We start from the raw sequence: 57671 nt of genomic DNA on the forward strand, positions 1-57671 counted from the left end.
ATCATGGCCAGGTAGGCCACGAACAGCAGTGCCACCGATTTGGTGTCCATGAGCCAGAACATCGGGAAAGCGAGTAGCGCCTCGGCTGCCACGCCGGCGAAGATGATGGGCTTGCGGCCGAACTTATCGGAGAGCTTGCCGAAGAACGGGATGAGGAACAGCCCCAGGATGCAGGAGGCCAGGACCACCCAGAGCATCAGGCTCTCGGAGTGGCCCAGTTCCTTCTTGCCGTAGGAGACACCGGAGGCCACCAGCAGGGTGAACGTGCTGCCCGTGGACAGGGTGGCGACGCCGCCCAGCACAACCTGCTTCCAGTACTTGGCCATCAAGGCGGCGAAAGGCATTTTGGCCTTGGCGCCGGCGGTCTTCACTGCCTGGAAGGACGGGGTTTCCTCGATGTGCAGGCGGATGTAGATGCCCACAGTGACCAGGAGGACCGATGCCAGGAACGGGATGCGCCAGCCCCAGGAATACAGGGCTTCAGTGCTGACGGTGGAGGCCACAATCAGGAAGGCGACGTTGGCGATCAGGGTGCCGGCCGGAACACCAACCTGCACCAGTGAACCGTAGAAGCCGCGACGCGCCGGAGGGGCGTGCTCAACAGTCATCAGTACTGCACCACCCCATTCGCCGCCGAGGGCCAGGCCCTGGATAACGCGGAGGAAGAGCAGCAGGAGCGGCGCCATGATGCCGATGCTGTTGTAGTCCGGCAGCAGGCCAATGGCGAACGTTGCCGCTCCCATGGTCAGGAGGGAGACCAGGAGCATGGACTTGCGCCCCAGCCTGTCACCGAAGTGGCCGAAGATGATGGCGCCCACCATGCGGGCAATGTAGGCGGAAGCGAACGTGCCGAAGGCCAGCATGGTGCCGACGATCGGGTCAAAGCTGGGGAAGAAGATCTTGTTGAAGACGAGGGCCGACGCTGTTCCGAACACGAAAAGGTCGTACCACTCGACGGTGGTGCCAATAACGCTGGCGAGGGCAATCTTGCGCATCTTTGCCAGGTCCAGCCTGGATGGTGATGCGGAGGAAGTATCTACCGTGTGGGCCATCTGATTCTCCGGATGGGGTGCGGGGACGAATGTCCGGTGCAAGGTAGCTACAACTATGGTGTGTGCCCGATCACACCATCAATGGCATTAATTCCAGCAAAAGGCGGCCAGGAATGTGGAAACTCACACCGGGCGCCGCTGTGGCCGCGAAAGCGCTACGCCCATGCCACCACCAGGCGGGCCGTCTTAGCGGGAACTGCAAGGTCGATTCCTGTCAGCTCCTGGAAGCGGTTGAGCCTGTTGAGGATGGTATTGCGGTGACAGAAGAGTTGCTCGGAGGTGACAGTGACGTTGCCGGTGTTCAGGTAGTTCCGAACGGTTTCCAGCAGGCGTTCGCGCTCGCCGCCACGGCACTCGGCCAGGGCTTCTTCGAGTTCCGCGGCGAGGTCCAGGCCGGCGTCCTGCAGGTTTTGCTGGGCCAGCCGCGCCCAGGCTGAATCAGCTGACAAGGGTCCAGAGTCGCGTGGCCGCAGCAGCGCGGCGAGGCTCTCGGCGGTGCGGGCGGCTCCTGGAAGGGCCCGCAGTCCAAGGACCTCGGGCACGTAGCCACACGGGACATCGACGACGCCGGGCGGCAGCTGCCGGCCCTCGGCTTCAGGGCTGCGCGTCTCGCCAAGGGGCTCAGCACCCCGTGTCCGAACAGCAGGCAGCGCCCAGAAAACGTACGTGTTGCCGCCGGACTCGTGCAGGAACAAGCGCTGCCGGGTGTGCTGCCCCGATCCGAACTGGGACGTTGCGGCGCGTAGTCGGGCACCGGGTTCGCCGCTTGCAGCCACCAAGGCGAAGCGCGATTCGGGGTTGATGCCCAGTGCCGCAGCTACCTGGGAGGAGGTTTCCAAGGATGGGCTGCTCTGGTTGAACAGGCGTGCGATGAACTCCCGTTGGATGCTGGACTCCTCCTGCGCCATCCTGACGCGCTCGGTCAGGTAGCTGGTGTGCGTCCGGGTGGCGAACTCGTCCACGACGCTCCACACCTGGTCCACCCGGGTGGCCAGCAGCGCGGCATCCTCGGTGTGGGCGATCTCCAGCAATTCGGCCCAGAGGATGCTGAAGTCCAGGCGCACGGCAGAGGTGAGGGACTCTGGTGGAATGCCGGCCCGGGCGCGCTTGGATCCGAGGTCGGAAGCGAAGTCCAGCAGGCCATCGCGGCTGTCCGTCTTGCCGTTCCTGAGGCCGCTGATCAGCCGCCGGAAAGTCTCCCGTGCGGTCTCCTGAATTTCCAGGACCGTCACTTGGCTTTCGCCGTATTCGGGGATTTCGCGGACCCTGGTGGTGAACGCCTGCGCCAGGGTGTCCAGCCTGCCCTCAAGCTCGTCCACCAACTCGGCCCAACGAACAGAATGCCCGGATGTCTCGGAATTGTGCATCCACACATTCTAGCGCCATGATTCCGTGACGGATTGCTAGTTTTTTTGGGAAAAACTACTGGCACTATGGATTGAGTCACACAAATCTGCCCGGGCACTCCCAACGTCCGGTCCCGTTCGCACTCATGGAGCAACTATGGCAAGCACCGTCAGCGGAGCCACGGACGCCAGTCCCACGGCAGCACGCGTCGTCGATGAAAGCGTTACCAAGAAGGTGGCCTTGGCTGCCCTCGTGGGCACTGCGCTGGAATGGTACGACTTCTTCCTTTTCACCACAGCCGCTGCGCTGGTGTTCAACGCACAGTTCTTCGTTTCCCAGGACCCGTTCGTGGCTGCCATGGGATCCTTCGCCACTCTGGCGGTCGGCTTCGTCGCCCGCCCGATCGGTGGCTTCATCTTCGGTGCCCTTGGAGACAAGGTTGGCCGCAAGAAGATCCTCATGGTCACCATCGTGGGCATCGGCATTGTCACCGGCCTCATCGGTCTTCTGCCGAACTACATGACCATCGGCTTGGCAGCCCCCATCCTGCTGGTGGCCCTTCGCATTGTTCAGGGCCTGGCCGTGGGCGGTGAGTGGAGCGGCGCGGTGATTATCGCCGTCGAGAATGCTCCCGTGGAAAAGCGCGCACGCTACGCTGCCCTGCCGCAGATCGGTTCCCCCATCGGCACCATCCTGTCCTCCGGTGGCTTCTTCGGCATGCTGTTCCTGGTGGGCCAGAGCAACTTTGACGCCTGGGGCTGGCGTATCCCGTTCATTGCCGCCATCCCGCTGCTTGCCATCTCATTGTGGATCCGCAGCCGGCTCAGCGAATCACCCGAATTTGAAGCCCTCATGGAGTCCGGCGAGACCGAACACGCTCCCATTCGTGGCGTCCTGAAGAACAGCTGGCGCCAGATCCTGGTGGGCATGTGCTCGGCGTTGCTCGGCATCGGTGGCTTCTACCTCATCACCAGCTTTGTGGTCTTCTACGGCACCAAGGTTCTCAAGCTGCCCTCTGAACTCTTGCTCCTGGGCACCCTGCTTGCTGCAGCGCTGGAGATCGGCGCCCTCATCTGGGCCGGACGCCTGGGCGAGAAGTTCGGCGCCAGCAAGGTCATCCTGTGGGGCGGCGTAGCCTCGGCCATCATCGCGGTCCCCGTCTTCCTGGCCATCGACAGCCGCAACCCCGTGCTGGTTGTCCTGGGCATGATGATCGGCGTCGCCGTTCTCTCCATCCCGTACGCCGTTTCCGGCACCGCGCTGACTGCCCTGTTCGCTACGAAAGTCCGGTACACCGGCGTCGCCATCACCTCCAACACCGCAGGAGTCATCTCCGGCTTCGTGCCGCTGATCGCCACCGCGCTGGTGGCCGCCAACAACTCCTTCTGGCCGGGCGCCATCATCCTGCTGGTTGTGTCCGTACTGACCGCACTGTCCGGTCTGTTCCTCCCCGCCCTTTCCATCAAAGAAGAAGGAATGAAGCATTGAGCACCACTACCGCAGGTCACTTGATTGTTGGCCAACTCGAACGGGCAGGCATCAAGCGTGTGTACACCGTTCCCGGCGAGAGCTTCCTCGACGTCCTTGACGGGCTGCACGGCTCGCCCATCCAGAATGTGGTGGCCCGCCAGGAAGGCGGTGCCGGGTTCATGGCACTCGCCGAAGGTCGCCTGACCGAGCTCCCCGGTATCGCCATGGTGACTCGTGGCCCGGGCGCTGCCAACGCCTTCATCGCCATCCACACCGCTTACCAGGACGCTACTCCGCTCATCCTGTTTGTGGGTCTGATTCCGGTGGCCGACCGGGGCCGCGAGTCCTTCCAGGAATTTGATATCAACGCCTGGTTCGGCAGCACCGCCAAGAAGGTAGTGACCCTCGACGACGCCGCTTCCGCCGCCCGCGTGGTGGACGACGCCATCTTCACAGCCCTCAGTGGACGCCCCGGCCCCGTGGTGATCGGCCTCCCGGAAGACGTGTTGGTGCACGTCGTGGAGAACGCCACGGTGGAACCCCGCAAGGTTGCCCGGCCTGAGCCAGCCCCCGCGGACCTGTCAGACCTCACCCAAAAACTGGAGAAGGCACGCAAGCCGCTCATCGTCGTCGGCGGTGAAGGCTGGACGCAGGAGTCCGGCGAGCAGCTGGCCGCCTGGGCAAGCCGTAACAGCATCCCGGTGGTGGCTGACTTCCGCGCCTACGACGCCGTCCCGCACCGCAGCGACGCCTACGCCGGCTTCCTGGGCTACGGCCGCAGCGACGCCAACGCCCAGCGCCTGGACGACGCCGATCTGATCGTCTTTGTTGGCTGCGTCCGCGGCGACGTCCTCTCCGATGGCTACAAGCGCGGACTCGACGCCGAAACCGTAGTGGTCAACGCCGACGCCAACCTCCTGGGCCACTTCGGCCGTGTGGACCAGCACATCATCGCGGATGTCACGGCCTTCGCGGTGTCGCTCCCCGCCACCTCCGTGGCGGTCAACCGCCAGGAGGGCTGGTTCGCCAGCGCCCGCGCCGATCAGCTCGCGTTCTCCACGCCCCAGCCCGACGGCGGCATCGGCGTCGACTTGGGCGTCGCCATGGAGGTCCTCAAGAAGGAGATGGCCGACGACGCCGTCCTCACGTTCGGTGCCGGAAACCACGCCCTGTGGCCCGCCAGGTACTTGGACCACAACTCGGCCAACTCCCTGGCCGCTCCGCGCAACGGCGCCATGGGCATGGGTATCCCGGCAGCCGTGGCAGCCTCGCTCGCTTACCCGGGCCGTCAGGTCATCTCCGTGGCCGGCGACGGTTGCTTCATGATGAACGGACAGGAGATCGCCACGGCCATGGGCTACGGCGCTGCGTTCATCGTCCTGGTGGTGGACAACGGCATCTTTGCCACCATCCGCGAGCACCAGGAAGCGCACTACCCGGACCGCCCGTCCGGCACGCACATGACCAACCCGGACTTCGCTGCCCTCGCCCGCTCCTACGGTGGCTACGGCGAGCGGGTGGACCGCACGGAAGACTTCGCAGCCGCGTTCCGCCGCGCAGTGGACTCCGGCCTCCCGGCCCTGCTGCACCTGCCGCAGGACCCCACCACGCGTTCGCCCAAGACTTCAACAAACTGACCGGAGCCTCCTGTGATTCAGCTTCAGAACATCATCAACGGCCAGTCCGTGGACGCCACGGCCAGCCTGCCGTTCTTCGACCCCGCCACGGGCCAGCAGATCGGCACCGCACCGGACAGCGACGCGGCCGCCGTCGACTCCGCCTTCCAGGCCGCTGCCGCAGCTTTCAAGAGTTTCAAGCGCACGACGCCGGGAACGCGTCAGTCGCTGCTGTTGCAGCTGGCGGACCTCATTGAGGCGAACGTTGACCGTTTGCTCGAGGCCGAGGTTGCCTGCACGGGCAAGCCTTCCGCCCTCACCAAGGAGCTGGAAATCCTGCGCGGCGCGGACCAACTGCGCTTCTTCGCCGGGGCGTGCCGGGTGGTTTCCGGTACGGCGCAGACCGAGTATGTGGAGGGTTTCTCGTCCACCATCCGGCGGGAGCCCATTGGCGTGGTGGCCCAGATTACGCCGTGGAACTACCCGTTCATGATGGCCATCTGGAAGATCGGTCCGGCCCTCGCTGCTGGCAACACCCTGGTCCTCAAACCTGCCGACACCACCCCCTGGTCCACTGTGGTCCTGGGCGAACTCGCACAGCAGGTCTACCCGGCCGCCGTAGTGAACATCGTGTGCGGCGGCCGCGAAGCCGGCGCTGCGATGGTGGACCACGACATCCCGGAGATGGTGTCCATTACGGGCTCCACCCGGGCCGGTGCGCAGGTCATGTCTGCGGCGGCCAAGACCCTGAAGGACGTGCACTTGGAGCTTGGCGGCAAGGCGCCCGCTGTGGTGTTTGCCGACGTCGATATCCAGCGGACTGCCAGCGAAATCGCCCTGGCCGCCTTCTTCAACGCCGGGCAGGACTGCACAGCGGTGACCCGCGTACTGGTGCACCAGGACATTCATACGGAGTTCGCAGCAGCCCTGGCTGACGCTGCTTCCGCGTTGAAGGTTGGAGGATCCGATGCGGATCTTGGCCCGCTCAACAGTGCCGCGCAGTTGGAGCGGGTAGAGGGCTTCATGTCCCGCCTGCCCGCCAACGCCCGCGTCCTGTCCGGCGGCAAGCGCACCGGAACGGGCTTCCACTTTGAACCCACCGTGATCGACGGCGTGTTCCAAACAGACGAGGTGGTGTGCGACGAGATCTTCGGCCCAGTGCTGACCGTCCAGGCGTTCGCCACCGAGGAAGAAGCGATCGAACTCGCCAACGGCACCAAGTACGCGCTGGCCTCCAGCGTGTGGTCCGAGAACCATGGCGTGGTGACCCGCGTATCCAACGAGCTCGACTTCGGGGCCGTCTGGATCAACTGCCACCAGGTGATCCCGGCCGAAGCCCCGCACGGCGGGTTCAAGCATTCAGGCACGGGCAAGGACCTCTCCGTCTATGGACTTGAGGACTACACCCGCATCAAGTCCGTCACCACGTCCCACCGCTAGAACCTGATATGAAACTCGACCTCCTCCTGCGGAACGCAGAGATCATCACCATGGATCCGGCCCGCCCGGTGGCCGGCTCGCTGGGCATCTGGCAAGGCCGCATCGTGGGCTTGGACGAGGACCTGGATGGCTTGGATGCTCTTCAGGTGCTCGATCTTGGCGGTGCCACCGTCACTCCCGGCTTCATCGATGCCCACTGCCACACCACGTGGTTCGGGCTTGGCCTGGCGGAGCTGGACGTGTCCGGTGCCCGCGGCCTGGAGGAGCTTTATGGGCTGCTTCGGGGTGCTGTTAGCAGCGCCGGTGCTGTTACCGACGGCGACGACGCCGAGGGCTGGCTTTTCGCTACTGGTTTCAGCCAGACCCAGCACGGCGGGTCCTTTCCGGACATCGCCGAGCTGGACCGCATCACGGGGGAGCGGCCGCTGTTCATGCGGCACAACTCCGGGCACATGGCCGTGGTCAACACAGCCGCGTTGCGCCTGGCAGGTGCGGAGTCGCCGTCGTTCCCGGATCCCGACGGCGGAGCGATCGTCCGCGACGCAGCGGGACGTCCCACGGGACTGGTCCAGGAGACGGCCCAGGAACTGATCCAGCAGCTGATCCTGCCGTACTCGCTGGAGGACATCGAGGCCGCCCTTGAGAGGGCCACGTTGTATTACGCCTCCGAGGGCATCACGAGTTTCACCGAGGCCGGGGTGGGCGGCGGGTGGATCGGGCACAGCCCGGCCGAGCTCGCTGCCTACCAGAGTGCCTCCGCCAACGGCCGCTTGCATGCCCGGGCACAGGTCATGCCCGTGCTCGATGTGCTGCATGGCCTGGGCGGTCATGCTTCTGACAGTGTTGGTGAAGCCCCGGCCGGACTGGATCTTGGCATCACCAGCGGCTTCGGGAATGAGTACCTGTCCTTGGGCCCTGCGAAAGTGTTCCTGGATGGCTCGCTCCTGGGCGAAACCGCAGCGGTGAGCCACGAGTTCTGCAGCCACGGGCATAAGGACAACCGGGGCAACGTTGGCTACTTCCAAGCGGATCCGGCCCAGTTGCGGGAGCGCATCGAGGCCGCCTACGCCGCCGGATGGTCCATCGCGGCGCACGCCATCGGGGACCGGGCCGTTGACCTGGCCGTGGATATCATCACCGACTGCCAGGCCGTGTATGGGCAGCGCCGTTTGCCGAACAGGATCGAGCACGCCTCCATGACCCGCCCCGAGCAGCTGGCGAGGCTCGCGGACGCGGGAATCGCCGTGACACCCCAGGCAAGTTTCTTCCGTGAGGGTGGGGACGGGATGACCGCGTCCCTCGGGCCGGACCGTTTGCCGTGGGCCTACCGGGCAGCCAGTTTCCTGGGCGCAGGAGTGATGCTCGCGGGAAGCTCGGACCGTCCGGTTGCCGATGGGAACGTGCTCCGCGGCATGCAGGCGTTCGTGGACCGCAGGACCGGGTCCGGGGCTGTCTTCGGGAACCCGGCCGAGCGCCTCACCCCACACCAGGCACTCGCCGCGTACACGTCCGGAGCCGCCGCAGCAACGGGGTCCCTCAGCGAGAAAGGCACCCTGACGCCGGGCAAGCTTGCCGACTTCACCGTCCTGTCCGCCTCACCGCTGACGGCACCTGCCATCAGCGAACTCCACGTCCTGGCCACCGCCGTCGGAGGCCGTTTTACCTACCAATCAACCCACTTCCGCGCGGAACCTTCCTCGGAAAGTCCGTACGCTTCCCGTGTTTCGGCGGGCCGTGTATCAGCAACCCAAAGCTCATAGGGGAGACCATGACCATCACCACCAGTTTCACCGCCCAGGACACCGCGTTCGTGCAGGACTTCCGCACCATGAGCGCCTTCGGTGCCACGGAGAACGGCGGCGTGGACCGCCAAGCCGCAACCATTCCCGACGGCGAGCAGCGCCGCTGGCTCGCAGGCCTGCTTGAGGAGCACGGCTTCACGGTGAAGTTCGACCACGCCGGCAACCAGTGGGGCCTCTACGAAGCCGTGCCCGGTGCGCCCTACGTGGTGGTGGGCTCGCACATGGATTCACAGCCGACGGCGGGACGTTACGACGGCGCGTATGGTGTCCTCGCTGCTGCCCACGCCGCGTTCCGCTTGGCCGCCCGCTGGGAAGCCGGCGCCACGGCACCCACGTTCAACCTCGCCGTCGTCAACTGGTTCAACGAGGAAGGCAGCCGCTTCAAGCCGTCCATGATGGGCTCGTCCGTCTACACCGGCAAGCTGGAACTCCAGGACGCCCTCAACACCAAGGACGCCGCCGGTGTCACCGTGCGTGACGCGCTGGACGCGATCGGCTGCCGCGGAACGTATGAGGGGCCGGAGGCCGCATATTGCGCCGAGATCCACATCGAACAGGGCCGCAGCATGGAGCGCGACGGCTTCACCATCGGCCTTGTCAGCTCCAACTGGGCCGCCAACAAGTACGAGTTCGTGGTTCACGGCGAGCAGGCACACACCGGTTCCACGGTGATAGCGGACCGCAAAGATGCCCTGCTCGGGGCCTCGATGCTGGTGGTTGCCGCACGCGAACTCGCCGACCGCTTCCCGGGTGTCCTGCACACCTCGGTGGGTCAGCTCAACGTGTACCCCAACTCGCCCGTGGTGGTGCCGTCCCGCGTGAACCTCCTGCTGGACCTACGCAGCGCCGACGAAGCCGTCCTGGCCGAGGCCGACTCCCTGCTGCACGCCCGCATCACGGAGATCGAACAGCTGGCCAACGTCACCGTGGAGAAGAACCACTCACACTCCTGGGCCGTCACCCCGTACCAGCCCGAAGGCGTGGAACTCGCGGCCAAGGTTGCCGCGGATCTGGGGCTGTCCAACAAGGAAGTGATGACCCTGGCCGGGCACGATTCCACCAACATGAAGGACATCGTTCCCACCGTGATGCTCTTTGTTCCCAGCGTTGATGGCATCTCCCACAACGAGCACGAATACACCACCGACCAGGACATCGTGGCCGGACTCACCATGCTCACCGAGGTTGTTGCCCGCCTGTGTGACGGGGCGCTGGAGAACCAGCCGAACTAGCTCGCTTGCGGTGCTGGCGTCGATCGGGGCGAACTTTCCACCACGATCGACGCCGGTGCCGCACCGCCCGCGGCATCAGGATTGGCGATATACAGGACGTCCTCGCTGATCCGGGACTCAATTTTCGCTGACCTCAGGCGGTCCAGCAGTGGCTCCAGCCCGCCGTCGTACTCAAAGGCGAGATCGCCGTTGATGGCATCCGCGCCGTGGATGACGCGCAGGATTCCGCCGTTCTTGGTGGTAAATGTGGCCGATTCGTCGTCCGAGGTCCGTGGCCGGGCGCCGATGTTACTGAGCGCGTTGGCTGCCAGGCCCACTAATGGGCTGATCCAGGTGGCCACCACAGTCACGGCGGGGTGGGCCGCTGTTGACGTAGCCCAGGTGCCATCAGTGGCTCGTTCGGCGGGGAAAGCGAAAAACTCAAAACCGTCGTCCGCAGAAATTTGCACGGTGGTTCCGTCCGGGCCTTCGTGGAGTTCTGCCTGGGTGCCGGCTTCCTCGGTACGACGGGCAAACTCCTCCAGATTCCCCGCTTCAACAGCAAAGACCGTGGAGCCGTCCAGCGGGTGGCCGTGATCCACGGCGCCCAACGCGAGGCGACCGGAACCGGCGTCGAACTCGCGCCAGCTGCCCTCATTCACGGTGGTGACCAGCCCCAACGCGTGCAGGACCGCGGACCACTCTTCGGGACGGGACGTGTAGTGGATGGGGCGGGATCGCAGCATTGCTCCTCCTGGGTTTGTCAGGGTTTCTGCGTTTCAGCCTATGCCGTATCTGCCCTTCACAGCAGAATGAATCCATGCCCATTGAGCTTGAAGAACTTCTTGTCCGTGACGGTGCCGAATGGCGTTCCTGGTTGTCGGCGAACGCAGCAACATGCCCCGGAGTGTGGCTGATCCTGCACAAAAAGGGCGGGGATGTTACGGGGCTGGACTATGACGCGGCCTTGGACGAGGCCCTGTGCTTCGGCTGGATCGACGGTCAGGCGAGGAGCCGCGACGCCGGCAGCTACTTCCAGCGCATGACGCCGCGAGGCCGCAAGAGTATCTGGTCCGTGCGGAACGTGGGGCACATCGCCCGGCTGGAGTCCGAAGGCAAGATGACCGACGCAGGCCGTGCCGCCGTCGCGGCCGCCAAAGCGGACGGCCGCTGGGAGGCTGCCTATGCAGGCCCTGCCGATTCCGTCGTCCCGGATGACCTCGCGGCAGCCATCGCAGCCGTTCCTGAGGCCCAAGCCATGTTCGACGTCCTGACTTCCCAGAACCGCTTTGCGCTGATCCACCGCACCAACGGGGTCAAGCGCGCCGAGACGCGCGCCCGCAAGATCGCCGGATTCGTGGAAATGCTAGCCCGCCACGAAGCCCCGTACCCACAGAAGAAGCGCCCCGCGTCCTCCCATTAGGGGCCACCTCGCGCTCGGGGACACCTACAGTGTTGCGGCTGCCTCGAACGTCATCCACGCCTGCAGTTGGGTGGAAAGTTCGACGGCGGCACCTGGCGGATACGTTTCGCCCGCCGGCCGCAGTGGGTTGGGGGAGAAGATAAAGGGGGCTTCAGCCGGGGCTTTGCTGCGCTGCAGTTCCGGTGCTTCGCGGCGGCTCGTCCAGAAAGCCGCAGCCGTAGTGCGCACCAACTCCCGGGCCGTCTCCCGTGCGTCCGTGGGAAGTCGCGGGTCCCGTGCAGCCAATGCCAGGTACCGGACCAGGATTCCGGTGAAGAGCCCGCCGTCGCCTGTGCCGTCGCCGTGGATGACCCGGGTGCCCGGAACAGCTAGTTCGCGGGCAACGGACTTGACCAGGTGTGCGGCCCGTTCCAGGTTTTCCGGGCCGCCCAGTTCCAGCAATGCCCCCAGCACCGGCCCCTGGTTGTAGGTGTAGATCGCCTCTTCCAGGATGGTCTCGCCATTCCTGATCCTGAGCCCGTCCTGGTACACGCCGCGTTGGGGGTGGAGAAGCTTGGCATTGAGCCAGGTCACCAGTGACTGGGCCCGTTCCCGGTGATCCGTCCGCGCGAAGTACAGGGCAACCGGGGCTGTGGCGGGGGTGTTCTTGAAGTCGCGCTGGGTGCTCCAGAACGTCCCTCCGCCCAGATCGTCCGTGGAAGCTGAATCGAATTGCAGCGTCAGCTTCTTGCGTACGTAGGCGTTGCGCCTGCGGCCCGGATGTCTGGTCTCTTCCGCCAGCTTTTCGAGCCTGAGGGTAGATAAGGCGAGCCAGGCCATGTCGTCGTAGAAGTGGTTCTCAAACCGGAACAGGTTCCGCAGCCGGATGGTGGTGACCAGGCGGGAAGCGAGCCGGCCCGCACCGGGACGGGAGCCGCCGTCGAACTTTGTTGTGGCAGCCAGTTCGCGGCGTCCGGCGTCCACCAGGCAGTCGACGTAGTGGGCCTGCCACCAGTAGTGCCAGGGGCCGAAGAGGCCCTTGACGGTGTTGCTGGGTACTGAGACCGCGCCGAGGTGCGTGCCGGGCAGGAAGAGCAGCCGACGGCCGAAAGTACGGGTCACCGAGCGGGCCGCCTGATTGGCGCGGGCCGCCCATTCCGCGGCATCGGCGGCGGCTGGTTGCGGGCTGGCGGCTTGATGAACGGACATGCAGCCAGCCTATCCGGGCAGGTGCGGCGTGCGCTGGCTCACAATTCCAGTTAACATGCATTAACGGATTTGAGTTCTGCATCAAGGAGGATGGATGGACATCAAGGGTACGGTCGCGCTGGTCACCGGTGGAGCGTCGGGTTTGGGGGCTGCCACTGCCAAGCGTCTGTTCGACGCCGGAGCCTCGGTGGTGTTGGTGGATCTGCCGCAATCGGCGGGCGAGGCGTACGCGGCAGAACTGAACGCCGGTGGTCACGGTTCCCGGGCGGTCTTCGCGCCCGCTGACGTGACCAACGAAGCCCAGGTCCAGGCCGCTGTTCACGCCGCAACCTCCCTGGGGCCGTTGCGGATTGTGGTGAATTGCGCCGGTATTGCAACCCCAGGGAAGGTCCTCGGCCGTGACGGCGTACTGCCGCTGGAGACGTTCAACAAAGTCATCCAGATCAATCTGGTGGGCACTTTCAACGTGCTCCGGCTTGCCGCAGCGGCCATGGTGGAAACCGAGCCCGTGTCCACTGAACTGGGAGGGCCCGAGCGTGGGGTCATCATCAACACCGCCTCCGTTGCCGCGTTCGAGGGCCAGATCGGGCAACCTGCCTACGCGGCGTCGAAAGGTGCCGTTGCCGCGATGACCCTTCCGCTGGCACGCGAGTTCGCGCGTTCGCTGATCCGGGTGGCCACCATTGCGCCGGGCATCTTTGAAACACCCATGATGGCGGGACTTCCCCAGTCCGCCCAAGATTCCCTGGGCCAGCAAGTACCGCATCCAGCCCGCCTGGGCCGTGCAGCCGAGTATGCAAACCTGGCGGCCCACATCGTGGAGAACGCCATGCTCAACGGTGAGACCATCCGGCTTGATGGCGCCATCCGCATGGGACTCAAATGATGGGCGACTACAGTGGCGGTTCGCTGCCCTCCGGTTCGGCGGCTGCTGCGCCGGCATCAGTCGAAGGCCTGCCTACCGCCGACTTTTTTGATTTCGAGTCCCTGCTGAGCGTTCAGGAGCAGCGCAAACTCAATGAACTCCGGGCCTTCCTGGCAACGGAGATCGCTCCCTACGCGGGGCAATGGTGGGAGAAAGCCGAATTCCCGGAACACATCCTGCCCAAGCTCGCGGCGCTCAGACTGAGTGCGCCGGCCCAGCGAGGCTACACCCACCTGTTCGCCGGCCTGGTCATCGCCGAGATGACCCGCGTAGACACCTCCATTGCTACGTTCTTCATGGTCCACCACGATCTCTTCGTGGAGTCGCTGTACGACTTCGGCAGCGACTCGCAACAGGACCGCTACCTTGACGACGCGTCCAACCTCCGAACCACCGGAGCTTTCGCACTCACCGAACCGAACCACGGATCCGATGTTGCAGGCGGCATGGAAACCACCGCGCGTCGGGTCGTGCGGGCAGAGCACGACGGCGGTGACTACTGGGTGATCAACGGTGCCAAGCGCTGGATTGGCAACGGGACGTTCTGCGATTTCATGCTGGTATGGGCCAAAGACGAAGCCGACGGGGCCGTGCGGGCGTTCATCGTTGACGCATCCTTGCCGGGCGTCAGCCGGAGCCGCATCGAGAACAAGATTGCCCTGCGAACGGTGCAGAACGCCGACATTGTGTTCGTGGACGTCGAGGTAGCCGAGGCAGATCGATTTGCCGGAATCAGCAGCTTTGCGGACACCAACCACCTGCTGCGGGGTTCCCGGATCATGGTGGCTTGGCAAGCTGTAGGCCAGCAATTGGCGGCGTTCGATGTCGCCCGGCAGTACGCCGTGGAACGGATGCAGTTCGGCAAACCACTCGCCAAGTTCCAACTCATCCAGCAGCACTTGGTGGACATGCTCGGAAACGCCGTTGCCAGCATGGGGATGATGGTCCGGATAGCGCAACTGCAGGAAGGAATCCATACCGATGCCCAGGGCGTACGGCACGGGGGCGCGGACATGGCACAAGTGGCGCTGGCCAAGGCTTACTGCAGCGCCCGGATGCGGGAGACAGTGGCTTTGGGACGGTCCATCCTGGGCGGGAACGGAATCGTCACCGACTACGGGATTGCCAAAATCTTTGCTGACGCCGAGGCCATCTACACCTACGAGGGCTCGTACGAAATCAACTCGCTCATTGTTGGCCGCGCGGTGACCGGGGTTTCAGCGATCACCTAGGCCGCGGGAGTCTCAGGCCTACTCCTGAGGGAGTTTTTCGCCGGCCTCCACCCGAACGTCGATCGAATTGCCCCGGACCGGCATGGGGCACGTTCCGTAAGGAGTGAACGCGCTGGGGTAGTTGATGCTGCGGTTGAAGTCGATCACCACGGAACCATCGGGGCGTGGGCGGGGGATGAACACCTTGCGCCACTCATCCGTGGTGTCGCCGTTGGTTTCATCGTGGAAGGTCACATTGAGGGCGCCCAGTTTCTCCTCCTCGGCGTGGAGCCGGATGTCGTGCGGGATGCCCGGTACCTGGAAAACTACCTCGCCAACGGAGCGATGGACCCCGTCCACCAAGGGGTTGGCCGTTCCGATGGGTACCTCCTGGGGCTCTGCGTAGGCCTCGAACCTGCCTCCGATAATCCAGTCAGGGTTGAAGTCGTACGTCGGTACGCCGTTGAACTCCGTCAGCACGGGAGAACTGTCGTCCCGGGTGCGGACAGCGTACTTATCCGCACGCATGGCGAGTTCCACCACCACTTGTTTACCGTCCGAACCACCGTATTGGACCCACATCAGGGACTCTTCGTCTTCCAGGACGGCGGTGACTGTTCCTTCCACCTTCGCGCCGGTCTCAACGAAAGTGAGACCGTCGGCAGCGCTCGCCGTGAGAGATGCGGTGGTGCCATCGGTAGACCATAGCCCGGGAACGAGTTCCAGCTCCGTGGGGTCCGCCTCAAGCCATTGGAAGGACGTCAGCGTCAACCAGCCGTGTCCGGTGGAGAGGGCAGCATTCCGACCGGTACGGAACCGTTCCCAACGGGCCAGCTGGGCGTCGGTTGCGGTGGTGGGCGAGCTCATGGGTCTCCTCGGCTGTGGTCACGTCAGTTCTCGATAGTTGCACTTGCCTCAACTATGCGCCGTACGTGGGCATTCCCCGAATCCGCGGTTCGTCATGGCAATCCGTGGTTCCTCATGGAGGAGTCGGTGGAACGGCTCGCGCCGGCCCTCAAAACATGCCAGCGCGAGCCGTGATTTGATCAACGGCACCAACGGGGCAGGCACTTGATGCCGCACCCGCCATTGCCGGTCAGCTAGTGAGTGTCATCACCATGCGGTTCGTGACGCAGTCGGCGCAGCTTTCCTAATTTGTTGCGGAGGAAGAATCATGAGGCGCGGATGCCGTGGCAGCGGCGGCCGACGGAAGAGGATAGAACTTGGTGCGTGCGGGGCTCAGTGCGCCGTCACCCAGGGCTTCCACGGCGATCTTGCATCCTATGACCCGGGAGATGTTGCTTTGGCTGAGGGGAAAAAGAACGTGGATAGCCGAGTTTTGGTACATGGCCATCGCGCCGGTTCCGTCCAGCTGACCATTGACGGCCTCCCCGATCCGGGCCAGCAGCGTCCAGCAATGGTTCTGGCTGTTATGGGGGCTTGCTATCGAGATGATGGCCAGAACCAGCGTTCCGGGCCGCTCGGACCCTGACGTGGAAATCTCGTGGATACGCCGCCGAAAGTGGGCCTGGGTAGCCAGGCCCGTGTAGACATCCGTGCACGATAGTGGTGGTGCAGTTTCCATTGCTTCCGCCCAACCTTCGGCAAGGGACTGCAGAGCTTCGACGTCCACGGTCTCTCCCGCGGCCGTGAAGAGCGCGCGGAAGTCAGTCATGGTCTCGGTGATGCTGACGCCATTTCTTGCGCGGGCAGCGCCCAGCGACTTGGCGGTGGGTGCTGGAACCGTGGCGCTCGTCTCCAGGGATGCCACCACGGTCCGGACTTCCGGCAGGAACCAATCCGCATGGAACCGCCAACCTGTCTGATAGCTGGTGGTTTGCCATCGACGCAGCAAAAGGTGCCGCGAGAACGTGCATTCTGCGAGTGATTTTCTCCGGAACGATGTCATATCCGAAAAGTGCATACCAGCACTGTTTCGTGACGACGCTGCCCCGGGATTGGCTGGAAAAGAAGACTTCCAGCGTCTTTGTTCAAGACATTGTACAAATCGCGTCACGACTCGCTGCCTGCACTCACTCCATAAACATGGGCAGGATTACTTACGGTTTCGGGATGCCATAGATGGCACACGGATCACATGCGAGCCGCGATGCAGAAGGTGACACCGGCAGCGATCGTCACCTCATCGAGCTGGTCAGGGGCGGGGACATGTCCGCCTTCGACGGACTGTATGGGCGCCATTTGTCCATTGCTTACACCGTGGCAAGGCGGAATGTCGACAACCTGAGCGACGCCGAGGATGTTGTGGCTGAGGCTTTCCAATCCGTGTTGCATAGCATTGTTGCAGGGAAAGGGCCGGGCGCGTTCTTCAGGGCGTACCTATTGTCCACCGTCACCCGGCTGTCCCATCAACGGAATCGAAAAGCAGGCAAGGTACTGGCCAGCGGTGACGATTCTGTTCTGGATCAAACAGTGCTCGAGTCGGACGCCGTCATCAGCGCCTTCGAGTCACGCACAGTGGCCAAGGCATTCCACGCTTTGCCGGAACGCTGGCAGGCCGTGCTCTGGTACATGGACGTTGAGCGGATGAAGCCGGCGGCCGTGGCGCCAATTCTTGGTCTGACCCCCAATGCGGTTTCTGCGCTCGCTGTCCGTGCTCGCGAGGGCCTGCGACGCCAATACCTGCAGAGCCACGTCGCGGATCAGGCGGACGGCAAATGCGCCGAGTTCGCTTCCAAGCTTGGCAGCTTCCTCAGGGGTGGGTTGTCCAGCGCCGCTGAACGCAAGGTCCGCAATCATCTGCACGGCTGTTCCATGTGCACAGCCGCACTTGCCGAGCTCAACGATGTCCAGGGAAGCATGCGGGCAGTACTCCTGCCGCTGGTGACAGGAATCCCCCTGGCGATGTGGGCTGGTAAAGGTGCTGCGGTGGGCCTCCTGGGTGGGATGGCCCCGGCCAAAGTGGCGCTGGCAGTCCATGCCTTGGCTCAGCCGGCCGTCATGGCGCTCTTCGCAGCCGCAGGGGTTGGGCTGATGCTGGGAGCGGGGGGAGCTGGAGAGGTGCAGGTTCCGGAAGTCTCCACGGAGCAGCGGGCAGTGGAGACAGCCGCGGCGCAAGGGGAAAATGGCTTGGAGCTGGCCACGCCGGCACCAGCTCAGACGGGTGCCCCGGCCCCGGCTCCGGTGGCCCCGATGCCCGCTGAGTCAGCTTCATCGACGTCCGTGCCGCCACCAACCGAGCCCTTGCCAGCGCTTGAGGAGCAGTCTGAGACCCTTGTCCCGGCACCGGAAGAGCCTTTGCCACCGCCCGGAGTGCTGCCTGAGCCGACGATGACAACGCCTGCCCCCGTTTCTCCACCGGCCAAGACGCCTGCACCGGTGCCTTCTGCCGTTCCATCAGCGGCCACCGCGGCAACAATCTCCGGGTTCGTAAGGGAGAACCGTGGCAGAGGAGATTCCAGCGGTACCGCTATGGAAATCGACTTCGCGGCCTCCGGCACTGGGCCTTTGGGCAGTGGCAAGGCCGTGTTTTCGGTTGAAGGGCATGCACGCATTCTGGAGAGTTCACTGCGTGTGCCCGATGGTTGGGCATGTTCCATGGAAGGGCAGTCCGTTGTCATGTGTGTCACGGACTCGGTGCAGCGGGGCAGCCTTCACTTTCATGTGACCGCGGACTCCGGACGCTCCAAAGATGGCGGCGTCCTCAATTATTCCTTGAGCGGCACAGGGCTTGTCCCGGGCCAGTTCGAATACCAGTACCAAGCCCAGTAGGAGGAAAGGTCCGCGTCACGATCCCGCGGCCCTCACCACTATGTCAACGGCGATTATGTCAACGGCATGTCCGGAAAGTCGGGGGTGACCTCCTGCTCCACCACGTGCATCGGCTCCACGTTTGGGACTACGTGGGCTTAACCCGCGAGTCTCATGGAAGACCAGCATTGGGACGTCCTCAAAAAGGCATGGGCCGGGTAATGCAGGGGTAGGCGCGGGCTTTGGGCGGGCGTACGCTGGCCGCATGGGGATCGATGCCGTGGTTGCAGTGGTGGTCTGTGTCGCCCTCGTTCTTGGTTCCATTTGGGCGGGAACACGGCTGGTTCAGCGCGGCGTGCCGGCCAAAGGTGCTACCGGCACGCTCGGGAGTGTGCTGTCCATGGTGGAACCTGCAACGGGTGCGCCCACCAGGGTGGAGGCGGCGGCTGCCCTTGAAGAAATGCGGCAGCGCAGGCACCAGAACCTGTCCGCAGGCCCCGGCCCCGCAGGCCAAGAGCTGTTGGGCGGCAAGGTGGTCCTTCCGAATCCTGCCGGCCCGCATGGTGATGCCAAAATCTGAGACGCATTCCTTGCGTTGAGTTTGGTGCGGGTAAGATCCCGTAGGAAACATAAGTAATCCGGCTCACAGTATCCAGCGCAGTGTACGAGCCACACCAGATCCCGAAGGTATGTATCTATGGTTCACACTGCCCATCAAGACACCGATCTCGCTGCCGAACTGCGCGCCGATGTGCGCCGCGTTTCCACCCTCCTTGGCGAGTCACTGGTCCGACAGCACGGTCCGGACCTCCTTCAGCTCGTGGAACAGGTGCGCCTGCTGACCAAGGAGTCCAAGGAAGCCGCCAGGGGCGGCGCGGACGCTACCGGCCCTTGGAGCGCGCACGACGTCGTTGCCCAGGTCCGTGAGTTGCTCGCCTCGCTGCCACTGGAGCAGGCCACCGATTTGGTCCGCGCCTTTGCGTTCTACTTCCACCTCAGCAACGCGGCAGAGCAGGTTCACCGTGTCCGTGGACTTCGCACCCGGCAGGAAAAGGACGGCTGGCTGGCCAAGGCAGTCTCTGAGATTGCAGGCCAGGCGGGTCCGCAGGTCCTGCAGGATGTGATCAACGAACTCGATGTCCGTCCCATCTTCACGGCACACCCCACCGAGGCATCACGCCGTTCGGTCCTGGACAAAGTGCGCAAACTGTCCGATGTCCTAGCCGAGCCCACCACCGAGGGCACGTCCGCCCGCCGGCGCCAAGACCGCCAGCTTGCTGAAATCATCGACCAGATGTGGCAGACGGATGAGCTTCGCCAGGTCCGCCCCACCCCTGTAGATGAAGCGCGTAACGCCATCTATTACCTGAACAGCATCCTCACCGACGCCATGCCGGAAATGTTGACGGACCTCTCGGAACTTCTTGCCGAGCACGGTGTCACGCTGCCGGCCGCTGCCGCGCCGCTTCGTTTTGGTTCGTGGATCGGTGGCGACCGTGACGGCAACCCGAACGTCACCGCGGCAGTCACGCGTGAAATCCTGCAGCTCCAGAACCAGAACGCCGTGCGCATCAGCATTGCCTTGATCGACGAACTCATCTCGGTCCTCTCCAACTCCACGGCACTGTTTGGGGCCGACCAGGAGTTGCTGGACTCAATCACTGTGGACCTCAAGAACCTGCCGGGGTTGGACAAACGCATTCTTGAACTGAATGCGCAGGAGCCCTACAGGCTGAAACTGACCTGCATCAAAGCCAAGCTGATCAACACCGGTCGTCGGGTTGCGGCCTCGAGCCATCACGAGCCAGGCCGTGACTACGCCACCACATCGGAGCTGCTGGCTGAGTTCGGGCTCCTGGAAGAGTCGCTGCGGAACCACGCGGCCGGATTGGTGGCAGACGGTGCCCTGGCCCGGGTTCGCCGTGCCATCGCAGCGTTTGGCCTGCACCTGGCAACCTTGGACATCCGTGAGCATGCCGACTACCACCACGATGCTGTGGGCCAGCTCGTTGACAGGCTTGGTGCCGGGAAGCCCTATGGCGAACTGACCCGTGAAGAGCGCTTCGAGTTCCTGGGTGCGGAGTTGGCTTCCCGCCGTCCTCTTTCCGGACACCCGATCAAGCTCGAGGGCACGGCCGACGGTACCTACGACGTCTTCCGGAGCATCCGCCAGGCCCTGCACACCTACGGTCCGGACGTCGTGGAGACTTACATCATCTCCATGACCCGCGGTGCCGACGATGTTCTCGCTGCCGCCGTCCTGGCCCGTGAGGCCGGGTTGATTGACCTCTTCGGAGGGAAGCCGCGCGCCAAAATCGGCTTCGCTCCACTGCTGGAGACCGTGGAGGAACTCCGCGCATCAGCTGAGATCGTAGATCAGCTGCTGTCCGATCCGTCCTACCGGGAGCTGGTCCGCCTCCGCGGCGATGTCCAGGAAGTCATGCTGGGTTACTCCGATTCCAACAAGGAATCCGGTGTGATGACCAGCCAGTGGGAAATCCACAAGACCCAGCGAAAGCTGCGCGATGTGGCCGCCAAGCACGGGGTCCGCGTCCGTCTCTTCCACGGCCGCGGTGGTTCCGTGGGCCGCGGTGGCGGACCGACGTACGATGCCATCATGGCCCAGCCGAATGGCGTGCTGGAAGGCGAAATCAAGTTCACCGAGCAGGGCGAAGTCATCTCGGACAAGTACTCCCTGCCGGAACTCGCCCGCGAAAACCTTGAGCTTTCCTTGGCCGCAGTGATGCAGGGCTCGGCGCTGCACCGCACGCCGCGCACCTCGGAAGACGAGCGTGAGCGCTACGCGAACGTCATGGAAACCATCTCGGACGCAGCATTCGCCCGCTACCGCACGTTGATCGATGATCCTGAGCTGCCGGCCTATTTTTTGGCCTCAACGCCGGTGGAGCAGCTGGGCTCGTTGAACATTGGATCCCGTCCGTCCAAGCGACCGGATTCCGGCGCGGGACTGGGCGGACTCCGGGCCATCCCGTGGGTGTTTGGCTGGACCCAGTCCCGCCAAATTGTGCCCGGGTGGTTCGGCGTTGGTTCAGGTTTGAAGGCAGCCCGCGAGGCAGGCTACACGGACCAGCTCCTGGAGATGATGGACCGCTGGCACTTCTTCCGCTCTGTCATTTCCAACGTGGAAATGACACTGGCCAAGACGGACATGGAAATCGCGGGCCACTACGTTTCTTCCTTGGTTCCGAAAGAACTGCACCGTCTGTTCCACATGATCCGCGACGAATACGAGCTCACGGTGGCCGAAATCGAGCGGCTCACGGGCGAGATCGAGCTGCTGGATGCCCAGCCAACCTTGAAGCGTTCCCTGGAAATCCGGGACCAGTACCTCGACCCCATCAGCTACCTGCAGGTGGAGTTGCTTCGCCGTGTCCGTGAGGAGTCAGTATCCGGGGCTGAGATCGACGAGCGGCTCCAGCGGGCCATGCTCATCACCGTCAACGGCGTAGCCGCCGGCCTGCGCAACACCGGCTAGCAGACGCTCTCTCACCTAACGCGCGTTTTCAAGGATCCCTCTCTCACCCGGTGAGAGAGGGATCCTTCTGTTGGTGCGGTAGGTGAGAGAGGGATCGCGGTCCGAGGCACGGCAATCGGGCGTTAGGGTGGTGGGATGCCGTCGTTCCAGACCAAGTTGAAGATCACTGGCCTCAAACCGGGCAATGCCCCCGAGTCCGTCATGGCCGCCGCCGTAGAGGCCTTGGAAACCCGCCATCACGTGGAATCGAACCAGCTGGACATTGTGGGCGGAGTGCCACAGATCAGCCTCCGCTTCACGGTAGGCGACCGCGATTACAGGGGCGAGAACGACGAAGCCCGCACGTCGGCTGCCATGATGCGTGACGCCGTCGAGCGCGTTGCCCTTACCGGCAGCTTGTACGTGCTGCGTCGCAGCCGCGGCCGTTGGTCGCCCATCTAGGACCGCAGGAATCCAACGCCGGGACGCTACTCGGGCTGGGGGACATCGCCGTCGTACGGTTCGTCCACGGGTGAGCGGCTGCCATGGCGCCTGGTGACAATCAGGCCCACCACCACACCAATTACCAGGCCGACTCCCACGCCTATCAGCGAGCTCGCCCAGAAGGGAAGCTTGGTGGTGGAGCCGGTGAAGTAGCCCAGGCCCACTTGCCACACGGCCCACAACACGGCGCCCAAGCCGGCGCAGAGGCTGAATCCACGCACGGAAACATTGGCGATGCCAGCTGCGGACGAGGTAGCGAGTCTTCCTCCCGGGATGAAACGCGCGCCGATGATGGCACCGTACGTTGAGGAGCGGCCCGCCTTGGCGATTGCCTCGTGGATTCCGCGGTGAACCCGGCGGCCCCATGACCATCGGTCCAGGACATGGCTGATGCGCCGCCTGAACAACACGAAAACCGCCATGTCTCCGAGCCAGGAGGCGAAAGCGGCGAGGAACAGGATCAGCCAGAAGTTGGCGTGGCCGTCGGCAGCGAGAGCGCCTCCGGTAATCACCACCATCTCGGACGGGATGGGCGGGAAGATGGCATCACCCAGCACGATGGGGACGATCCACAGATATATTGCGGATCCCCAGGTCTCGGGGGCGGTGATGTCCATGGCCACAAGGTACCGCACTTGCCGCTGCCGCTGCTCCGGCGCGAGACTGGCGGCATGCGAATCGACATCCTGCACGGAGATATCACCACGCGCGGCGTTGACGCGATCATCAACGCCGCAAACTCATCCCTGCTCGGTGGAGGGGGAGTGGACGGCGCAATTCACAGGGCCGCTGGACCTGAACTCCTTGAGGCGTGCCGTGAGCTGCGGCGGACGGAGTTGCCGGGTGGGCTGCCAGTCGGTGGCGCCGTCGCGACGCCCGGCTTCCGGCTTCCTGCCCGCTGGGTGGTCCACACCGTGGGACCCAACAGGCACGCAGGGCAGACGGATCCGGCGCTGCTGGCTTCGTGCTTCCGCGAAAGTCTGACGGTGGCAGCGGGACTGGGTGCCCGGTCCGTGGCTTTCCCCGCGATCAGCGCCGGAATCTATGGTTGGGATGCGCGTCAGGTTGCCGAGGTAGCCTTCGACGCCGTGAGATCGTTCTGGTCGTCATCGTCAGCGGGTGCCTCTGCAGGCAGCCCGCTGGAGGCAGTGGAGTTCGTGCTGTTCTCCGAGGATACGACGGCGGTCTTCCGGACGGTGTTTGGGTCCTCCCCGGGGTTTGATTCTTCAGAGGGTGCCTGACTCTTGCGCCGTTGCACCACGAAGAACAGGACCGTGACGAGTGCAAGGGACGGAAGGCCAAAGATCAGTGTCATGCTGAACGCCTCGGTGCCGAGCGTGCTCACGGCAATCGCAAGCATGAGGACGGCGCCCAGGATGGTGCCCACGGGGTAGAAACGGGTTTTGTAGGAGAGCTCAGTTCCGCTGCGCTTGAGGCTCCGGCGGAAGAACCAGTGGGTCACAAAGATCATGAACCAGGTGAACATGGCGCCGAACATGGAAATGGCCATCATGAAGGTGAAAGCAGTCTCGGGGAACATGGCGTACACCACGGTGGCGATCGCAATTCCGGCCGTGGACAGAATGAGGGCATTCACGGGTGCGCCGTTGGGCCGGAGTTTTCCAAAGATGGACGGTGCGTCTCCGCTGCGGGAGAGGCTGAAGATCATGCGGGTGGAGATGTAGAGCTGGCTGTTCATGGCGGACAGTGCCGCGATAATCACCACGAAGGTCAGCAGGCTGTCAGCGAAGGGGATGCCCAGGTTCTGCATCACGGTGACGAAAGGGCTGCCGCCTGCCAGGATCTGGCTGACGGGGGCGATGGCCAGGATCAGTGCCAGTGTGACGATGTAGAAGAGGAGGAGCCGGACAATGGTGGTGCGGAAGGCCTTCTTCACGGCAGTCGCGGGATCCTTGGCTTCGCCGGCTGCGATGGCGATCATCTCGATGCTGAGGTAGCTGAAGATGGACACAATTACCGCGAACCAGGTGCCGGACAGCCCGTGGGGGAAGAATCCGCCGTCGGACGTGTAGTTCTGGAAGCCTGTACCTTCCGTACGGTCGCCGACGACGATGTATGCGCCCAGCACAATGAAGGCAATGATCGCGAAGACCTTGATGCTGGAGAACCAGTACTCCAGGGTTCCGAACACCTTCACGTTCAAGGTGTTCACGCCGATGAGCACTGCCGAGAAGAAGATGACCCACAGCAGCGAGGGCACGTCAGGGAACCACAGTTTCATGTATTCGCCCACCGCGGTGACCTCGGTGCCCACGGCCAGCACAATGCAGGACCAATACATGTACTTGACCAGGAATCCGGCCAGCGGGCTGACATAGTGCTCGGCGAAAGCGCCGAACGAGCCCGAGGTAGGGTGGGCCACTGTCATCTCTGAAAGGCTACCCATCAAGAGCAGGGCGATCAGCCCGCCAATCGCATAACTGATGATCACGCTGGGACCGGCCAGGCCGATGGCAAATTTGCTCCCCAGGAACAGGCCCGTGCCGATTGCACCGCCCAGCGCGATCATGGTCATCTGGCGTGAAGTGAGCTGCTTTTTCAGCCCGCCTTCACGTTCCTGGATCTTGTCGAAACTGCTCATCACGACCTCCTCGTCGATTCTGCAAATCGCTTCAAGATAGAATCCAACTCAAGCTGGCACCAAGGATTTTGAAGAATCACAAAATGAAAAGGGATTGATTCGTGTCTGATTCAACTATCGCCCGAAATCAGAGTGCCCTCGCGAATCGCGTTCGGCTGGACGATACGGACCGGCTGATCCTCAAGGAGCTGATGGCCGATGCGCGGATCCCCAACAATGTACTGGCCACGAAGGCCGGGATTGCACCTTCTACCTGTCTGGGACGGGTCCGGGCCCTTCGGGATGCCGGGATCATCCGGGGCTTCCACGCATCAGTGGATCTTGAAGCGTTGGGATTGCTGGTCTACGCGCTGATCTCAGTCCGGGTGAACTCGCAGGCAAGGAACAAGATGTTGGCGATCGGTCAGAGGTTGAGGGCGCTGCCAAACGTCCAAAGCGTCTTCCTGCTGGCTGGTGACCAGGACTTTCTGGTACATGTGGCCTGCGGGACGCCGAAGGAACTGCGTGACTTCATTGCCATCCATCTCGCATCGGATCCTGCAATCGCCAACACCCAGACGAACCTGGTGTTCGACCATCTGACGCCGGGGGACTGAGTCTCTCCGCGGAAGGTCAGGCTGGTTCCGGTGCAGCGCCGCTTGGCGCCTCAGCCGGCCGCTTGTGCCCGAGGAACTTTCCCGCCCTGAAATACCAGTACGGCCATGCTGCCCACGATGACGCACCGGCAAGGAAGCCCACTCCCATTACTGCGTAACGGAGCCACTCCGGCCCGGGGATAAGGAATCCAAGGCCGGCAATGGGAAGCCCGATCAGCAGCGCTCCGCCGATGAACCGGCCAAGCTTCGCGAGTCCGCTCGGATAGTCCCCAGCGTGAAGCAGCTTGTTGTTCGCCACGAGGAACCAAATCCCTTGGATGACAATGGCGGACACGGAAACTGCCGTGGATGGCCCGAAGTCCAGCACCTTGAGTACCAGGAGAGCAGAGCTCGTGGCACCCGCTGCGCAGGCCGCCACGGTCACCCATTTCAGCGGCCCGGTCCACTGTGTTTCCGGAAGGCGCTTGTGGACTTGGAGTATCACCGGGATGACGAGAACGTTGAACACCGCACCCGTGGCATCGTTGATGGCGCCGAACACGAAGGGGCCGCCCCGGGGCACCTCCACGGCGTACATGGCTCCGAGGGTCAGCACACCGGCAACGCCAACCGCTGCGGCAGAGTAGGCGAAAGCCGACGCAGTCTTGTCGCCCGGAATTTCAGTGATGTGCTTCATCGCAACTCCCCGGTTCTGCCCCAGCAAACCCATGGTAGCCCTGCTTTGTTGCGGAAGAAACGGTGTCCGCACAACGTGTCAGGCGTGGGCTTCGCTGAGCTCCAACCGGCTCCGGTACTCCACGGGATGCTTGCTGATGGGATCTATGAAAGTGATGCCGCGGGCCAGGAGTTGGAGGGGCCTGCTGTAGTCATCCGGGGCCTTGTCCAACAGATCCGGATAGAAGGCGTCGTTGACGATTCCCAGCCCGAGCGAGGCCATGTGCACGCGGAGTTGGTGCGTCTTTCCGGTGTGCGGCTCCAGCCGGTACAGCGCGCGCTGGTGAGTTCCGGCGTCGAACGTTTTTGTCTGTTCAATGCGCGTTTCAGCGTTCGGTTCACCCGGAATGACTTCGGCGAGCAGGTAGCTGCGGGACTTGGTCATGCGGTTGCGGACAACTGCAGGGAACTCGACGGCGGGAAAGCCTGCGGCGGGCGTCGCGGCGGAAACACACTCGTATTCCTTCTGGACCTGGCGCTTCTCGAAGAGCACCTGGTACTTACCGCGGGTCTCGGGGTTGGTGGAGAGCAGCAGCAGGCCGGCGGTCATGCGGTCCAGACGGTGCATGGGGATGAGGTCCGGGAGGTCCAGCAGGTTCCGGAGCCGGACCAGCGCGGATTCCTGGATGTACGTGCCGCCGGGCGTCGTGGGGAGGAAGTGCGGCTTGTCCACCACCAGGATGTGTTCGTCCTGATGCAGGATGGTGATTTCCACTGGCAGCCGTGTTTCCGGCGGGAGCGTGCGGTAGTACCAAATGAAGGTGTGGTCCTCCAGTTTGGTGCTGCGGTCCAGGGGTACGCCGCCCTCGCCCACGATTTCGCCGGCGTCGAACCGGTCCTCGATGCCTTGGGGGTCTATGTGTCCCCAACGGTGCATCATGTAGTCCATTGCGGTGGTCCATGGTCCCTCGTCCGGCAGACGGAGGCGGGTGGCGTTCACGCCGTCGCGCACGGGGAGGGGGGATTGCATCACCGGACAATTCTACCGGCCAGGCGTTGTGGGGCCCGCTCTGCGCCCTTAAACGCGCCCGAATCGCGCATAGCGGGCCCCACAACGGAGGGCTAACCGAACATAAAAAAGTTCTTGACAATAAAAGTTGTCGGTAATCATACTTGAAGCATGTTGGACATCGAAGTGATCGAGGACCCGGCCGCAGCGGAAGCCTCGCTGGACCCGATCCGGACACGCATCCTCCAAGAGCTCGCCGAACCGGCCTCGGCCACCCAGTTGGCTGCCAAAGTTGGACTGCCGCGCCAGAAAGTGAATTACCACCTCAAGGCCCTCGAGCGGCACGGTTTGGTGGAACTGGTGGAGGAACGACGCAAGGGAAATGTCACCGAACGCGTACTGCGTGCCACGGCGGCGTCGTACCTCATTTCGCCTGCCGCTCTGGCCTCCGTGGCCCCGGATCCCCGGCGCTTCGCAGACCGCTTCTCGGCTTTCTGGCTGCTGTCCCTGGCCTCCCGGACTGTGCAGGAGATGGGCAAACTCATCGCCGGTGCTGCAGTGGCCAAGAAGAAGCTGGCCAGCTTCGCGATCGATGGCGAGATCACTTTCCGCTCTGCTGCCGAACGGGCAGCGTTCGCGGAAGAGCTCGGCGTAGCGGTGACCCAACTGGTGGATAAGTACCACGACGGCGGTGCTGCCGCCGTGGCGGGCGGTGCACGTAAGCACCGGCTCGTCGTCGTACTTCACCCGGCACTTAAAACAACCCAAACCTCCCCGGAGCAATCAGCAGAAAAGGATCACAGCAATGACTGACAACCGGAAATTCGAAATCGTAGCGGACACGGAACTGCCCGGCACTCCCGAGCGGGTGTGGCAGGCGGTCACCAAGGACACTCCCGCCTGGATGTTCCCCACGGATCAGTGGCCCGACGTCAAGACCACCGAGGAATACCCCAGTCACCTGGTGTCCCGGATGGACGGCCCCGACGGATGGTTCAACCAGCTGGAGCACATCCTTGAGCCGCTTGAGGGTGGCCGCGCCAAGCTGCACTACGTTCACAGTGGCATCTTTGCCGACAACTGGGACGAACAGTACGACGGCGCCAGCAAGCACACCGAGTTCTACCTGCACACCCTCGGCCAGTACCTCCAATACTTCGACGGCAAGCCGGTGGTCTTCACCGATGTCCAGGCACCCGCGTCATCGCAGACGCCGGACGGTTTCCTGCAGCTGAAAAAGGCGCTGAGCGTGGAAGGTGCCGCCGCCGGTTCACCGTTCGAAGTGGACGTCGACGGCGTAGGCCGGCTGAGTGGGGAAGTGGACTTTTCCAACGAGAACTTCCTGGGGCTCAGGACTGCTGACACCTTGTACCGTTTCTTCGGCAGGAACGCTTTCGGCGCTCCGGTGGGCATGACGGTGCACGAGTTCAGCGGCTCCGGCGATTCGGAACTCACGGCCAAAGCTTGGGGCGCATTCCTGGAGAAGGTATACGCCTAAGAGCCCGGTGAGGCCGCCCAGGCCCGAGCCACGGAATCCAGGGCGGCCTCATAAATGGAGGCCCAGTCGGTGGCGGGATCGTTCATCTGCGCCAGCTCCAAGCTGACGAGTCCGTGGACCTGCCCCCAGATGGCCATGGCCACGAGTGTGGGCTCGTCCTTGCGCAGCGCGCCCGCTGACTGTGCGGCGACCACCGCCTCCACCAAGGGGAGCATCGACTCGGAGGCGACTTCCGGCGTCGGGCTGCAATCAACGTAGGCGGCCAGTGCGCCGCCGAACATCAGGCGGTAAAGGGCCGGGTGGTCCAGGGCCCAGACGCGGTAGGCCTGGCCCAATCCCAACAGTCCGTCCTTGGCGGCCTCGCGTTGGGACTCCCCAAAGGAGCGAAAACCGTCGTCGACGGCGGCCCTCAGCAGTTGCGCTTTCCCGCCGAAGAGCGAGTAGATCGCGCTGGTGGACGTCTCTGCGGCAGCGGCCACGTCGCGGAGGGTGACGCGCGCCGGACCTTCGCGGTCCACCAGCTCAGCGGTGACCGCGAGAAGCCGATCCTGAACGTGTTGATCATGAATTACGGGTCTTGCCATACCCTCAAGTGTTTCATAACATTGTTTCATAACAACGTTACGAAACCCGGATCCGGGAACTCGACGTTTTCCCAACCGAAGGATTCACATGGCACAGGAGATCTTCCCCGGCCGCTTCACTGCGGATGTCGGGCGCGAAACGGTCACCGTTTTCCTCATCGGAATGCGCGCAAACCGATGGTGGAAGATGGGCCGCGTTGCCAAGGTGGCGTCGGCGATGCCCACCATGATGAAGCACCTCGCCACAAACCCCGAGGCAGGCCTGCTCGGCAGCGAGCAATGGTTCGGGCGGACCACCATGCTGCTCAGCTATTGGGAAAGCCCGGAGCACCTGAGGCGCTTCGCCGCGGACAAGGACTCCCCGCACCTGGGTCCATGGCGGAAGTTCATGAAGGAGATCGCGGGCAGTGGCGATGTGGGGGTGTGGCACGAGACGTACCAGGTGCCGGCGGCGGGTATTGAAGTGGTGTACAACGGCATGCCGCTCTTCGGGCTCGCCAAAGCAACCTCGCACGTACCCGTCGGACCCGGCAGCAACACGGCGAAGCAGCGCATGGGCTTAGCTGCACGGGCCGCACACCAGGCGACGGACCGCTAGGCGACTGCGGCAGCAGTTGGCCTCCCGGCCTTGAGGGTTCGGCGCAGCTGGGGTGATGCGTCCAGCGTGTCCTGGGCGGCGCGCAGCGCACGGACCGCGAACTCCAACTGCTCCGGCGGCAAGGTGTACGGCACGCGCATGTAGTGTTCAAAGGCGCCGCCCACCCCGAATCGCGGACCCGCGGCCAATCGAAGCCCGAAGTCCGGTGCCAGAACAGTCAGCGCAGTGCTGCACGGCGAAGGGAGGCGGCACCACACCGTCAGCCCACCCCGCGGGCGCTCCACCTCCCACTCCGGCAGGTGCTCAGCCAGCAATGCCAGCAGGGCCTCCCTGTTGTGGCGCAGCTCCTCCAGCCGGGCGTCCAGGGGCTCGGCGAAGGAACGTACCAGGCGCGCCGCAGCCAATTGCTCTACCACGGGACCGCCCAGGTCCATGACGGTCCTCGTTGCCACGCAGCGGGCAATCAGGGTCTCGTCAGCGCGGATCCACCCGGTCCTGAGGCCCGCCCAGTGGGACTTGCTCAGCGACCCAATGGACACCACGGCAGGACCGAAGGAGGACATCGGCGCGGTTCGGACGGCGTCGAGGTTCAACCCGCGCAGTGTCTCGTCCACCACCAGCACGGTCCCGGACGCTGCAGCCGCGCGCACCAAGCGGCGCCGCTGCAGATCCGACATGATGCGCCCTGTTGGGTTGTGGAAATCGGGAACAAGGTACGCCATGGCCGGGCGTTGCTGGTTCATGGTGGACACCAGGGCGTCGATGTCCCAGGCCGGCGACGTGCCGGGCGGCAACGCGACCGGCAAGGGCTTGCAGCCTGACGCCCTGATCGCGTCCAGGGCGTTGGGGTAGGTGGGGTGTTCCACCAGCACCCGGTCCTGCTTCCCGGCGAGCGTTCGCAGCACGATGTTGAGCGCGTGCTGAGCACCTGAGGTGACCAGGATCTGGCCGGGCGTCGTGGGAACGCCCTCAGCCGTGTACTTGTCCGCGATCGCTTCGCGGAGGGCGGGGACGCCGACGGCGTCGTATCCAAACCCGGGCAGGAGGGCAGGGAGCTCAGTCAGAGCGTCCGCGAATGCTCGATGCACCACCTCGCCGGCGGCTGATAGCGACGCGTACGCCAGGTCCAGGAGTCCGTCCGGCACGGCCAGTCCCGGTGCGCTCACCGGCACGCTGCGGTGCGGGATGCACGTCCTCCCGCGGCTGCCTTGCCCTGCCGTGAGGAAACCTTGCTCGCGCAGGCTGGCGTATGCAGCGGTGACTGTGGTCCGGCTGAGTCCCAGCGTCTGGGCCAGGGCCCGCTCGCTGGGCAGTGCGACGTCCAAGGGGATGCGCCCATCCATCACCAGTAAACGCACGACGTCGGCCAGCTCACGGTAGGCGGGCAGGGCGCCGGAGTTCCACGAGCCCAGAAGGCGGACGAGGGCGGTGGGGTTCAGTGAGCCGGACATAAGACCAGTATTCCAAACTGGCTATGGAATACAAGGCCAGTTTCCTTGGATGATGTATTTCATGATGACCCGAAGAATCACACAACTCTTGATCGGCCTCGCGATGTATGGCATCTCCTTGGCCATGTTCATCCGAGCCGGCCTTGGTTTGGACCCGTGGGATGTTTTCCACCAAGGCGTGTCCCAAAAGACTGGATTCAGCATTGGTGTTGTGGTCATCGCGGTCAGCTTCCTGGTTCTTCTTCTGTGGATCCCGCTGCGGCAAATGCCGGGAATCGGCACCATCGCCAACGCCGTCCTGGTGGGCCTGTTCGCCGATCTGGGCCTCTGGCTTATCCCGGAGTTCTCCCACCTCGGCGGACAGATCGCCATGCTCGCAGGAGCCGTGATCCTGAACGGCATCGCCTCCGCCTGCTACATCGGTGCACGCCTTGGCCCCGGCGCGCGCGATGGCCTGATGACCGGCCTGGTCCGACGTACAGGCTGGTCCGTTCGGCTGGTGCGCACCGGCATCGAAGTAGTTGTCCTGGCTGTGGGCTTCCTCCTGGGTGGCTCCGTGGGCGTGGGCACCGTGGTGTACGCCCTGGCCATCGGGCCGATCGTGCAGGTCCTGCTGCCGAAGTTCATGGTCCCGGAGCGGGCAAAGGCAACGGCCCCCACGGAAACCGTGGAGGCCGCGCCCGCCGCGTAGGGCTTAGCGCCCGGGGCACTAGCGGCACGCCCCCAGATCCTCGCCGTACCGCAACCAGTCCGGCAGGTCCTGGGTCAGGGCGTCGCGGATGGCGGGTGATCCAGCGCTCCGCCAGTCGACGTCGTCGTTGATCTCAATCTCGTACTTCTTCCACTCGAACCAGTTGATCATCTTCAACTGTGGGTATTTTTGGTGGGTTTCGGCGGAGAATACCTGGCGCCACCAAGTCCTCTTCACGTCCAGCTCGGAGGCTCCGCCGCGTGCCGGCGTGAAGATGGCCGCGGTCTCTGGGATGGCCACCGGCTTGTTGTGATCCACCCCGTACACCTGGTAGAAATCCGGGACTGAACTGTCGTTGCCGGCGGTGCCGCTGTACGTTCCGGTGAGCATGGCCAGGAACTTGCCTGGCTCGGCAACGTCGTTGTTACCCCAAGGGCGCTGGTTGCCCCAGTGATACAAGGAAACTCCCACCCAGTCCACAGCGTCATCCCCGGGATAGTAGGGCGAGTAGGTGTCGTCGGACATGGTGAGGGCGCCATCGTGGTCGGTGTCCAGAGCGGCAAAGTCCGGAGTGCCCGGACGGGCCGCGTACTGGCCGCCAGTGAACGGATAACCGCCGCCGTAGTTGGGCGCCCACATCATGGACGTGCCGGGCGCTTGGCTGTGCACAGCCGCCGCCACTTTGCGGAAAACCTCCACGTAGCGGATCGGTTGCTGGCCCCACGAGTACCAGGAGCCATTCATCTCATGCGCAAAACGCACGACGACGGGCGTCCCCTGATCGTTGATGGCACGTAAGTCGGTGGCCAACTTTGCGATGACTTCATCGCTCATGGTGGCCAGTCCGCCGTGCGGCTCAAGCGTCAGGAGCAGCGCTCCACCCGTAGCGCGGACCTGGGTGACGGCATTGGTGGTGTGGGACCACGTTTCCTGGTCATAAGGAATATCCGAGAACTGCACCACCACGGCGGGATCATGGCCGAGGTTGGTGCGGTGTTGGGCCAAAGTCTCCGAGTCCCAGTCCAGGTTGACGCCCAGGAGCACGCCGTCCTTGGGGATGATCGACGAGGCATCGTCCGCCCTGCACAGGGACAATGCCTGCACAACGGGGACCACTTCCTTGGACGCGAAGCCCAGGCCCGTGGCCACCAGTGCTGTGACCAGCAGCGGAACCAGCAGGCTGGCGCGCCTTCGTTTGCGGTCAGGGTGTCCGGTGAACGTGGGTGGTGTTGGGTTCGGCCTGGGTGGTGTTGGCCACAGCTTGGGTGGGTCCGGCGGCGTCAGTGTTGACCGGGCCATGTCAGCCCCAACCGAACGTGCGATGCCGTCGCGCGAACATCGTGAGCCAGCCGGGCCGGCGTGCAGCGTGACGGGCCCGCACGGGTGATGTGCCGCCGTCGACGGCTTCCTCGCGGGTGCCGTAAATGCGGGCCACTTGTCCCAGATGGGCTTGAAGCCGGGTATCGTCCAAAGCCGCTGAACTGCCGAAAAGCCGCAAATCTCCTCCGCGTGCGCGCAGCAGATGCAGCACTTCAAGAAGGCCGACGACGCCGGAAGCGCCTACTGAGGTCACCTCAGTGATATCCAGGAGGATCAGGATGGGCCCGTCAGTTGCGGCCTTGGCCGAGTCCTGCCGGATGGCTAAAACGGTGGCTGCGTCCATGGCGCCCTGGATCCTCAGATCGCAGGCTGTCAGTGATGTGGGAGTGGCGTGTGAAACACGGGAAAGTGTGGACATGATGGGTCGCTCCTGGCTGGGGGTTGGAACGGCGTTTTGGGTGATTAGTGGCGGGTCAGTCCCTCAGGGGAGGTGCTGTCCGCGACGGTAGGCCAAGGACACTGGCCAGTTGCCCGGGTGTGGGCATGGGATCCAGCTGCTCTTCGCCTGGACCCTGATACCGGGCTGCACCGATGACCACGCCCAGCAAGGCAAGGTCCAGTGCCACCCAGGCGAGGGTGATGAGCGTGGGGTAGAGGGGAGCTTCGCCAGTGGCTGCGCGGGCTATGCCGATTCCCGATGAGGCCAGCAGCACGGCTATCGCCACCATTTGCAGCCGGACGTGGTGGAAGCCCCGCCCTGTTGCCTGTTTGCTCTTGGCCGTGACGGAGAACGTCAGGTGTTTGCCCAGGAAAACCGCCGCCGCACCCGAACAGGTTGCGGCGATCCACGTGGGAAAGAGCGCGAAGGACCATTGCTGGCCGCGCCACAAACCCCTGGCCCCGTTGCCCGCAACCTGGAACAGCAGTTGGCAGGAAATGAAGAACGGCAGGAACAAGCAGAAGAACACCACAGGGCTGGCAGTGAGGGGGTAGGTCCCGGCTACCAGGAACACCACCGGCGCCGCAATGTAACTCAGGGCGGCGAAACCGTTCAGATAGCTGGTCATGGTGCCCAAATACATCAGGCGCTGTGCCAGAGTCAGCCCGCGCAGAAACAACGGATTGTCGTTGAAAAACACCTGCATGGTGCCCGCTGCCCAGCGATGACGCTGCGACAACATTGTGGACACATCCTCCGGGGCCAGTCCGTGGACCAGGACCTCGTGGTGGTAGACGCTTCCCCATCCCATGGCATGAAGGTGCATGGCCGTTGCCATGTCCTCGGTGATGGTGGTGGTGTCCATCGGATGGATGGCCAGTGCTTGGTCAGTATGCGCCACGTCCACCGATTCCAGCACGGCATCGAGTTCCGGCACTACGTCATCCATGGCATCGGGCACTGCCAATGCCGCCGCATGGAAGGACACCCGGAGCTCGAAGGTGATCTCCGCGAGCACGTCCCCCCGGCGGAGCTGTTGTTCGGCGCGGGCGATCGCTTCCAGCGCCTGTTCCACCACCGGCATGGCCGCCGGGTGGCGACGGCCCAGTTCGCCAAGCAGGTCCTGCAACCTGGAGCGGCCCCGGCGCAGGGCGCTCCAGGTGTGCTCCGTGGCGGTCCGGGTGTAGCGGGTGAGGCCCAAGGCCATGAGGGCCTCCCTGCGCAGGACGGCATTGGAACCGCAGAAGAACGCCGCGTCCCACCCGTCCTTGCCCTGCTGGATGGGGCCGTAGAACAATTCGGCCTGGCTGCCCAGGGGATCGCGGTCCGGAACATTCCAGAAGTGCTGGGGTGTCTGGACGAAGGCCACTTCCTCTGCATCAAAGTAGCCAAGGACGCGGTCCAGGAAGCGGGGCTCCGGGACTTGGTCCGCGTCCAGGATGGCCACGAACTCACCGGTGGTCATGGACAGGGCGTTATTGACGTTGCCTGCCTTGGCGAACCGCTGCCGGCCGTCCCACTCGGGACCACGCGTGATGTAGCCAACGCCGATCCGCCGGGCTGCGCCAGCGAACTCCTTGCGGTCGCCGTCGTCCAGGATCCAGGTTTCGTGCGGATATTCCAGGTCCCGGGCAGCGAGGGCCGTCTTGAGGACGAGCTCCAGTGGCTCGTTGTAGGTGGCGATGAACACGTCCACGGTCCTGCCCGGCAGGGCGGGTGGGGGAGGTGGACGTCGTCGTGCGTTCCACATGGTGATCGCGTACAGTGCTGACTCGCCCAGGCTGTACGTCTCCGCGGCCACCAACGGCAGGGAAATCCACCAGGCATCCCATGCAACGGTGCCTGACCAGCGCCAACTGATATAGATCAGGCCAAAAGAAACCACCAGGACCGCAAGGATCCTTACCAATATCTGCCTATGAATGCCCATGTTTAGCCTCCGGGTAACTGCTGGGGAAAAGGCAAAGGCACGGCAGCCGGTCCAACGCCTTGGGGGCGAAAGTTGGGAGGACACGGCTGACGCGCCTGGAGCATGCATCGTCGATGCTCAGAGGAAGGAATTCAGTTGCGAACGGAATTTACGGCTTCCTGATCCCACTTTCTCCCGCCTGCATTTCGTCGGCGTTACGGACGTGATAAGTGCTTTCGCGTTGATTATTTCCTCCCAGTGACATTTTGGATGTCGCTGCAAAAAGCCTTGCGGACCCGGCGGAAAGGCCGTCAGAGTGGCAACCATGAAGCGAAGACTCATGCCTCTGGCGATGGTCATCGTTGGCCTGACCATAACGGCGACGCTCATCGCTCCCGAACCTCCGGCGCTGGCAGCCGCCAGCATGCCGGCCCCCGGTGCGCTGCTGTGGAGCGATGAGTTCAACGGACCCGCCGGAACCGCCCCGGACAACAGCAAATGGGTTCACGACACGGGCGGGTCAGGGTGGGGAAACGGCGAACTGCAGTACTACACCAACAGCACGCACAACGCCGCCGCGGATGGGCACGGAAACATGGCCATCACCGCCCGCCGTGAAAATTCTGCTGGTTATCAGTGCCACTACGGAACGTGCCAGTACACATCCGCGCGCCTGTTGACGGCGGGAAAGTTCAGCCGCACGCAAGGCCGGTTCGAAGCCCGAATCAAGCTGCCCAAAGGACAAGGAATGTGGCCCGCCTTCTGGATGCTGGGCGACAACGTCTTCACCGACGGCTGGCCCAACAGTGGCGAACTGGACGTCATGGAAAACATTGGCAAGGAATCCGGAACCGTGTGGGGAAGCATTCACGGCCCGGGGTATTCCGGTGCCAACGCGGCGAACGCCAGCTACACGCTGCCGCAGGGAAAGGCGTTGGCCGAGACTTTTCACACGTTCACCGTGGACTGGGGACCGGAGTCCATCACGTGGTACATCGACGGCATCGCCTACTCGCGGAAAACCAAGGCCAACACTCCCGGGCCCTGGGTTTTTGACCACAACTTCTTCCTGCTGTTGAACCTCGCTGTGGGCGGCTACTGGCCAGGAGCGCCGGACTCGGGAACAGCTTTCCCGCAAGCCCTGCTGGTTGACTACGTCCGCGTGTACCAGCTCGCCGCCCCGCCGTCGCAACCCGCAGCTCCCGCCAGCACCCGGATCCAGGGTTATGCGGGCAAGTGCATCGACATCGCGGGACGCCAGGCCACAGAGGGTGCCGAACTTCAGCTGTGGGACTGCGACGCTGCTGCTTCCGAGCAATGGACATTTGCCGCCAACGGAACTGTTCGATCCTTGGGGAAATGCATGGACGTCGCCTGGGGCTCCACCACCAACGGCGCACGCATTCAACTCGCCACGTGCAGTGGAAATGCCGCGCAACAGTTCGTGCTGAACTCCGCCGGCGATTTGGTGAACCCGCAAGCGAACAAATGTGTGGACGTGGCGGATTGGTCTGCGTCCGCAGGTTCCCGCTTGCAGCTTTGGGATTGCGCCGGGTCCGCCAACCAGAAGTGGTGGCGGATGGCGTAAAAAGCGTCCGACGGCGGTGCGCACCTTTGCGGGACCGCCGACTATTGCTGGGGCGGCTGGGGAGCTTCCTGGAGTAGTCGGCAGGCCGGGCTTGGGGCCGCGCCGCCGTCGCGGCGGTGACCGTTGTGCCCGGCCGGGCATATTTGAGGTGCCCGGCTGGGCCGCGGTTTCAGCTATGGGTTGGCTTGCGGTGCGGGCTGGCAGCGCGGCTGTTCGTGTGGTTACGGCGCTGGGTGGGCTTGCGGCTGTTTGTGTGGTTACGGCGCTGGGTTGGCTTGCGGTACCGGGTTGGCTTGCGGTGCCGGCTGACAGCGCGGGCAGAAGTAGATGTCGCGCTCTTCTGTTCCGTCCGGGCCAGCCAGGAGACCACGCCGTATGGTGGTGCCGCAACGCCTGCACGGTTGGCGTTCCCGGCCGTAGACCCAATAGCCGGGCCTCATGGCGCGTGGACCCAACGTGCTTCGGCGTCCGGGACCAAGGTTTTCTCCCAGCAGACGCTTGGCATCGTTGACCGTTTTGGCCAGGTCCGGAACTTCCCCCACCGGCAGGGCTGGGTGGATACCCGAGAGATAGCAGGATTCGCAGCGGTAAATGTTGCCGATTCCCGCAAGCTTCCGCTGATCCAACAGGGCGAAGCCGACTGTGACATCCGGTTCAGCCCGTAGCCTGCGCAGCGCTTCTGCCTCGTCCCAGTCAGGACCCAGGAGGTCCGGGCCGAGGTGTCCCACGATCTTGCTTTCTTCCGCAGTCGGCACCACTTCCAGAATGCCCAGGGAGAACCCCACCGCGTCCGCCGAGGCCGTGCGCAGAACGCATCGTGCCGTATGGCCGGGTTTGGTCCAACGGCCACCTGGCGGATAGATCATCCAGTTGCCTTCCATCTTGAGGTGGGAGTGGATGGTCAGTTCCCGGGGTTTCCTGCTGGCCCCGGGTTCCTCATCAACGGGCCCGGCCAGCCGCATGAGAAGGTGCTTGCCTTGCGGGACCACTTCCGTCATGGTCCAGCCCGCCAAATTGAGGGTGGCGAAGCGCGGTACACGGAAGTCAGAGGCCGTGATGGTTTGCCCGGCCAGAGCCTCGTTCAGCCGCGACGCAGCGCGCCAAATGGAATCACCTTCAGGCACGGATCCGCAGTCCCTTCGGAGTGGAGTAGGCGCCCGCGGCCGCCAAGGCCACCGCAATGGGTGTCTCCAGGAGGTCGTGTCCGTTGACCTTTTCCATGAAGAGCTTGTCCACTGCTCCCCGCCGGACCACGTCCACCAATGCCTGGGCAGCGACTGTCAGCACTGCCTCGTCCGTGCTGAAGGTGAGGAGTGTCTTGCCGCCACGTTCCACATAAAGGATCAACGCGCCGTCGACCATCACCACCAGCGCACCGGCTTTCCGTCCCGGGCGGTGCCCCGATCCGGCGTCGACGGATAGTGCCGGCCAGGGAAGTGCGGCGCCATAAGGATTGGCGGGGTCTGTTGCAGCCAGGGCCAGCGCGGACGGCTCCGCCTTGGAAATGCGGGCATCCTCCGTGAAGGACCTCAGCCGGTCCACGGTCGCTGGGACGGCGAACTGGGCAGCCCCCAAGTGTTCTATGAAGTAGCCACGGCGGCATCGTCCGGCTTCCTCCAGCCGGGCCAGCACTTTATACATGAGGCCGAAGCCGCCAATGATGTTCTCTGCCATGACGGAACCACGGGTCACCACTCCATACCTGTCCAGCAACAACTCGGCGGTGCCACGGGCGTGGATGGTGGGGTCCAACTCCGGCGCCGGCAATGCAGACCATCTGCCCACGGCAGAGGGCGGTGCTGGTGCAATGCCGCCTGACACCGAGCCGTAGCGGCCACCCGTCAGTCCGGGTGACCCCAGGAGACCGGTCCCATGGGAACGGCCCAGCCTGCTCATGCGCGGAGCCCGTGCCCTGGGCGCTTTGGCTACCTGCCGGTGCGCTGTTTTTCCGCCCGCGATCATGGCACGCACCGGGGCGAAGGTATCTCCGGTGACGCGCCCGGCCCAGACCAGATCCCACAAGGCAGTGACTACGGCGTCGTCGCTGAGCACCGCGTCCATGCCGCCAGCCACGTCCGTGAGTTGCCGGAAGAAGTACCCGCCGCCCGCGCTGAAGTGTTCCAGAAGCCGTTGTTGGGCGTCGCCAGGCTCAAAGTCGGGGGCGGGATTGAGGGTCAATTCCGCGGAGTCGGCAACATGGAGGCTGATCCAGCCGTCGTTGCCGGGCAGGGACCCGGCACCGGACCAGAGGAGCTCGCCGGCTGCCATCAGTTCGTCGAGCATGGCGGGTTTGTAGTCCGCCACGCGGCTGGCGAGGACCAAGGGCTCCCAGGCGGACGCTGGAATGGGCACCCCGGAGAGTTGGTCCACGGCCGTGATGATGCCATCCAGCCCTCGCAAGGCCTGACTCCTGGACTTGCCGGGTGAGGTCACGTTCTGCCATGCGGGAAGGAACCGCCCGTAAGCGGACGTGTCCACAGGCTCCACTTCTGCCCGCAGCGCAGCGAGCGAGCGGCGCCGGAGTTTCCGGAGGACCTCAGCATCACACCACTCGCTGGAGGGCGGTGCGTCAAGGGTCATGAGTTCTGAGTCGGCGGGATCAACGGCCTGGGGTTCGGCGACGGCGTGCGGACGGAACTCGCCCTCCACCACCCGTCCTTCCCCGGCCAGCCGCTTGAGGGCCGTGGTGACCACCGCCACGCCAAGGCCCAGCCTGGTGGCAGCCTCAGATGCAGTGAAAGGTCCGTGCGTGCGGGCATACCGGGAAACGAGGTCACCCAGGGGATCGCTGACTGGTTCTATGAAGGCGAGCGGCACACCCATGGGCAGCGGGACACCGATCGCGTCGCGCAGCCGTGCCGCGTCCTCAACTGCCGCAAAGCGCTCGACGCCGCCGATGGTGACCTTGAGTGCGCGGTTGGCCTTCTGCAGGGCGGCGAGGTGGGCGCCGGCGTCGAGAACACTCCCATGGGGTGTCACCGGAAGGGCTTCCTCGAGGTGCTCGGTGCCGTCGAGCTGTTCCTGGACTTCGTGACGGAGGCTGGTTTCGGACGGCTGGGCGGTTTCAGATTGCGCCACTTCGGGGTGTTGAGCCGCTTCAGGCTGAGCTACTTCGGGCTGCTGGGCACCTTCGAGCCGTTGAGACACTTCCTCAACACTGAGTGGGCCGAGCAGCCGCAGGAGATCCGCGACGCCTTCCATCCCGCGGACCCGCCGGTCCGGCGCAAGGCGCTGCAATTCCCTTTCGGTGGAATCGATGACGGCCGCGTCCAGCAGCTCCCGCAGTTCCACGCGGCCCAGGAGTTCATTGAGGAGCGTGGAGTCCAATGCGAGTGCAGCTGCCCGGCGTTCGGCCAAGGGGGAATCGCCCTCGTAGAGGAACTGGGCTACGTAGCCGAACAGCAACGACTTGGCGAAGGGGGAGGGCTGTTGAGTGGTGGTCTCCACAATCCTGAGCTCACGCCGCTCTACCGATGCCGCAATGTCTTTGAGTGCGGGAAGATCGTAAACATCCTGGAGACATTCGCGCACCGTTTCCAGCACGATGGGGAACGACGGGTACTTACGGGCGACATCCAGCAATTGGGCAGAGCGCTGGCGTTGCTGCCAGAGAGGCTGCCGTTTGGCCGGGTTTTGGCGGGGCAGGAGAAGCGCACGTGCGGCGCATTCACGGAACCTCGAGGCAAACAGTGCGCTGCCGCCAACTTCTGCCGTGACGATGTGCTCGAGTTCCTCGGGGTCAAAGAGGAACAGATCGGCCCCGGGCGGCTCGTCCTCCATCATGGGCACGCGCAGCACGATGCCGTCATCTGCCGCCATGGCCGAACCGTCCAGGCCGTAGCGCTGTTGGAGGCGTTGGCCCACGGCCAGGGCCCAGGGCGCGTGAACGGGCATGCCGAAGGGGCTGTGGAGGACCACACGCCAGTCGCCCAGTTCGTCGTGGAAGCGTTCCACCACCAGGGTCCGGTCGCTCGGAACGATCTCCGTGGCTTCCTTTTGCTCCCTGAGGTACTGGAGCAGATTACTGGCAGCAAAGGCATCCAGACCGCTTGCTTGGCAGCGTTCCATGGCAGGGGCTTCGTCCGCGGCCGAGAGTTCCCGGATGAAGGCACCCAGTGCGCGGCCAAGATCCACAGGACGGCCCAGGGAGTCGCCTTTCCAGAACGGAAGCTTGCCGGGTTGGCCAAACGCGGGGGACACCAGCACGCGATCGTGGGTGATGTCCTCAATTTTCCAGCTGGTAGCGCCGAGCGCGAAGACATCACCTACCCGGGATTCATACACCATTTCTTCATCGAGCTCACCAACCCGGCGTCCGCCCTTGGCTGCACGCGCCGACGCCGTGGGTTCACTCCCATCCGCGCTTGCGGGGGAGGACGAGCCCTCAACCTCGGTGCCGATGATGTACACGCCGAAGAGTCCACGGTCCGGGATAGTGCCACCGGAAGTAACGGCCAGACGTTGGGCGCCGGGCCGGCCTTCGATGGTTCCCGCGTGCCGGTCCCAGATGATGCGCGGCCTGAGCTCGGCGAACTCGTCGGATGGGTACCGGCCCGCCAGCAGGTCCAGGGTGGCCTCGAAAGCTGAGCGGGGCAGACTGGCAAATGGTGCAGACCGCCGTACGGTGCTGAACCAGTCCTCCACATCGATGCTGCCCAGGGCCGTGGCCGCGACGGTTTGCTGCGCCAGGATGTCCAGTGGATTGGTGGGGATGCTCAATCGTTCGATTTGCCCACTCAGCATGCGTTCCACGGTGACGCTGGTATGGAGGAGGTCGGCGCGGTGCTTGGGGAAGAGCACGCCTTCGGAGATTTCGCCCACCTGGTGCCCTGCACGGCCCACACGTTGGAGGCCACTGGCAACAGATGGCGGCGACTCCACCTGGATCACCAAGTCCACGGCACCCATATCGATTCCAAGCTCCAGCGATGATGTGGCGACAACACAGCGCAGCCGGCCGGATTTGAGGTCGTCCTCGATCATGGCCCGCTGGTCTTTGGACACTGAACCGTGGTGCGCACGGGCCAGCACCGGATCCGCGCCCGTGGTGCTGCCGGCCTGCGCCATCATGTGTGCCGGCGTTGCCGTGGATGCTGGGACGTTTGGTGCCGCAACCCCGGAGTTCTCTTCAGAAGCCGCCCATTCACCGCCGCCCACAGCCATCAACTGCCGTTCCGCGTAAATTTCGTTGAGCCGGGCCGTCAGCCGTTCCGAGAGCCGGCGGGAGTTGGCAAAGACGATGGTGGACTGCTTGGACAGGACCAGATCGACAATCTGTTCCTCCACATGCGGCCAGATGGAAGCCTGGGGCTGCAGCCCGGAGGCGGGCCCGGAATCGAAGGCCCCGGCAGCACCTTGGAGATCCGACATGTCCTCCACAGGCACAGTGACTGTGAGGTTCCAGTTCTTCTTGGACGGCGGTGCCACGATCTCCACGGGTGCCTGGCCTGCCAGGAACTGTGCCACCAACTCACGGGGCTGGACTGTTGCCGAGAGGCCGATGCGCTGGGCAGGCTTGGGCAGGAGGGCATCAAGCCGCTCAAGGGAGACAGCCAGATGCGCACCCCGTTTGGTGCCTGCGACAGCATGCACTTCATCGATGATGATGGTGTCCACTTCGCTGAGCGTTTCGCGGGCGCGGGACGTCAGCATCAGGAACAAGGATTCCGGCGTAGTGATGAGGATGTCAGGCGGGTTGGTCAACAGCGTTCGGCGATCTGCCGCCGTCGTATCTCCCGAACGGACGCCGACAGTCACCAGCGGTGCCGGCAACCCCAAGCGCTTGGCGGTTTGGGTGATCCCGATCAGTGGTGCGCGGAGGTTGCGTTCCACATCCACGCCCAGCGCCTTGAGCGGCGAGATGTAGAGGACGCGTGTTTTGGTCTTGGGGCGTTTGGCGCGGCCCTTGCCGTTGGCGGGGACGGTCTCAAGTCCAGGCAGGGTGTCTGTGGGAGTGGAATGCAGGCGATCCAGGGCCCAAAGAAAGGCTGCGAGGGTCTTGCCGGAACCGGTAGGAGCCACAACAAGGGCGTGCGATCCCGAGGAGATCGCGTTCCACGCCCCATCCTGCGCCGGAGTGGGCTCGGAAAAAGCGCCGAGGAACCATTCCCTGGTTGCTTGGCTAAAACGGCTGATAGCGCCATCCGACGCTTTCGGCTCCTGCATTCCTCCATCATGCCCCACGGCTCCGACAGAATAAGCCGGAGCCGTGGGGAGATGCTCAGACTGCTTGGAACGCGGTGATGGTCAGGAGCTTGATACCTGCGTTGCTGCAAGCATCGTGGGGTTCCGCGATGAACAGTGACGCAGTGTCATTCGGCGGGTAGATCCGGAACCCGGCCGCAGCCACCTTGGTGCAATCGCCGTAGTTGCCGGCCTGCGTGTACCGGATTTCAGCCCAGGCAGACTTGCCAGGAGCAAGCTCGATTTTTGTGACCGGCGTTGTGGTTTCGCGGGTGGCCGGTTCGCCGATCGGTTCACCAGCGGCGTCGGCAGTCAAGGAGACCCCGGCGAATCCTTCCAGGATGCAGGGGGCCGTGCCGGAGTTGGTGAGGATCAGCTTTTCGTAGATGCTGCCGGCCGCGCCGCCGCCGGTGGAATCCGTGGCCGCGGTCAGCGAGTCAGCTTTGCAGAGACCGGGGGCGGCAGGGGCGGCGGACGTCGCTGTTGGCGAGGGAGACGGAGTGGTGGTTGCCGTTGCTGAAGACGAGGCCGACGCAGACGGGGTTGATGAAGTGGGCGGGGCACTGCTTGTTCCCGCCGGGCTGGGGCTGGGCCCACAGGCCGCAAGAAGCAGCAGTGAAGCGGCTGCCGTCGTCGTGACAAGTCCGGTTTTGATGCGCTGAGTCCACATGGGCACCAGCCTTGCTGCGGGTGTGACGGGAGTCAATTCAGCCACGGGCAAGGGTGCGGATTGGCGCCCGGATTGTGATCTTCCGGGCGCCAATCCAGCGTCAGTTACTTGGAGTCGACCTTGGCGACTGCCGGCTTGGCGGAACGGCTGCGGAAGAACGCCGCGCCGCCCAGGCCGAGTCCGGCGATGCCTGCGATCAAGCCCGCCCAGCTACGTGCCTGCGAACCGTCGTCGGTCACGGCTGCAGCTTGTTCCGTGGACTCGGTGGATGCGGCGTGGTGGTCACCCGCGGCATCGGCCGGGGTGATCGCGATGGCCGGTGCGGGCGACTTCAGGTCATCCTCGCTCTGGCCGTCTTTGGGGATCTCGATCCAGTCCGTCTTACCCGTCTCGCAGGTCTGGTACGTGGGGAAGTAGATAGTCTTGCCGGCGGCATCCGGCAGCTTGACCGAGAGCACCAGTGCATCACGCATGTGCGGATCAAGCGGTGCCTTGGCCGTGTAGACGATCTGGCTGGTCCGCTTGGTGATGGACGTACCATCCTCCAGTTTCCTGGGCTCAGTCAGGTTCTCTGTGACCTTCTCCACCGTCCAGTTGGCGTTCACGGTGGGTGTTGCGTCGGTCAGTTCCTCAGGCAGGCTGATGGCAACCTTGGTGGTGCCGGACGTACCGCAACCGTGGGGAACACCAAACGTGAGCAGCGCATAGGAATTGGCGGCAGTCTTGTTGGGATCCACGGAAACGTGAGCGGATGCTCCTGCGATTCCCGCCATCATCAGGGCAGCTGTGCCACCAGCGACGGCGGTTGCGGACAGGGTACGGCGGAGCGAGGACTTCTTCATGGGATTGCCTTTCGGGGGCGCCCATTGAGGGGCGCGGGGTACGGGTTGTGGGCCCGTCACCATGCAAAGGCTTTGCGGTTGCGGCGCGCAGTGGCGTCACGTTGGTGCCGGGCGGAATTAAGGAAGTACGACGACGGCGGGCGGGCCTCGTCGGCTGTCTTGCCTTAGGTTCCGCCAGGGGCGGGGGATGAAAACGTCAGGTGCGCCTGCAGCCAGCGGCGAGGCACCGGCGTCGGGCCTGAACACCAAGGTGGGCAGGGAGAGCAACGGACGCAGCCACGCGGCGAGCTGCCACAGCGCGTCCTCGCCCTTGGCCAGGACGACGGCGGAAGCAAGGGTGGCCAGGATGTGACTCAGCAACATCAAGGCGCCGAAGGCTGTCCCGAGCTCATGGGTGTGGGTCGCTGCGATATCCATCCCGGGGTTCAGGGATTCGCCACCGAGGTGGTGGTTCCCTCCTGGACCGATGGCCGTGATGGGGCTCAGGGCAGTGAAGGCCTCGTGAAGCGCCAACTGTCCTGCGCCCAAAAGCATCGTCATGGTGACGACGTTCAGCTTGAAACGCGTGGCCAGCGTTGTGGCCAACGCCGTCAATGCGACGAGCGCCAGCATTACTGGGGTAGTCGGAAGCGCTCCACCACCCACCACGTGTGCCCCGGCCGCGAGGAGCACTATCACCAGGGCGATCGCACTTGATCGCAGAGCATGAAAAGGTGCCCGAATCTGCGTTCTACGCACGGGTCCTCCCTCTTCTCTGCGGCCGCTGCCTGATTGTCAGCGTCTTGATTCTATCGGGAGTTCGGTGCCGGTCTGGCCTCGGATGGGTGCGTATGTGGATAGTGACGCCGAGGAGTAGCTCTCACGGCTTTGGCACCGTGAATGTCGTGGGATCTAACCCCTCGCGCGCCGCACGAACGTAGCTTCAGGCGGTTCGGGAACGCGTGGTGAGCCCGCAGGCGAACGTCGACGGCGGAGCTCAAGTTTCAGGCTCTCCTCACCGCGCGCCATGGCCCAGTGGTGATTGGCGGAGAAGGCGGGTTTGAGGAGCCAGCTCAGGCGGCGCAGGAGGGGTTTGGCTGCGCTGACCCGCCAGTCGTAGGTGATGACGACTTCCGGGCCGTCGGTCTGGAACGTCCAGCGGCCTGTGCCGTTGAGATCGCCCTTGGCTGTCAACGCGAAGCCGTCCAAGGTGACTGGTTCGGTAACAGTGAGGCGCCATTTCAGGGTGTAGGGGAGCCACCCCTTGGTATGGAGGTCAAAAGAAGCGCCAACGCCGTCGGGGCCGCCGTGGGCCACGGGCGTGACTGTGAGGTAGACGGCGGGCCACCATTGTTTGAGCGTCCCGGCGTTGCCCAAGACGTCCACTACTTCCTCGCGGGTTCCGGCGACGCGCCACACCGTGACGAACTCGTAGTCGGTGCTCTTGCCTGTTCGCTTGGCCATTGTTGCCTCCACGGTCCGCGTCGGTTCCGAGGGTGTCATCCGGCATCCGGGCTTAATCTACTCCTGGACGCGCCGAAGGGTTAGGTCTCACGGCTTTGAGAGTGCTGAGATCCCGCCGCGGCGACGGGACAGTTAGGCGATGGGACAGTTACTCGCCAGCGTTCTCCCGCGATGTAATGCCGAAAGGCGTGGACTGGAGCTCAGTGAAGTTTCCGACGCTTGCCCGCACCGTGCACTGTGGCGTGATCTGCAAGGCCGTCACTGTGAGCCCTGAGCTGTCCACTGCCAAAGCACCGCCGCAGCCGTCGGAGAATCGCACGCCCTTTTCACCGCCGGTGACAGCGGAGAGCATTTGCGAAGGTTTGCCTGAAGCGGGGCTGACGTAGAGCGGATTGAGTTCATCGGCCCCGCCGGCCCACACGGGAACCAGAGTGATTTTCAAGGGGCTGGGCGTTACCACCCGGGCAGGCGTCCGCACCTCCACACCCTTTAGTCGTTGGACGGGGTAAGCGGTGCCTTTGACGGCAGGATCCTGGGTGGCTGCCGTGGTTGCCTGGGACGCGGCGCGCAGCCACCCGTCCAATGCCTTCTGGTCTGCGGGTGCCACCGGCACCTTGGCGGTCAGCTGCACTGACCCGCCGGCGGGGAGCTCCACGCCGGACAGTTTCCAGCCGCAGGCCACATCCACGCCGGTGACGGAGGCCTGGTTACGGCTCACGGTGCCGCCATCCCACGTCACAGCGGGGCATGATTCTCCATCAGCCAGCCCCGGAATGACCTCGAGGAACTCACCAGACAAGGGCGCCTTCTGCGCCGAGTAGGACACCGTCAAGCGGACCTGGCCGGACGACGGCTCATACGTGGCACTCCGGGAAATGGTGAGCCCCGTGGGTAGGGCCGGGTCTTGCAACTGCGCCGACACCTGCTGTCCGGGAAGCGTGGGGGCGGCCTGCTGGGTGGTGGGGGACAGGAGAACGAAGCCCACTACCATCGCCACGATCAGTAAGACCGCGCCACCGGCAAGGAGCAGCGCTTTGCGGGTCCGCCAAAACGGGGTGGCCTCCTTCTCCCTTGGCCGCTCCTCCGCCATCGGCCGGATTTCGCGGCGTGGCATGGGGCGGGCAATGGTGGCGCTGCCGGCTTGCCCGAGGTCCGGGACCACGGCCTCGACGTCGGCAGGTGGGGTCGCCGCAAAGGCCGCGAGTTCGTCATCGGTAAAGGCGCCGCGCACCACCGTGGCAGGACGTTCGACGTCGTCGAAATCTTCGGGGGCTTCCCCCCGGGCGATGGGACTGCTGCCCGCAAGGCCGGGTGCCAGCCTCCGGAGCGTCGAAGCCGCCTCACGGGCAGTGGGGCGGGAAGCAGGATCCTTGGACAGCAACTGATCGAGGACGCCCCACAGTTCGTCGTCCACGGGAATCCGCGGCGGACGTGCGGAAACATGGCGGTATGCAACGCTGAAGTCCGTGCCGGGACCCGCGAATGGAGTCCGTCCGGCAAGGAGCTCGTACAGCAGGACGCCCGTGGAGTAAATGTCGCCGGGAGGCCCGGACCGGCCTTGGCTGATGAGCTCGGGAGGCATGTACTGCGGAGTGCCAATAAGTCCGGTGGTCTGGCGGATTTTCTCGCCCACGACGTCGGAAATTCCGAAGTCGGAGACCCTGACGTCCCCGACTTCACGCTCGGACCACGGACGGGCGAGGAGCACATTGTCCGGCTTGATATCCCGGTGGGTTACCCCGCGCGAATGGGCGAAGGCGAGGGCATCGAAGATTTCAGCGGCAACGTTCACGGCATCTTCGGGTGCCAGCGGTCCGGCTTCCTGGACCATGTCACGCAACGAGCCGCCAGCAACGTAGTCCATGACGATGGCGAGCCGTTCACCCTCAACCACCATGTCCCGCACCGTAACGATGTGGGAGTCCTGCAGTCCCAACAGCACGGATCGCTCGCGGACAAACCTCTCCACCAGGGATGGATCATCGGCATGCTCCGGACGCAGCACTTTGGCCGCCAACGTCCGGCCGTCCGTCGAAGTGACAGTCCAGACCTCGCCAACAGCTCCGGAACCCACCCGTTCGCCGAAGCGGTAAGAGGCCCCGAGCGCCTGCCCCGTCTGTGCCAATTGCATGTCCGTACTCTCCAAAGCTATCGATCTGATTCCCAAGGCCATCCAGGGCAGGGCGCCTGCTGCCCGTCCGTTCAGCTCCCGGGGCTTACCGACTGGATGAGCGATATTTGCCCGCCCACCCCTACGTACCCGCGTCCGGCTGTCATCGCCACGGGTGCCTTCCGTGGAAGGCTGGTACCCAGCAGCTCGCCGTCGTAATTTACGTCCGGCTGGAGCAGCACGCCAAGGCGCGATTTACGCACGGTCTTGGTCCAATGGCTGTATAGCCCACGCAGGTCAGTCGCCCGCCCGGCCGCGATGATGCACAGCCCCGGCGGCCCGGAGGCCACGATCCCCGCAATGGACTGGTCCGTGTCCTCGAAACGCTCGGCGTCGTCGATCAGCAGGAACACCGGACCACGCTCGATCCGCAGGGAGGCGAGCAGCGCCGGCACCTCGTCCGCGCCAACGGCCACCCTGTCCAGGCTGGCGGTGGCCAACGGCGAGCGGCGGTCGCAGATGCCCCAAACCTGGGCCGGACCCCTGGAGGTGGCTACGCCACTAACAGCCTCGGCCAAGGCCAGCAGCAAAGTGGACTTGCCCGAACGGGCCGGCCCGGCGATCAGTGCGTGCTCGCCTTCATAGATTTCCAGGAAGGCCGGCGCGAGGTCTGTTTCACGGATTCCCACAGGGATATGCCACGGCTCGGTTTCCAATTGTGGCTTGACGCCCAAATCCGCCATGGTGACGTCAGTAGGCAGGCTCCGGATCGCGGTGGTCTTCGCGGGGGCATCTGCCCAGCCTTGCCGCACGCGATCCACGGCGGACTCGATCCCGATCCCAGGCGTTGCAACGTGCATTTGCAGAGAGGTGCGAGGGTCCACGCATCGCCCGGGGAGTGCCGCGGGGACATTCTTGGACCGCACGCCCAGCGAGGAGTAGTCGTAATTATCGGCGAGCCGGAAAAGCCACTTCTGGAGCGTTACTTCATTCATCACCGAGGGGACCGCTTTGGCGCGGGTGGTGGTCACGGCGAAGGACAGGCCAAGAGCCGGGCCGTCGGCGTAGGCGCGGTACAGCAGGCCCAGAAGTTGCTGCCCTTCAAAGTCCTGGAATTCGTCACGGAGGGATGCCAGGCCGTCAAGCAGCACCACCATGCGGCGATGCGTTCCCGGCGCCGCGCGGCGGCTCTCCAGTTCAGTGCTCAGATGACGCAGGAAACGCGCTTGCTGCTCTTTGGCTCCGGCCCCCGTTCCGACGTATGCCATGGTGTGCGGCAGGCGTTTCAGCATCTCAAGATCCCCGGAGCCCATGTCCAGAATCATCAGATCCAGATCGGTTGGATCTGTCTCCCGTGCAAGCGCCAACGCGATGGAAGCAAGGGTTGTGCTTGTGCCGGAGCCTGCCACACCCATCAGCATCAGGTTGCCCACGGACATGTCCCATCCGGCGGCGGATTGACGCTGCAGTTCAGGCTCGTCCAGCAGGGCCACCTGGACGGTTGACCCATTGATACGGCCCACGGTCGGAAGGACCCCGGGGGACCCATCCACAGCAGCGGCTTCCACCGCGAAACCCTCAAGCTCTACCCGTTCGCCGAGGGCCTCGGGCCACACCTGCCGCGGTGGGGCGTAGCCGGCCTCGCTGTTGGCCTCCACAACGGCGTCGATGAGGAGATCAAGGTCGTTCTCGTCAACCGCTGCGGATCGTGGAACCGCCGGTGCCGGAGCAGGGACGCCGAACTGACGGATGTCGCGAACATCGACGGCGGGACCGCCGTCGAACTGTGCCTGACCGGTGACCAGCGCGGTCTGAACCGGCGTGATGTCGTCCTGGCCAAGTTTCACAAAGGCGCGGCCCATCTGCGCCCTGCCGATGGCAGAAGCGGCGGGTACTCCGATGACGTTGTTGGAATCATCACGGCTTTGGACACGCAACGCCACCCGCAGGTTGGTGTTGGCGAGGATGTCGTCGCTCACCACACCAGCCGGACGCTGCGTAGCCAGGATCATGTGGACTCCCAAGGTGCGGCCCACAGCGCCGATGCTGACGAGGGCGGTCAGCACATCCGGGAAATCCTTGGCCAGCATGGCGAACTCATCCACCACCAGCAGCAGTCGTGGCATTGGTTCGGCCGGGTTCGTGGCCAAGTAGGCGTTGAGGTTGTCGATGCCCTCGCCTGCCTCCGCGAAAACCCGCTGGCGGCGCTCCATCTCCGCTTCCAAAGCGATCAGGGCGCGGTCCGCCAGTTGTTCGTCCAGATTGGAGATGGTTCCGATGGTGTGCGGCAGGCGCTCGCAGGCCTTGAAGGCGGCGCCACCCTTGAAGTCAACCAGGATGAAGTTCAGACGGGTCGGATCGTTGCGGGCAGCGAGGCCGGCAACGAGCGAGCGCAGGAACTCGGACTTTCCAGATCCGGTGGTGCCGCCCACCAGTCCGTGCGGACCGTCCTTGACGAGGTCCAGTGTCAGCGTCCCGTTTTCGCCGGTGCCTATGGGTGTGGAGACACCAGTGGAGGCCTGCCACATCCGGCGGATTGTCGCCGCGTCGGGGCGCTCGTACCCCAGCAAGCCGGGCAGTCGGACCAGCGGGGGCAGGGACGCCCCGGGGACACTGAGTTCGGGATCATCGAAGTGTGCCAGCCGTGTGGCGCAGCGCAGGGCCTCTTCCTGGTCGAGGCCCGCCAGGATGACGTCTTCCACCCGGGTCAGGTCCTCCGGTTGGTCCACGGTGGCCGCAGCATCGGCCCCTACCCTGATGATGGTGGTGCAAGACGCCGGCAATTGCTCCTCGGACGTGGCGATGACGATGCCCGCCACTCGCGGCGGGCGCTGCTGCGGGTTGATGTGGCCGCCCGGGACGGAACGGCCCATGCCGAGCAGTGCCCGTGCCGGGGCGTCCCTGCCTTCAGTGAGGACATCGGAATCGAGGACCACCATAAGAGCGGGCGTGGGCAGTTCTTCCACAGAGTCCTTGAGGGTGCGCAGCATGGCCAGGCTCGTCTCGCGGTGTGCGGACATCCATCGCTCGCCGGTGCTGCTGCCCGTTTGGCGGGTATGGGGAAGCCAGGACGCCCATTCCCACTCATCGGCCCGGCCGGCATCACAGAAAACACCGATTGTCAGATCCGCAGGACCAACGTGTACCGCGGCCTGGGCTACCAGGGAGCGGGCCAAGGCCAAAGCGCCGTCCCGCGAGCCAACGATGCCCACCACGCCGGCGTCGGTCAGGTCCACCAGGACGGGAGCGGCCAAGAGACGGGCTGCTGTGAGGGATTCCCTGACTTTTTCGTCGGGACGCGAGCCGGCAGCCCGGTCCACCTCAGGCTTCCACGGCACGTCACCGGTGCCGGCATGCAGGGCCAGGAAGTCGTCCGAGTCCGCACGGCGCTGCCACAGCGAGGTGGCCGGAAGCGCAGGACGACGAACAACGGTGGCGGGATCGGGGACCATCCGGTGCCTCCGGGCGGTTTCCACCTCAGCGGCCGTACGGATCTGCTGCTCGAACTCCTGGAGGGCTCCGTCAAAGCGCTCTGCCTCTTCCTCGAGTCCGCGGGCGTGGCGCCGCTTCTGCTCGAACCACATACCCACCGCCATCACGGGACTCAGCATGGCGAACATGGCGAAGCGCATGTCCCTCAGGATCATCACCATCGCAACAGCCATAACCAGCGGCGCCAGCACCGTGATGTAGCTGAACTTGTTGGCCGGCGGCACGTCTTTGCGGCTGGGTGGGACCAGTGGATCGCCAGCCGGGGCGCGGCCGGGTCGCGGAGGTCTGTTGAAGGGAGCGGTCGCTGCCGGCGTCAGGTTGTGCAGGCTCCCCGGAGCGGGAGCAGGTGTCTCCTCCAGGGTTGGCCGGAGGAGAAGGACCGTGCCTCCTGCCGTGATGGTGGCTGTCTGAGTGACCAGGACACCGTCCTCGCCCACGGGTTCGCCATTGACCAAGGTGCCGTTGGTGGAACCTCCATCCACCACCCGCAATCCGTCCTCTTCGCGGCGAAGGCGGAAGTGATCCCACGACGCACTTTCGGTGGGGAGGCTGAGATCGGCCTGGGGAGACCTGCCAACGAGCATGTCGCGCCCCTGCGGAACGTCCACCACACCACCGGTACGCTGACCACCGGCCAGCGTCAGGCTCCACCCCCGTACGCGGTCCGGAACAGGCCAGGGCGCTCGCGAGATGCGGCTGCCTTCCAGCAGAATCAGTTCGGAGAGTGGCGTGGCACCCCGGACCTCTGTCTCATTGACGAACACCGGCTCGTCCGGCGAAACCCTGGGCCCGCCGGCGGCTTCCACTAAGTCGGACAGCGTGATGGCGGGCGCAGCATGGGCAACCTCGCACTCAAAACGACGATCGTCCAAGTCGATAAGCACACGCACCAGGGCGCTCCTCCTGTAGTGGATCTGTTCCCTTCAGACGTGGGGACAGAAAGATTGGGTTAGGGGCTGGCTGGCGCCGGGACCCAGACGAGCCGCGGGGCGTTCTCATCCGCCGGACGGAGACCGAGGTCCTGAGGGGATGCGTAAACCGGGGTTGCTTCAGCGGTGAGCGCCTGGGATTGCGAGAAGTCCAATGTCGGTCCGGCGAGGCCTTCTCCGGGACCGAAGGACATGGTGCGAAGAGACGCTGCCACCTTCGACGGATCGTTGCTCCCGGCCAGGGCGCCTGCTCGGACCAAGGCCACCACAGCATCGTGACTGCGTGCATCCGCGGCCCAGGCGTCCGCCGAGAACGGAGTATCGTCCGTCAGGTTCTTGATTTCCGGATTCCCGGTGGCCAGTCTGATGCCGGCGAGGAATGCTGACATTCCCCGCCCTTGGGCGTCCTGCTGGAGCGCGACAGCGTCGCCGGTTGCCGGCGCAATGCTGACCAGCTGTCCTGAAGCAGTGCCGTCCAACTCCGAAAGCGAGGACGCGAACGCGGGGGTAGTGGCGCCGTCGGGAAGTATCAGCGGAACTGACACGTCGCGTGACTGGAGAGCTTGGACAAGCCGGGCCAAGCGTTGCGGGGTGGCTGCAGACACCACAACAGCGTCTGCGGGGTTGGCAATCCGGGTTCCTTCAGCGTCTGCCGGCGCATCCTTGGACGGCGGCCGAAGCTGGTCGCCTGTACGGATGGCGGCTTCCTGGGCCAAACCGGACACGTCGGAGAAGCCATCCAGTGCCAGTGTGTCAGCGGGAGTGACGGACGCCGGGACCTGACCGCCGTCGCTGACCAGCAGCACCCGGCTCTTGCCGGCAAGTGCGGTGCCCAGGCCGGCCTGGACAGAGGCCGCCGTCGGTCCGGTGGTCCACGTGGTTTGAGCTGGCTCCGAAGCTTCCGAGTAGGGCAGGATGACGGGCAGGCCCCGCTCCTCAGCGGCCTTCGCTGCTGCACGGGCTTGCGGCCCTGTGCTGGCAACGAGAACGCCGGACACACCCTGCTCGGCGAGGGTTGCAACGGCAGCACGGGCCCCGTCTTCGGTACCTTGGTCGTTTTGGGTGGGGAGGGCGACTGTCGACCCGCCTTGGGCGAAGCGCTGTCCGGCAACTATGGCACCCTGAGCTGCGCGGTTGTACTCGGAGCCAGGTTCGCCGGACTGGCCGAACGTCATGACGACGCCGATCGAGAAGTCCGCCGGCAGGCCGTCAGCCTTGAGGGCGACCGGAACTGTTGCGGCCACAGGATCGGGCCGGGGTGCTTCCGTGGGGCGGTTCAGCGTCATGGTCAGGACCACGGCAGCAGCAATAACGACGGCGGCTCCCGCAGCGATCAGGGCGAAGAGACGGTTCCGGGGGTTCACGCGTTGCCGCCGATCTTCAGTGTGTAGAGCGTCTGTGACGTCGCACCTGCCGGGACTTCGAGTTGGAACGGCGGGAGTTCATCCACGGCAGTGAGCGAGGCCTTGAACTGGGCCTGGCGCAACAGGAGTCCTGCAACGTCGCGGGAGCGGATGTTGGCGTAGCCCTCAGCATTCTGGGAGGCCAGGGCCAACTGGAAGTCCGCGGTGTCCGCTTTGGCCGCGCTGGTGGCCATGGAGCCGAGCAGGCCCGAGCCGTTGACCGCGCGGTCGCCAAGGTCCAGCATCACTTTGTTGAGGCTGGAGGCGAGAAGGGCGCTGGCACCTTCGACGTCGCGGGTGGAGCCGGACGTGCTGGACGCGATGTTGTCCAACGAGGACTGCGTGCTCTTGGACAGGGCGGCTGTCAAGTCACCGCTCTGCCCCAACAGCTCGTCCCGCTGTTTGTTGACCGTCCCCTCGGCATCCTTCACAACGTCGTCCGAGGTGGACTTCAGCCCGGAAATGGACCGGTTGAAGGCTGTGGTTACGGCTTCAGAGCTGGCATCGCCGATGTCGGCAACCTGACGTACCTGTTCGCCCACGGTTTTGTAGACCTCGGCAGCAGTTTCGGCAGAGACGTCGCGGAGGGATTCCTTGATCTTTTCGCCAAGGCCGTCCTGCTGCTCTTTCAACTTCGCGAGTGCGGTCGTCACTGTTCCGGAGGAGTCAATCGCGTCAGCGAGTGCAGCATCCAGCGCCTCAAGTCCCCGTTTGGTGCCGTTGACGTTTCCTGTCGCGGCGCCGTCGAGCGTTTTGACGGCTGACTTGATGGCCTCCAGTTTGGTGTCGGCGTCGTCGAAGGTGGCCTCCAATGCCGAGAATGCCTGGCCGATCGCTTGGTCGGCGGCGCCGGTGTCGGTGGCTGCAAGGACCTGGTCCCAGGCAGTTGACTGGCCTTCAAGCCGCACGTCCAAAGGCTCCTTGAACCCCGGCGGCGGATTCAGGGCAGGTGAGGGATTTCCGTCCTCATCAGTCGGTTCGCACGGCACTGACGTCAAATAGGAACGCAGCCGCTCCACCTCCTTCGCGGACAGCTTGCCCTTGCCGGGGAGGAGGCCATCATCGGAGAGCTTGCACAGCTCATCCGCCACCTTCTGGTTCTGCTGCAGCATGGAGCCGTTCAGCCAGGTTCCCTGACCGAGTTCGCCCTTGGCCGCCTTGGCATTGGTGGCGATGGCGAGCAGTTTCTGCCGGAGCGTATCAATGCTGCTTTGCGCTGCGGTAGCCGCTTTGCGGGTCGCGGCTGCAGTGTCGGAGGCTGACTTGATGGCTGTATCCAACACCGCGAGGGCTTTGGTGTAATCCTCCGAGGTCCCGGAGCCGTCAAGCATCGCACCGAGGTCGGTGCGCACTTTTTCAAGTGCGACGGCGGAAGTCGCCTGGTCTTTGATCGCGCCTTCGACGACCTGTGGCTGGAGACCGGAGACGAGTTCGTCGCCTTTTTGCACCAGGCCCAGGAGCGCGCCGGTCACGGTCACAGCGGAACCATAAAGAGAGCAGGTCATGGAACCCTGCTCAGCGCACTCCGCAGGCGTGGGGTTCTCGGGTCCCATGGTTGCTCTAAGGGCACCGGCGACGGTGTCCCGGCAACTCGCGCTGACCTTCGCGTAGGCATCCAGCTGTGAGGACATCGTGAGAACGCTGGAGTACACGGTGGCCGCAGGCGCTGCCTTGGCCACCTCGGCGGTGCAACCGTCACCGGTGATGGGAGAGACCGGGGGCGTGGCGGACGTGTCACCCAGCATCGCGTCCACGGCGGAGACCGTCAGCTTCAACTGGGACATGGTGGTGGATTGGGTGGCGGTGGTTGACGACTCCAAGTCAGTGCCGAGAACCTTCAGCTGCTGCTTCAGGTCTGACATCGTTGCAGCCAGAGCCTGCGAGTTATCGCGCAGTTCACCGGCTGTCTTGGCGCCGAGGGTCTGTGACGTTGCCTGCAGGTTCCGGCGAACCTCGGTGATGGTTGACCCGGCCTTGGCCAGGACCGTGTTGACGTCTGATACCAGTGAGATCGTCCGGCGCTGCAACTCCATTTCCGAACCTGTCCCGGAGGAGAAGGCGCTGGAGAGCACGCCGTTGGCACTGAGGTCCGTGTTGAGGCCGGGCTGAACAGCGACGTCGAATTCGGGAACCTGGAAGTCCTTAACGTCTGCGGCGAGACGCAGCGTCGTGCTCGCCCCGGAACGTGGTGGAGCCAGGACTGTGGCCCATTGGACAACTGTGGCGCCGTCTTCGGTGCTGCTCAGGACGCCGTTGGTACCTGTGGTGCCGTCGGCTGATCCGGGTGTTACGTCGTCCGCCCGGATGCCCGGGAGCTTGGTGGACGCAGCGATGGTCAGCGAGGCGCCTACCAGTGCGGTGTCAGAGCGGGCCTGGCCGGCGGCGTCGTACTGAATGGTCTGTGGTTTGACGGTGAGGTTCTCAAGCGTCAGGTTGATCTCTACCGGGCCCGTGTGGCCTTTCAGTTCGGCGAGATCGGAACCCGATTTCTCGCCGGCACGGTACTGGAGGCTCACGCGCACCGGGAGTTCGCCCACTACTTGGGCGGTGTCATATGTGGTGTTTTCCGCCGAGGAGTCACCCGCAGCGGACACAGAGATGGTGGTGCCTTCAATCTTCTGCACTCCGGCGGCTGGGGACAAGCCCACACGGACGCTCTGCAGGAGTTTGACGGGGTTGGCCACCGGCTCTGGCTCGGGAGTCTGCGTGCACGACGTGGTCGCGATCAATCCCAGGGCAACCAAAGCGATGCCTAATGCGCGGCCCGGGGGGATGCGACGCCCCGGGTGGTGCTGGTTAAAACTAGCCTGCCTGGGCATGGATCGTCCCCTCATTCGTTCACGGTGCCTTGAGTATCATACGGGGTTGCGCTCACGAATGGATAAATCAACCTGCGGGCATATCGCCGCAGGTCACAGTCCTTCACGCAGGGGAAACGTTATTTCTCTGTTTGTTGGATTTATTGGGTGGTGTTGGTAGTTTAGGCATCGTCTGGTCGCCTGGGTTTGTTTGGCTTGGGTGTTGCGATTGTTCTTATTGGGAGGAAAGTTCTATGTCGCGTGTGTTGTCTACTGAGCAGGCCAAGGCTGCTATCGGTCAGGTGCAGTCGATTATTACTGGTGGGTTTACAGATCAGATTTCTGCGTTGGATGCGCAGGGTCGTGTGTTGTCGGATCCGAATGTGTGGGATGGGCCGTTGGCTGCTGAGTTCCGGGGTTCGACGTGGCCGGAGACGAAGGCTGCGTTGGATAAGGCCAAGGAGGAGCTGGAGCAGTTGCGGGGTCA

At 64.3% G+C, this 57671-nt stretch carries 44 protein-coding genes and 1 pseudogene (2 of these 45 only partly in view); 20 read left to right on the top strand and 25 right to left on the bottom strand.

The window, feature by feature from the left end:
- Together BMY91_RS19110 and BMY91_RS19115 are read right to left on the bottom strand one after the other, a co-directional pair.
- On the bottom strand, nucleotides 1-1052 hold the 5' portion of the coding sequence (locus BMY91_RS19110) for an MFS transporter (protein ID WP_218143863.1). The gene continues 331 nt to the left of window position 1, outside the view; 1052 of the gene's 1383 nt are visible here — the first part of the coding sequence; its start codon is at nucleotides 1050-1052; the stop codon falls past the left edge of the window.
- 155 nt (nucleotides 1053-1207) lie between these two features.
- Nucleotides 1208-2419 (bottom strand): PucR family transcriptional regulator, encoded by a 1212-nt coding sequence (locus BMY91_RS19115; protein ID WP_177179959.1) that lies wholly within the window; start codon nucleotides 2417-2419, stop codon nucleotides 1208-1210.
- A 136-nt stretch (nucleotides 2420-2555) separates the two neighbouring features.
- On the opposite strand from BMY91_RS19115, the gene BMY91_RS19120 reads away from it, so the two are divergent.
- From BMY91_RS19120 to BMY91_RS19140, 5 genes are read left to right on the top strand one after another with little or no spacing between them, the layout of a single operon-like run.
- Nucleotides 2556-3887: an MFS transporter gene (locus BMY91_RS19120; RefSeq protein WP_090824798.1), complete on the top strand. Its 1332-nt coding sequence runs from the start codon at nucleotides 2556-2558 to the stop codon at nucleotides 3885-3887.
- The gene (locus tag BMY91_RS19125) at nucleotides 3884-5506 is read left to right on the top strand and encodes a thiamine pyrophosphate-dependent enzyme (RefSeq protein ID WP_090824800.1); all 1623 of its coding nucleotides are present in this window, start codon (nucleotides 3884-3886) and stop codon (nucleotides 5504-5506) included. The genes BMY91_RS19120 and BMY91_RS19125 overlap by 4 nt, the downstream gene beginning before the upstream one ends.
- A gap of 12 nt (nucleotides 5507-5518) precedes the next feature.
- Nucleotides 5519-6925, top strand: coding sequence for a gamma-aminobutyraldehyde dehydrogenase (locus BMY91_RS19130; protein WP_090824802.1), 1407 nt, complete (start codon nucleotides 5519-5521; stop codon nucleotides 6923-6925).
- An 8-nt stretch (nucleotides 6926-6933) separates the two neighbouring features.
- Nucleotides 6934-8685 (top strand): amidohydrolase, encoded by a 1752-nt coding sequence (locus BMY91_RS19135; protein WP_090824804.1) that lies wholly within the window; start codon nucleotides 6934-6936, stop codon nucleotides 8683-8685.
- Between the two features lie 8 nt (nucleotides 8686-8693).
- Nucleotides 8694-9959 (top strand): M20 family metallo-hydrolase, encoded by a 1266-nt coding sequence (locus tag BMY91_RS19140; RefSeq protein ID WP_090824805.1) that lies wholly within the window; start codon nucleotides 8694-8696, stop codon nucleotides 9957-9959.
- On the opposite strand, the gene BMY91_RS19145 is transcribed toward BMY91_RS19140, so the two are convergent.
- Nucleotides 9956-10684 carry a hypothetical protein gene (locus tag BMY91_RS19145; RefSeq protein ID WP_090824807.1) on the bottom strand — a complete coding sequence of 243 codons (729 nt, stop codon included), beginning with the start codon at nucleotides 10682-10684 and terminating at the stop codon, nucleotides 9956-9958. The two genes, BMY91_RS19140 and BMY91_RS19145, sit on opposite strands and share 4 nt — an antisense overlap.
- A 74-nt stretch (nucleotides 10685-10758) precedes the next feature.
- Here BMY91_RS19145 and BMY91_RS19150 point away from each other — a divergent pair, with 74 nt between their 5' ends.
- Complete coding sequence (locus tag BMY91_RS19150) at nucleotides 10759-11361, top strand: YdeI/OmpD-associated family protein (RefSeq protein WP_090824809.1); 603 nt, start codon at nucleotides 10759-10761, stop codon at nucleotides 11359-11361.
- 24 nt (nucleotides 11362-11385) lie between these two features.
- On the opposite strand, the gene BMY91_RS19155 is transcribed toward BMY91_RS19150, so the two are convergent.
- Nucleotides 11386-12549, bottom strand: coding sequence for a glycoside hydrolase family 76 protein (locus BMY91_RS19155; RefSeq protein ID WP_090824811.1), 1164 nt, complete (start codon nucleotides 12547-12549; stop codon nucleotides 11386-11388).
- 94 nt (nucleotides 12550-12643) lie between these two features.
- Between BMY91_RS19155 and BMY91_RS19160 the strand changes: the two genes are divergently transcribed.
- Nucleotides 12644-13435, top strand: a complete 792-nt coding sequence (locus BMY91_RS19160) for an SDR family NAD(P)-dependent oxidoreductase (protein WP_090824813.1) — start codon at nucleotides 12644-12646, stop codon at nucleotides 13433-13435.
- Nucleotides 13435-14706 carry an acyl-CoA dehydrogenase family protein gene (locus BMY91_RS19165; RefSeq protein ID WP_090824892.1) on the top strand — a complete coding sequence of 424 codons (1272 nt, stop codon included), beginning with the start codon at nucleotides 13435-13437 and terminating at the stop codon, nucleotides 14704-14706. Before BMY91_RS19160 ends, BMY91_RS19165 begins: the two co-directional genes overlap by 1 nt.
- 18 nt (nucleotides 14707-14724) lie before the next feature.
- Here BMY91_RS19165 and BMY91_RS19170 read toward each other — a convergent pair whose 3' ends face one another.
- Entirely contained in the window at nucleotides 14725-15552 is an 828-nt protein-coding gene (locus BMY91_RS19170; protein WP_090824815.1) for a DUF1684 domain-containing protein, read from the bottom strand.
- Between the two features lie 283 nt (nucleotides 15553-15835).
- On the bottom strand, nucleotides 15836-16609 hold the full coding sequence (locus BMY91_RS19175; protein WP_090824817.1) for a hypothetical protein: 774 nt from the start codon (nucleotides 16607-16609) through the stop codon (nucleotides 15836-15838).
- A gap of 158 nt (nucleotides 16610-16767) precedes the next feature.
- On the opposite strand from BMY91_RS19175, the gene BMY91_RS19180 reads away from it, so the two are divergent.
- The 4 genes from BMY91_RS19180 (at nucleotide 16768) to BMY91_RS19195 (ending at nucleotide 22333) form a co-directional block, all read left to right on the top strand.
- The gene (locus tag BMY91_RS19180) at nucleotides 16768-18417 is read left to right on the top strand and encodes a sigma-70 family RNA polymerase sigma factor (RefSeq protein ID WP_090824819.1); all 1650 of its coding nucleotides are present in this window, start codon (nucleotides 16768-16770) and stop codon (nucleotides 18415-18417) included.
- 244 nt (nucleotides 18418-18661) lie between these two features.
- The gene (locus tag BMY91_RS19185; RefSeq protein ID WP_090824821.1) at nucleotides 18662-18976 is read left to right on the top strand and encodes a hypothetical protein; all 315 of its coding nucleotides are present in this window, start codon (nucleotides 18662-18664) and stop codon (nucleotides 18974-18976) included.
- 117 nt (nucleotides 18977-19093) lie between these two features.
- Complete coding sequence (gene ppc / locus BMY91_RS19190; protein ID WP_090824822.1) at nucleotides 19094-21892, top strand: phosphoenolpyruvate carboxylase; 2799 nt, start codon at nucleotides 19094-19096, stop codon at nucleotides 21890-21892.
- Nucleotides 21893-22027: 135 nt separating this feature from the next.
- Nucleotides 22028-22333, top strand: a complete 306-nt coding sequence (locus BMY91_RS19195) for a hypothetical protein (protein WP_090824824.1) — start codon at nucleotides 22028-22030, stop codon at nucleotides 22331-22333.
- 26 nt (nucleotides 22334-22359) lie between these two features.
- On the opposite strand, the gene BMY91_RS19200 is transcribed toward BMY91_RS19195, so the two are convergent.
- The gene (locus tag BMY91_RS19200) at nucleotides 22360-22992 is read right to left on the bottom strand and encodes a DedA family protein (RefSeq protein WP_090824894.1); all 633 of its coding nucleotides are present in this window, start codon (nucleotides 22990-22992) and stop codon (nucleotides 22360-22362) included.
- Between the two features lie 54 nt (nucleotides 22993-23046).
- Here BMY91_RS19200 and BMY91_RS19205 point away from each other — a divergent pair, with 54 nt between their 5' ends.
- Nucleotides 23047-23616 (top strand): O-acetyl-ADP-ribose deacetylase, encoded by a 570-nt coding sequence (locus BMY91_RS19205; RefSeq protein ID WP_177179960.1) that lies wholly within the window; start codon nucleotides 23047-23049, stop codon nucleotides 23614-23616.
- A gap of 101 nt (nucleotides 23617-23717) precedes the next feature.
- On the opposite strand, the pseudogene BMY91_RS19210 reads toward BMY91_RS19205, so the two are convergent.
- A pseudogene (locus BMY91_RS19210) lies at nucleotides 23718-24977 on the bottom strand (amino acid permease); the annotation flags it as partial.
- Between the two features lie 101 nt (nucleotides 24978-25078).
- On the opposite strand from BMY91_RS19210, the gene BMY91_RS19215 reads away from it, so the two are divergent.
- Nucleotides 25079-25573, top strand: a complete 495-nt coding sequence (locus BMY91_RS19215; protein ID WP_256212833.1) for an Lrp/AsnC family transcriptional regulator — start codon at nucleotides 25079-25081, stop codon at nucleotides 25571-25573.
- Nucleotides 25574-25589: 16 nt separating this feature from the next.
- Here BMY91_RS19215 and BMY91_RS19220 read toward each other — a convergent pair whose 3' ends face one another.
- Nucleotides 25590-26249, bottom strand: a complete 660-nt coding sequence (locus tag BMY91_RS19220; protein WP_090824899.1) for a hypothetical protein — start codon at nucleotides 26247-26249, stop codon at nucleotides 25590-25592.
- Nucleotides 26250-26327: 78 nt separating this feature from the next.
- Nucleotides 26328-27257 (bottom strand): RluA family pseudouridine synthase, encoded by a 930-nt coding sequence (locus BMY91_RS19225; protein WP_090824827.1) that lies wholly within the window; start codon nucleotides 27255-27257, stop codon nucleotides 26328-26330.
- Nucleotides 27258-27407: 150 nt separating this feature from the next.
- On the opposite strand from BMY91_RS19225, the gene BMY91_RS19230 reads away from it, so the two are divergent.
- Nucleotides 27408-28049 carry an ArsR/SmtB family transcription factor gene (locus tag BMY91_RS19230; protein WP_090824829.1) on the top strand — a complete coding sequence of 214 codons (642 nt, stop codon included), beginning with the start codon at nucleotides 27408-27410 and terminating at the stop codon, nucleotides 28047-28049.
- On the top strand, nucleotides 28042-28734 hold the full coding sequence (locus tag BMY91_RS19235; RefSeq protein ID WP_090824831.1) for an SRPBCC family protein: 693 nt from the start codon (nucleotides 28042-28044) through the stop codon (nucleotides 28732-28734). The genes BMY91_RS19230 and BMY91_RS19235 overlap by 8 nt, the downstream gene beginning before the upstream one ends.
- On the opposite strand, the gene BMY91_RS19240 is transcribed toward BMY91_RS19235, so the two are convergent.
- The gene (locus BMY91_RS19240; protein WP_256212834.1) at nucleotides 28731-29318 is read right to left on the bottom strand and encodes a TetR-like C-terminal domain-containing protein; all 588 of its coding nucleotides are present in this window, start codon (nucleotides 29316-29318) and stop codon (nucleotides 28731-28733) included. The genes BMY91_RS19235 and BMY91_RS19240 overlap by 4 nt on opposite strands.
- A gap of 88 nt (nucleotides 29319-29406) precedes the next feature.
- Here BMY91_RS19240 and BMY91_RS19245 point away from each other — a divergent pair, with 88 nt between their 5' ends.
- Nucleotides 29407-29916, top strand: coding sequence for a DUF4188 domain-containing protein (locus BMY91_RS19245; protein ID WP_090824834.1), 510 nt, complete (start codon nucleotides 29407-29409; stop codon nucleotides 29914-29916).
- Here BMY91_RS19245 and BMY91_RS19250 read toward each other — a convergent pair.
- Nucleotides 29913-31367, bottom strand: coding sequence for a MocR-like transcription factor YczR (locus BMY91_RS19250; protein WP_090824836.1), 1455 nt, complete (start codon nucleotides 31365-31367; stop codon nucleotides 29913-29915). The genes BMY91_RS19245 and BMY91_RS19250 overlap by 4 nt on opposite strands.
- Before the next feature lie 61 nt (nucleotides 31368-31428).
- Between BMY91_RS19250 and BMY91_RS19255 the strand changes: the two genes are divergently transcribed.
- On the top strand, nucleotides 31429-32058 hold the full coding sequence (locus BMY91_RS19255) for a membrane protein YczE (RefSeq protein WP_090824901.1): 630 nt from the start codon (nucleotides 31429-31431) through the stop codon (nucleotides 32056-32058).
- Between the two features lie 18 nt (nucleotides 32059-32076).
- Here BMY91_RS19255 and BMY91_RS19260 read toward each other — a convergent pair whose 3' ends face one another.
- The 3 genes from BMY91_RS19260 to BMY91_RS19270 are packed head-to-tail and all read right to left on the bottom strand — an operon-like array spanning nucleotide 32077 to nucleotide 35747.
- Nucleotides 32077-33357 carry a glycoside hydrolase family 26 protein gene (locus BMY91_RS19260; RefSeq protein ID WP_256212835.1) on the bottom strand — a complete coding sequence of 427 codons (1281 nt, stop codon included), beginning with the start codon at nucleotides 33355-33357 and terminating at the stop codon, nucleotides 32077-32079.
- A 1-nt stretch (nucleotide 33358) separates the two neighbouring features.
- Nucleotides 33359-33796: an STAS domain-containing protein gene (locus BMY91_RS19265; RefSeq protein ID WP_090824837.1), complete on the bottom strand. Its 438-nt coding sequence runs from the start codon at nucleotides 33794-33796 to the stop codon at nucleotides 33359-33361.
- Between the two features lie 55 nt (nucleotides 33797-33851).
- Nucleotides 33852-35747 (bottom strand): glycosyltransferase family 2 protein, encoded by a 1896-nt coding sequence (locus BMY91_RS19270; protein WP_090824839.1) that lies wholly within the window; start codon nucleotides 35745-35747, stop codon nucleotides 33852-33854.
- Between the two features lie 304 nt (nucleotides 35748-36051).
- On the opposite strand from BMY91_RS19270, the gene BMY91_RS19280 reads away from it, so the two are divergent.
- Nucleotides 36052-37314: a ricin-type beta-trefoil lectin domain protein gene (locus BMY91_RS19280; protein WP_090824905.1), complete on the top strand. Its 1263-nt coding sequence runs from the start codon at nucleotides 36052-36054 to the stop codon at nucleotides 37312-37314.
- Nucleotides 37315-37571: 257 nt separating this feature from the next.
- On the opposite strand, the gene BMY91_RS19285 is transcribed toward BMY91_RS19280, so the two are convergent.
- From BMY91_RS19285 to BMY91_RS19330, 10 genes are all read right to left on the bottom strand, one after another.
- Nucleotides 37572-38438: a DNA-formamidopyrimidine glycosylase family protein gene (locus tag BMY91_RS19285; RefSeq protein ID WP_090824841.1), complete on the bottom strand. Its 867-nt coding sequence runs from the start codon at nucleotides 38436-38438 to the stop codon at nucleotides 37572-37574.
- Nucleotides 38431-43479: an Lhr family helicase gene (locus tag BMY91_RS19290; RefSeq protein WP_090824843.1), complete on the bottom strand. Its 5049-nt coding sequence runs from the start codon at nucleotides 43477-43479 to the stop codon at nucleotides 38431-38433. The genes BMY91_RS19285 and BMY91_RS19290 overlap by 8 nt, the downstream gene beginning before the upstream one ends.
- A 55-nt stretch (nucleotides 43480-43534) precedes the next feature.
- Nucleotides 43535-44167, bottom strand: coding sequence for a DUF4232 domain-containing protein (locus BMY91_RS23225; RefSeq protein ID WP_175538730.1), 633 nt, complete (start codon nucleotides 44165-44167; stop codon nucleotides 43535-43537).
- Nucleotides 44168-44271: 104 nt separating this feature from the next.
- On the bottom strand, nucleotides 44272-45009 hold the full coding sequence (locus BMY91_RS19300) for a YcnI family copper-binding membrane protein (protein ID WP_090824845.1): 738 nt from the start codon (nucleotides 45007-45009) through the stop codon (nucleotides 44272-44274).
- A 117-nt stretch (nucleotides 45010-45126) separates the two neighbouring features.
- Nucleotides 45127-45747 carry a hypothetical protein gene (locus BMY91_RS19305; RefSeq protein ID WP_090824847.1) on the bottom strand — a complete coding sequence of 207 codons (621 nt, stop codon included), beginning with the start codon at nucleotides 45745-45747 and terminating at the stop codon, nucleotides 45127-45129.
- Nucleotides 45748-45900: 153 nt separating this feature from the next.
- A complete protein-coding gene (locus tag BMY91_RS19310) occupies nucleotides 45901-46452 on the bottom strand; it encodes an SRPBCC family protein (RefSeq protein ID WP_090824849.1) in 552 nt (183 codons plus the stop codon).
- Between the two features lie 148 nt (nucleotides 46453-46600).
- Nucleotides 46601-48583 carry a serine/threonine-protein kinase gene (locus tag BMY91_RS19315; protein WP_090824851.1) on the bottom strand — a complete coding sequence of 661 codons (1983 nt, stop codon included), beginning with the start codon at nucleotides 48581-48583 and terminating at the stop codon, nucleotides 46601-46603.
- 71 nt (nucleotides 48584-48654) lie between these two features.
- Entirely contained in the window at nucleotides 48655-52944 is a 4290-nt protein-coding gene (locus BMY91_RS19320) for an FtsK/SpoIIIE domain-containing protein (RefSeq protein ID WP_090824852.1), read from the bottom strand.
- A gap of 59 nt (nucleotides 52945-53003) precedes the next feature.
- Nucleotides 53004-54347 (bottom strand): type 1 periplasmic-binding domain-containing protein, encoded by a 1344-nt coding sequence (locus BMY91_RS19325; RefSeq protein ID WP_090824853.1) that lies wholly within the window; start codon nucleotides 54345-54347, stop codon nucleotides 53004-53006.
- Nucleotides 54344-57205, bottom strand: coding sequence for a hypothetical protein (locus BMY91_RS19330; protein ID WP_090824855.1), 2862 nt, complete (start codon nucleotides 57203-57205; stop codon nucleotides 54344-54346). Before BMY91_RS19330 ends, BMY91_RS19325 begins: the two co-directional genes overlap by 4 nt.
- 233 nt (nucleotides 57206-57438) lie before the next feature.
- Between BMY91_RS19330 and BMY91_RS19335 the strand changes: the two genes are divergently transcribed.
- Nucleotides 57439-57671, top strand: the 5' portion of a protein-coding gene (locus BMY91_RS19335; protein ID WP_026547649.1) for a hypothetical protein. Its footprint extends 49 nt past the window's final position; 233 of the gene's 282 nt are visible here — the first part of the coding sequence; the start codon lies at nucleotides 57439-57441; its stop codon lies off the right edge, out of view.

Origin of the sequence: Arthrobacter sp. yr096 (assembly GCF_900108925.1) — a bacterium.
Classification (GTDB): domain Bacteria; phylum Actinomycetota; class Actinomycetes; order Actinomycetales; family Micrococcaceae; genus Arthrobacter.

Bases quoted from the DNA above. Each gene is read 5' to 3' on its own strand.
- BMY91_RS19245 (WP_090824834.1), top strand. From the start codon at position 29,407: ATGGCACAGGAGATCTTCCCCGGCCGCTTCACTGCGGATGTCGGGCGC.
- BMY91_RS19150 (WP_090824809.1), top strand. From the start codon at position 10,759: ATGCCCATTGAGCTTGAAGAACTTCTTGTCCGTGACGGTGCCGAATGG.
- BMY91_RS19140 (WP_090824805.1), top strand. From the start codon at position 8,694: ATGACCATCACCACCAGTTTCACCGCCCAGGACACCGCGTTCGTGCAG.
- BMY91_RS19260 (WP_256212835.1), bottom strand. From the start codon at position 33,357: ATGGCCCGGTCAACACTGACGCCGCCGGACCCACCCAAGCTGTGGCCA.
- BMY91_RS19225 (WP_090824827.1), bottom strand. From the start codon at position 27,257: ATGCAATCCCCCCTCCCCGTGCGCGACGGCGTGAACGCCACCCGCCTC.
- BMY91_RS19195 (WP_090824824.1), top strand. From the start codon at position 22,028: ATGCCGTCGTTCCAGACCAAGTTGAAGATCACTGGCCTCAAACCGGGC.
- BMY91_RS19170 (WP_090824815.1), bottom strand. From the start codon at position 15,552: ATGAGCTCGCCCACCACCGCAACCGACGCCCAGCTGGCCCGTTGGGAA.
- BMY91_RS19160 (WP_090824813.1), top strand. From the start codon at position 12,644: ATGGACATCAAGGGTACGGTCGCGCTGGTCACCGGTGGAGCGTCGGGT.
- BMY91_RS19120 (WP_090824798.1), top strand. From the start codon at position 2,556: ATGGCAAGCACCGTCAGCGGAGCCACGGACGCCAGTCCCACGGCAGCA.
- ppc (WP_090824822.1), top strand. From the start codon at position 19,094: ATGGTTCACACTGCCCATCAAGACACCGATCTCGCTGCCGAACTGCGC.
- BMY91_RS19235 (WP_090824831.1), top strand. From the start codon at position 28,042: ATGACTGACAACCGGAAATTCGAAATCGTAGCGGACACGGAACTGCCC.
- BMY91_RS23225 (WP_175538730.1), bottom strand. From the start codon at position 44,167: ATGTGGACTCAGCGCATCAAAACCGGACTTGTCACGACGACGGCAGCC.
- BMY91_RS19180 (WP_090824819.1), top strand. From the start codon at position 16,768: ATGGCACACGGATCACATGCGAGCCGCGATGCAGAAGGTGACACCGGC.
- BMY91_RS19255 (WP_090824901.1), top strand. From the start codon at position 31,429: ATGATGACCCGAAGAATCACACAACTCTTGATCGGCCTCGCGATGTAT.
- BMY91_RS19290 (WP_090824843.1), bottom strand. From the start codon at position 43,479: ATGCAGGAGCCGAAAGCGTCGGATGGCGCTATCAGCCGTTTTAGCCAA.
- BMY91_RS19265 (WP_090824837.1), bottom strand. From the start codon at position 33,796: ATGTCCACACTTTCCCGTGTTTCACACGCCACTCCCACATCACTGACA.
- BMY91_RS19145 (WP_090824807.1), bottom strand. From the start codon at position 10,684: ATGCTGCGATCCCGCCCCATCCACTACACGTCCCGTCCCGAAGAGTGG.
- BMY91_RS19220 (WP_090824899.1), bottom strand. From the start codon at position 26,249: ATGAAGCACATCACTGAAATTCCGGGCGACAAGACTGCGTCGGCTTTC.
- BMY91_RS19200 (WP_090824894.1), bottom strand. From the start codon at position 22,992: ATGGACATCACCGCCCCCGAGACCTGGGGATCCGCAATATATCTGTGG.
- BMY91_RS19230 (WP_090824829.1), top strand. From the start codon at position 27,408: ATGTTGGACATCGAAGTGATCGAGGACCCGGCCGCAGCGGAAGCCTCG.
- BMY91_RS19205 (WP_177179960.1), top strand. From the start codon at position 23,047: ATGCGAATCGACATCCTGCACGGAGATATCACCACGCGCGGCGTTGAC.
- BMY91_RS19155 (WP_090824811.1), bottom strand. From the start codon at position 12,549: ATGTCCGTTCATCAAGCCGCCAGCCCGCAACCAGCCGCCGCCGATGCC.
- BMY91_RS19315 (WP_090824851.1), bottom strand. From the start codon at position 48,583: ATGCAATTGGCACAGACGGGGCAGGCGCTCGGGGCCTCTTACCGCTTC.
- BMY91_RS19300 (WP_090824845.1), bottom strand. From the start codon at position 45,009: ATGAAGAAGTCCTCGCTCCGCCGTACCCTGTCCGCAACCGCCGTCGCT.
- BMY91_RS19135 (WP_090824804.1), top strand. From the start codon at position 6,934: ATGAAACTCGACCTCCTCCTGCGGAACGCAGAGATCATCACCATGGAT.
- BMY91_RS19270 (WP_090824839.1), bottom strand. From the start codon at position 35,747: ATGGGCATTCATAGGCAGATATTGGTAAGGATCCTTGCGGTCCTGGTG.
- BMY91_RS19165 (WP_090824892.1), top strand. From the start codon at position 13,435: ATGGGCGACTACAGTGGCGGTTCGCTGCCCTCCGGTTCGGCGGCTGCT.
- BMY91_RS19280 (WP_090824905.1), top strand. From the start codon at position 36,052: ATGAAGCGAAGACTCATGCCTCTGGCGATGGTCATCGTTGGCCTGACC.
- BMY91_RS19310 (WP_090824849.1), bottom strand. From the start codon at position 46,452: ATGGCCAAGCGAACAGGCAAGAGCACCGACTACGAGTTCGTCACGGTG.
- BMY91_RS19175 (WP_090824817.1), bottom strand. From the start codon at position 16,609: ATGCACTTTTCGGATATGACATCGTTCCGGAGAAAATCACTCGCAGAA.
- BMY91_RS19185 (WP_090824821.1), top strand. From the start codon at position 18,662: ATGGGGATCGATGCCGTGGTTGCAGTGGTGGTCTGTGTCGCCCTCGTT.
- BMY91_RS19250 (WP_090824836.1), bottom strand. From the start codon at position 31,367: ATGTCCGGCTCACTGAACCCCACCGCCCTCGTCCGCCTTCTGGGCTCG.
- BMY91_RS19115 (WP_177179959.1), bottom strand. From the start codon at position 2,419: ATGCACAATTCCGAGACATCCGGGCATTCTGTTCGTTGGGCCGAGTTG.
- BMY91_RS19240 (WP_256212834.1), bottom strand. From the start codon at position 29,318: ATGGCAAGACCCGTAATTCATGATCAACACGTTCAGGATCGGCTTCTC.
- BMY91_RS19330 (WP_090824855.1), bottom strand. From the start codon at position 57,205: ATGCCCAGGCAGGCTAGTTTTAACCAGCACCACCCGGGGCGTCGCATC.